Genomic DNA, 57,671 nt, shown 5'->3' with positions numbered 1-57,671 from the left:
TATTTTTTGAGACGGAAATTTCTCGTATCTTTGCCTTTCGATAAAGAATTTAGCATGAAGAAATCTATCTTTATTCTATTCGTCGGTACGGTATGTATGCTCATTCCTCAGCGAAGTCAAGCAAAGGAAGAAAAAATAGAATTGCCCGATAGAGTTATCGTAAACGATACGATTCTGTATAACATATTTAAATATGCTCGACTATATTCCCGCGTCATAGACGAGTACGATGCTGATCTCTATTTGAAAGCTCATCTATTAACTCACAAGTATAATCATTTGATCCGGTATGTTCCTTCCATGTTTCGTTTCGAAAAAGGAGTGAAGGAATATATCGGTGAATCTCTGAGCGAAATCCATTATACGGCTCCAAATATTTACGACCGGAAAGTAAAAGCTTTTATCAGTACTTTTCCTCGAAACAGAGGGCAGATTGCGGATATCTACGACTTCATTAACCTGAATATCTATTCCGCCACTTTGATGACGAACAAGATCCTTTCGCCCCTCGATAAGGATAACAGTAAATATTATACTTATCTATTGGATTCCATCTGCGGTTCTCTGGATTCCGTCCAATATAAAATTCTGATCATTCCAAAGTTCCGAAGTACGCAGTTGGTAAGCGGCTATATGTGGGTTAGCGATCAAATATGGAGCATTCGCAGTCTGTATTTCGAAGGCATATACGACGTGATTCACTTTAAGATCAAAGTTGATATGGGCACCAAAGACAACGAAGAATTCGTACCTGTTCATTACGATATGAATCTGCGTTTTAAATTTGTAGGGAACGACCTTGAAATGAGAGGTGATGCTTGGATGAAATACAAGAACATCAAACTATACAGCAAATACGATGAAATTCGAAAACGTAGAAATAAGCATCATCACGATAAGACGGATTCATATACACTATCGTGTGACACTGCTCATCTGATTACGGATGAGAAACATTTTTCTCTCCATCGTCCGTATCCCTTGAAAAGCGATGAGGATATGCTGTACGCCAGATGGCACTTGCGGAACGGCGAATCGGTATTCAAATCGATGAAAAAGAAAAACAAGGCGAATGAATTTTGGGGACAGTTGGGGGATGCTTTGATCAACAGCTATTATGTCAATTTGTCGGGTATAGGAAGCGTCAAGTGTTCGCCTTTAATCAATCCGGTCATGTTGGATTACAGTCATAGTAGAGGATTTTCTTATCGACAAAAATTCAAATATAATCGCTTTTTCACGAATACTCAAAGGTTGATCCGCATCGTCCCTCAATTCGGTTACAACTTCAAAAGTAAAGAGTTATACGTCAAATTGGATACAGAATACCAGTATTGGCCTGAAAAGCAGGGAGAGCTCGAATTGCATATCGGAAACGGCAATCGCATTTACAGCAGTATGATCCTCGACCAGTTAAAGCAATTCCCGGAAGGCACTTTCAATTTGAAGAAAAACGATTTGGATTATTTCAGAGACATAAATTTCACTTTATTCAACAGCATAGAAGTCGTCAACGGATTAACCGTTAAAACCGGTGTGTCCATACATTGGCGCCATTTAATCAATAAGTCGAATGTAGAATTGCAGCATCCCGTTTCAGCAAAAGAATGGGCGAAGATTCGGGAAATCGATTATTCCTACAACAGCTGCGCTCCTCGCGTTCAGCTTCAATGGACTCCCAGTTTGTATTATTACATGAACGGCAAACGCAAGATGAATATTGGTTCGGACCTACCCACCTTTATGTTAGATTATGAACGAGGAGTAAAAGGTATATTCGGCTGCAACGGAGAGTATGAACGTTGGGAGTTCGATCTGCAGCAGAACATGAAGCTGGGCGGTATCCGAAGTCTCGGATACCGGATCGGAGGAGGTATCTTTACCAAACACCAAGGTATGTATTTCATCGATTTCCAAAACTTTCGACGGCATAATATCCCGGAAGATTGGAATGACGAAATAGGGGGGACTTTTCAGTTGCTTGAAAGCAAGTGGTTCAACTCTTCTCGCAAATATATTCGCGCTCATGCTACTTACGAATCGCCTTTCATCCTTTTAAAACCTTTCAACAAGTGGTTGAGTCGTATTCAACAGGAGCGCCTGTACATCGGATTGCTGAGCATGCCGCAAATGCACGCTTATGCGGAGTTCGGCTACGGAATAGGAACGCATATTTTCGATGTAGGGGCATTCCTCAACAATATTAGCGGTAAATTTAAAACTTTCGGACTTAAGTTTACTTTCGAGTTGTTCAATGATTAGAACATAAAATCATCATGCTGTTTGTTTTTCGATAAATTCGGTTCTTCTTTTTTTGATTATAAGGTTCATGAGAAATTTTAAGCTTTTTCGCTATACGGTTTGCAGAATTTTTTTGCTTGTGCTTTAGGCCGAGCAACTACGATGATGTGCAGTGTCGCGAGCACAGGAACGATTCCGATCAGGGTGCACCAGTGGAGTCACCAATTAAGAGAATTTGAAACCGTTCGTATCGATAGCTCCGGACGATCAAGTGTCTTATTGGGAAAAAACGCAGAGGTTTGGGGCTTAAGGCCTGATCGGAACAACATTTATTCCTTTTCCGTCACTTCCGCGAGCTTGGCATTCAACTTTTCGGATAAAACTGTTCCGAGAACGATCTTCCCTTCCGGGTCGATCAAGTACAGGGCAGGGATCCATTTGATCCGGTACAGGTCAGAAATGACGGTATCATGCCATTTCTTCAATTCGCTCACCTGCGGATACTGCATTCGGTATTGTTCGATGGCATTTATCCAATGTTCTTTTTTCGTATCGAAAGAGATACCGATGAAAGCGATTCCTTTATCTTTGTATTTCTCGTAAGTGGCGACCACATTCGGCGCATCTTTCCGGCAATCCGGACACCAGGATGCCCAAAAGTCGAGTACGACGTATCGACCTTTGTAATCGCTTAGAGAAAGCGTTTTTCCATCGGGAGTATGCAGGCGGAAATCGGGGGCCTCCGTTCCGACTTTTAATAAATCGGTTGCGTACTTCGCATCGTCGTCTTGCGCATGAACAGGGGAAAAAGTCAACAGGGCCGATACCCCAAACGCTATCGCGGATTTCATTGAAACATTCTTCTTCATGAGCTCTTTATTTTGGTTATTATATCGTTCATCTTAGTTTTTCTATCCATGGAGTATGTTTTACTGTTTTCGTCGATGAACGAAAACAGATTAAACGCTTTGTCCAGAAGCATTTCCCGCAGAGGTTCGCTCTTCAGATCCGCCTCCCGATAGTAGAGCTCGGCCAGCATTTCCATCCGATACATCCGTTCTTGCTCTGGATATTGTCCAAACGATTTCATCACCTCATCCCATGTCGAGATATGATAAAAGTCGTACGAACCCAGGTAAGTTTCATACAGTTTTTTTATTTCTTCTTCGTCATCCTGTTGGCTTTTCTTTTCAGAGAATCTCGACAGGGCTGCCATAAACTGCCGGATAAGTCGCATGATGAAATCCCTCTCGATCATAGTTCCTCCTTTTTTCTTAAACTGCGATAATATTCTTTCAGAAGAGCCGTATCCGAAGCCTTGTTCGTCCACACTTCCATCAGCATGGGATGTTCTTTCGCGTCGGTCGAAGTGAAAACGGCGAGCGCCGCATCCAGTTCTGTCTCATTCGAAACACAGACGTACTCAAAACTTCTGTCTTCCGCCCAAGTTTTCGCAGAAGTATGATGTTCTCCGCAGACATAAGCACGGGATCGGAAGTCTTTTTCCATCCCTGGAAGCTGATGCAGGAGTTCTCCGCCATCGTTATTGATAAGGAGAATGCGAAGATTCGGTTTAACGTGTGCCGACCAGAGGGCGTTCATGTCGTAGAAAAAGCTCAGATCGCCGATCATGACGAAATTCAGCTTATCGGAAGCAGCGGCATAACCGATGGCTGTCGACAAAGCGCCTTCGATGCCGTTCACCCCTCTATTGCAACAGACTTCCACCTCGGGGGGTATGCTGTACAGCTGAGCGTATCTTACCGTCGAACTGTTGGCCAAATGCAGAGAGCATGAAGCGGGGAGCGCCTTGAGCGTCTTCCCGATAACCGACATTTCCGAAAAGGGGAACATCGGTTCCGGAATGGTTTGGCAATAATGCTCCCATAGCATTGGATAGTTGTTAACCCGGTTCTCCAACAGGAAAGCGATTTTTTCCAAAAACTCGAAAGGGTTCATTTCGATGACCGAAGTCAGGCATCCGTAAGTATCCGCAATTTTGCCATCCGTACAGACGTGCCAATGTTCCTTAGGCGGGTGTTTCCGCAAGAATTTCTTCAATTGGTTCGAAACGATGTGGCCACCGTAAGTAATGAGCAATTCGGGTGTCATCGTTTCTTGTTGTTTCGGCGTCAAAGTATAAATAGCCCTATCGAAGTTGTAGATAGGGACGCCCGGAACGGTTCGATTGCTCAGTTTTTCCGTCAACCACACAAAATGTTTGAACAGTGCTTTGACGTATGTCTTCTCAAAAAGATAAATCAAATTCATTTGCCCTACCACGACCATCCGTTTCTGGTAGGTATTCAGTCGGTCGATCAGTTTATTATAATCCTGTTCGTATGGGTTCAATCCTTGATACCTTGCAATTACTCGGACTTGAGGAAGTTCTTTCGTACCGAAACGATAGACGGGTTCCGAGATAGGCACGTTGATATGTACCGGCCCTTTTCCGTGATGGTTCGTCTCCAAAATGGCTTCGTTGATAAGCCGGTTGCAATGCCATTCATCTTCTTCGGTCTGTATTTCGGGTAAGGTGATGGAAGATTTTACCATTTTGCCGAATACCCGGGGTTGCGGAATCGTTTGTCCGTCCATTTGACCGATCCATGCCGCGCCTTTATCAGCCGAGATGACGATTAGCGGAACTTGCTGATAGAACGCTTCGGCGACGGCAGGATAGAGGTTCAGCAACGCCGAACCGGATGTACAGCAGACCGCCGCCGGACTGCCTCCATGTTGTGATAAGCCCAAAGCGAAAAAACCCGCACTCCGCTCGTCTGTCATCGGATAGCAGATAATATCCTCCATTTGTGCCAACGAATGAACGATGGGGGCGTTTCGCCCACCCGAACAGACCACCACTTTTTTTATCCCGTGAGCTCTGAGCAATGCGATCAGTTGGAGAATATTTCGTTTGTCACTGTACATTCGTTCCGCTATATTTCTTGCAAAAATAATATTTAATCTTCAAGAAAAGGAAAGAATTTTGTTTTACTTTCAGATTCTTCGCGTATAATTTCTAAATTTGTGCCGTATAAGAAAAACCAGAACTTTCCTGATAATGACGATGGTCATGTTCTTATTCAAATACTGTTTGTTCGCAATAGATGATTATGCTAATAACAATTATTCTACTCATTCTGTCTGCTATCTTTTTCGTTCACGGAAGGATCCGATCGGATATCGTCGCTCTATGCGCATTGGTCGCCTTACTCGTTTTTCAAATCTTAACGCCGGAAGAAGCTCTTTCGGGCTTCTCCAATTCAATCGTCATCATGATGGTTGGCCTCTTTATCGTGGGAGGAGCTATCTTTCAAACGGGCCTGGCAAAAGTGATCAGTTCCAAATTGTTAAAACTGGCGGGAAACAGCGAGACTCGACTATTTCTTTTGGTCATGTTGGTCACTTCCGGTATCGGTGCTTTCGTAAGCAACACGGGAACGGTGGCGTTGATGCTGCCGATCGTAGTTAGTATGGCAATGAGTTTCAACTCCAATCCGAGCAGGTTATTAATGCCTTTAGCTTTTGCCAGCAGCATGGGAGGGATGATGACGTTGATCGGCACGCCTCCGAACATGATTATCGGGCAGACTTTAACCGCTTCTTTGCCTGAAATTTATAAGGTGCTTCCTGCATATACGGGATTGACCGATTTGAAATTCTTTACGTTTTTCCCCGTAGGCATCGTCGCTATTGTGGTGGGAATTGCGGTATTGCTTCCCTTGAGCAAGATTTTTCTTTCGAGAAAGGAAAACGAAGGTCGGTCGAAAGCTAATCAAAGGAAATCTCTATCGCAGCTGGTAAAGGAATACGGCTTATCGAATAATCTGGCGCGAATCAAAATAAACTCTTCTTCTTATATTCATGGAAAGACTATCGTAGAACTTGACATCCGAAAGAAATACAATCTGAACATCTTGGAAGTCCGACGCGGAGATACTCCCCAGCGAGGTATTTTCCGCAATATCGAACAGAAATTCGTTTACGGAGAAACTGTGTTGCAAGATAACGACCTGCTCTTCGTCACAGGCGAGATGGTGAACGTGCAAGAATTCGTACGAGACTATTCCTTGGAACTGCTCGAGAGGGACGATAAACGCACGGACTTCTCTCATTCCTTGGCCTTTTATGATTTGGGTATTGCCGAAATCGTATTGATGCCGACTTCGCGCTTCATTAATCATACGATAAAGGAATCGGACTTCAGAGACAAATATCATATTAGCGTGTTGGGGATTCAGCGGAAAAAAGAATATCTGAGAGGAGACATCGCAGACGAGAAGATTCATAGCGCCGACGTGCTTCTGGTACAGGGAACATGGGAAAGCATCGCGCGATTAAGTCAGGAATCGGACGATTTCGTCGTTCTCGGCCAACCTTTAGATGAAGCGGCTAAAGTGACGCTCGACTATAAAGCACCCTTGGCCGCCGCCATTATGATCCTGATGATTTTGACGATGGTCTTGGACTTTATTCCTGTCGCTCCGGTGACAGCGGTTTTAATCGCCTCCTTGTTGATGATACTCACCGGTTGTTTCCGCAATGTAGAGGCTGCCTATAAAACCATCAATTGGGAAAGCATCATCCTGATAGCAGCCATGATGCCGATGTCCTTAGCGCTCGAAAAAACCGGTGCTTCCCATTGGATTTCAAACTCTTTAGTGGACAGCATCGGGGGATATGGCCCCTATGCTTTGTTAGCCGGCATCTATTTTACTACTTCGCTGTTGACCATGTTCATCAGCAATACGGCCACAGCCGTCTTGATGGCGCCTATCGCTTTACAAAGCGCGCTCTCGTTAGGAGTGAGCCCGGTTCCTTATTTGTTCGCCGTCACATTGGGGGCGAGCATGTGCTTCGCATCGCCTTTCTCGACTCCTCCCAACGCATTGGTCATGTCGGCGGGGCAATATACGTTCATGGATTATATCAAAGTGGGGTTGCCGCTGCAAATCGTCATGGGAATCGTGATGATATTCGTATTGCCCTTATTATTTCCTTTTAATTGAAGATGGGCAGGAAAACGTTTCAAATCAAAGTCCCCTTCGACGTGAAAGAGGTTTTGTTGCATACTTGTTGTGCCCCTTGTTCTTCGGCCATTATCGAGTGGATGATGCAGAACGAAGTACGACCTACGCTGTATTTCTGCAATCCGAACATTTATCCCGAGCAGGAGTATGTCGTTCGTAAAGAAGAATGCATTCGGTACGCCGACTCTTTCGGTTTGCAAGTTATCGATGCCGACTATAATCACCCGCATTGGCTCGAACGGATGAGGGGATTGGAACAGGAGCCCGAACGCGGCGTCCGCTGTTCGAAATGTTTTGCCTATCGGTTGGCAAGTGCCGCCCTGTACGCCCACGAAAACGGTTATAAAGTGATGACCACGACATTGGCTTCCAGTCGATGGAAATCATTGGGACAGGTGATTGAGGCGGGAAAACTGGCCGTCGCCGATTATCCCGATGTCATCTTTTGGGCGCAGAATTGGCGGAAGGGAGGACTGAGCGATCGACGCAGCGCCATCGTCAAAGAGATGAATTTCTATAATCAACAGTATTGCGGCTGTGAGTTCAGTCTGCGGCAAGCCATAATGCATCGGCGGGCCAAGACGGAAGCCAAGAGCGACGCTGTTTATCCTCCCTCGATACGTCCTATAACGTATCCGATGACGTTCCTCAACCTATCCGATGACGTTCCGGATACCTCCGTTTCGGTCTTTTATCCCGTCGTTGACGTCTCGAACCTCAACGGATAGGTTCCCCAACGTAAACGATTCTATTTTGGACGTCGACGATAGGGTTCGGAACCTCAACGGATAGGTTCCCCAACGTAAACGATTCTATTTTGGACGTCGACGATGGGGTTGGGAACCTCAACGGATAGGTTCCCCAACGTAAACGATTCTATTTTGGACGTCGACGATGGGATTTGGAACCTCAACGGATAGGTTCCCCGCGTAAACGATGAGGTTATTTGTGCTGTCGGACACGTCCGGCAACCTGTCCGGCAGGTTGTGATTTCGGAAAGAGGCATGATATTGAAAAAACGAGCATACCCTTTCGAGTATGCTCGCAGTGAATCCGAAGGGATTCGAACCCTTGGCCCACAGCTTAGAAGGCTGTTGCTCTATCCAACTGAGCTACGGATCCAGCCTTGAACAGTGGGGCAAAGATAGGGCGTTTCATCGAGAAACGCAAGTATTTTTTATTTTATCTGATGGTCGTTCTTCCGAAAAAGCATGCTTGACAACGGCAGATAACAACATAACTGAAAAACGATATGCATCGTCCCGGTATCCAAACCGAAGAGGAGGGGCAGATTCGTGTAATTCAAGCATAGGAAGAATTGAACAATGAAAAACAAAACGATGAAGTAATCGTAACAACGAATGAATAAACTCCCCATGCCTCGGATCACATCCCTATCCGTTCTCAACCTTCCCGATACCCATCCATAAACGCTGCCGGCCGCCCCGATACCTAAAGACACGATATAATAAATTCCTTTCGTGAAAGGAGAATCGTGCAACGTACCGGTGACGTTCTGTAATAACGTCCAGGGCGTGAAGGTGACCGCGACGATCAGCAACGTATAGATTAGTAATGTAACAAGCGAGAGGATCAAGGCTCTCCGTTCTTTAAGCGACCATGCTTTCCGCCGGGTGACGAGATTCCATAGTGTTTGGAGCATTCCTCCGTAGCTGGCCACGCCGAGCCCCATGAAGAGGATGATCACAATTCCCAAAGCAGGCGTGGCGACATAACTGCTGACCGCATTCCGAAGAAGGAAACGAAGTCCTTCCGCACTCCATAGATTTTGCACGCCGTCGGCTTCGTACGTATTTCCTATCCACGAGAGAAGAGCGATTCCAATGGTCGACAGGAAGAAGAGGGTGGCGATGTGGAGGAACTGACGTTGGTTATGCTTCATCCGGCTCCAAATTATCGATATCCAATATGTGTAATTCGAAAGCGCGTGTCACCAATCGGGTGGCGTTTACCCCGTTTCGGTCTTCCGGGCCGAACAGTCGATTGACCAAATCGTTCTGTCGTTTTTCTATGGATTTAACTCCGAAAGGCATCCCCTTCAAATTAGTAACCATCTCTTTGGTATACCCTAAAGCTAAATGGCGTAACAGGCGTTCGTCGTACTCGTCGATATCATATTCGATGATGGCTTCCTGACGGCGCTGCTCCTGCAAAACCGACGTTTTAAAGCGAGAAACGATCTTTTCCAGAATAGGTTCGTTGAAGACCATGCGCTTGCCTTCCATAACGGCCTGCACGTCGATGGCTGTCAGCAATTCGCCGGTTTTCAAAATAATGCCGTCGGCGCCGGCATCCAATACGTCCACCCATAATTTTTCATTCAGTATTTCACCGGTGAAGATAAGCACTTTTATATTCGAATGGTTTTTCTTCAGTCGGGTACATATGTCTACCCCGACGGTAGTCGATCCGCCCAATCCCAAATCCAACAGAACTAAATCGGGAATTTGCGTTTTCATCAGTTCCCAGAATTCTTTTTCCGTCATTGCCGTTCCGATAATCTCGGCGGTTGGAATCTCGTTGCGGAATATCTCTTCCGTACCTTTCAATTCCAACTTGGCATCTTCTACGATAATTACTTTAAAACGTATATTCATCTTTTTGATTATTTATTTCTTTTTCGACGCGACAGGCACCGTGAACCATACCGTAAATCCTTCCGGCCATGCGGCTTGAGCGTTTATTCTGCAACCTCTTTTTCCGGTATATTCATCGTGTTCCCGTATCACTTGTTTGCAAATCAAATACTCCGTGCCTATCAAGGTGCCTTCGTCTTCGCGACGCATCCGCGAGAGGTGAGGGTCGAACAGCAAATTGAGTTCTTCCTGTGTCTTCGCCCGACGGGTATCCGTAAAATCAAACCGGACAAAATCGTTTTCCCGATGTATATGCAGCTTCAACACTCCGTCAGCTTCATAGTCCAAAGCTTCATTCATCAGATTTTCCAACAGGAATTTCAATTCCACCTCATCTCCGGACAATGTAATCTCTTCCACCTGAACTTGCAGCTCCAGACAAAAAGAAAGTTTTTTAGCTTTCTTCTTAAAATAATTGGTTGCGTAAACAGATAGATCTTTCGCCTCGATCACCTCTCTTCGGAAAGTTACCTCTTCGATCTGTTTAGCCGCACACGAACTGAGTATCGTAAAAATGTCTTTGTAATAGCTGATCAGATCGAATACCGTCTCTATTTCCTTTTTCTCTTCCTTTCCGTTTCGTTGAACGAGCATTTTCTCTATGATGCGCTTTATCTTATTCGGGTAGTAAATAGTTTCGTGCTTGATGGTCGACAAGCAGTTATCTAAAACCAGGTTCTGCACATGAAGCTGATTTTCTTCGTAGATTGCCCTGTTCGCTTCGTCCTGAGCGCTCACGATGTCTTGATATTTCCGCGAAATAAGCACGATGCTGTTATAGGCGATAATAGCCATATAGTTTGCCACCAATTCCACCATTAGCCGATCGTCTTCTCGTTCGTTATCATAGGCGTATTGTAGGGAGAGGACGCCGATACAACGGTTTTCTCCGCCCGCTTCCACCCATAGGGGGAGGACTTTCAGTCTATTCCCTTCCGTCCAATAAGCCATCTTCGATTGATAACACCGATTCATCATCTCTTTCATCTCATCCGGTTCATCTTCTCTTTCCATCGTTTTATTCGGTACAAAAGCATAGTGGATCGTGTGGCTTTCTTCATTGCATACGGCTAAACCCAACCGGTCGTAAGAGATCAATTCGTTCATTCCTTCTGACATGGCATGAACTAACTGGGCGACGACGGTATCCTCCGGTATTTCTTTCCGAAGAGTCGACGAAGGAGTTTTGAATATTTGCTTATTGATCTCGAGTACTTGTTGCAAATCATACCGATAAGTTAATCGATGATGGAAATACATGATATAATAACCGATGAAGAAGGCGATAAGCAACAGGATGCAAATGACGATCGCCATGGTTTTGGCATTCGATGATAACTGCATCTTCTGGCAATAGAACTCGAGGGAGGTATCTTTACTGGTCTGTTTATAGAGCGAAGTATACGCTGCGTTATTATAGCGGTAAGCATCGAAATCCTTCAGTGCCAGAAAAGCGACGGCGGCTTCATTACGTATGTCTAAAAAGATAAAATAATCAGTTGCAAAATGATGGTTATACCACTGCAATTCGGCTGTTTGCCCTTCACCTTTCAACGTGGCCAGAGGTTCGTTTCGCTTGCTGAATTTCCGATAATGTTCGTTTAAGTAGAGAAGGGCCGTATCGGCGTTCATGATGGCTTTTTCGTAATCGCCCCGTACATTGCAGTCGTAAGTTCGGTTGGCATACCGGTCGGCCTGATTCAGAAGCGGGTCGTTGTACTGAATGGAATCGGCAGGGCCGAACGACTTTGCCAGCGGCTCCATCCGTTTTTTCGTACAAGAAGCCACGAACGGCAAGACAAGCAGCAGCATGACGACTGATTTCTTAATTCCTCTCGGCAAACGGAAGAAAAATCGGCTTCCTTTGCCTAATCGGCTTTCTATGTCGAAAGTACACACCTGAAAGAGCGTATTGGTCTTCTTATATTTTTCGATGATACCTTTACAGTTCATCAAGCCGAAGCCGTATCCTTTGTTTTTTTGCAGTTCGGTCGCATCTTTACTGGTCTGCAAACCGATTTTTTTCGAGTCGTAAACTTTTTCACTCAAGATGCGCTTGCGGTCTTCTTCCGAAAGTCCAGGACCATTATCTTCAACCGAGATTTCCACATAGTCGTCGGTTTGGGTAGCATATACGCCAATCTCTCCACCTTGCGGCGTATACTTGCGGGCGTTTTCCATCAGCGTATTGATCATAAATAGGGTCAGCACTTTGTCTGCCTTGACTACCGCGTCCGTAGGAGGAATATGAAGTTGCTGGCGTTTCATTTCGAAAGTCTTTCGGCTTTTCTTCAAAATGTCAAACAGGGGATTCAGCTCGAAATTTTCTACATTCAGACTTAAGATACCCTGTCGCATCTTGATCCATAGGGCGAGGATGTCATTGGATTCGTTGATATTCGTCACCAGCTCGTCGATATAGACGTATTTCTCTTGCTTTATTTTTTCATTATGGATATAATCCAGGGCGATCAGTTTGTGCACTTCGTTCCGGATGCGGTCGATATACGGCATGATACTTGTCACAATGAATAGACACGCTTTCTTGACGATATTCTGGCGTTTGTTCTCCATCAGGTGCCGTTCGTGCACATATTGCTCTTTCTCCAGCATCTTGCGTTCAGCGCCTAAGGAGATGAAAGTCAACCCGTTCTCAATAGTCCAGGCCATATATGGGGTGATGACATGCATCAGCGCTTTATCATCGTTTTTCAGTTTTTTTTCCGTATATAATCGTACTTCTCCGATTACTTTATCCGTGGAAGAAGCTTTTAACAGGAATTTGCTACACAACAAATTATACAGAACGTCATCATCGGATCCTTTCCTTTGGACAAGGATCGTCAAATCCTTTCCCTGTACTAACTTTAATATCTCATTTTTCACTGCCGACAGCATAGAATTTATCACGTCAGATACTTCGTTGGCATCCGTCGGAATCGCCGACGTGATACGCTGACATATCTCCAGCGTCTTTTTCAACTTTTCCGTATAAGCGGCGTTTCGAATTCTCCATTGACGGTTTAAAAGTAAAAATAGTGATACCAGGAACAAAATGCTTGCGGCGACAATTCCCATAATGATGTTCAATTGATTGGATTCTTTCTGCAAGGCCGTGTACCTGCTTTCCAATTCTTTGTCCTGCCGCGTATAATTCAGCAGGTCTAAGTAGACATTCCGATTATAATCCGATTGCGGTTTCATATCCAAGGCCGCATAAGTTACGCTTAACTGTTCACGCAGTCTGTTGATCCATTCGTGCACGGTTTTGATCCCCTTGCTGTTCCATTCCAACTCTTTGGACTTTGAGGAATGCGGGACATACGTTTCCAATCGGTCGGTTGAATCTTTCGGATGATAATATTTCTTATGATGCTTGTTTACATAATTCAATGCTTCGGTCAGATAAACGAGTGCTTCGTCGTATTTTCCCAATGCATTGCAGCATGAAGCCAACGTTCGGTATGAACCTGATATCTGATACATATCGCCGTACCGTTTGAACAGCTGCAACGCCTCGTTCGCCATGGATAGGATCAATTTATTCCAAGGGAGCTCTTGCGTATTGAGCATACGCATCATGGTCGGTCGGCGTTTCAATAACAGCTGATAGTTCTTTTCGTCCATAAACTGTTCGGCAAAAGCTTGCAGGCTGTTAGCTTCAAAGTATATATAACCTTTTTCGCGGGCGATATTATAACACTCGAACAGGTAATCGAACTCGCCTAATACGACCTCTTGAGGCGTCTCCGATTCGTACATGCCGCCCGAGCCGCGCATATAGTAATAGTAAAGCAATTCCGCCGTGTCGCTTTTTAATGCATCATCTTCTTTAATACGATTGATCTCTTCGACCGATTGGCTCTCCTGTTGCAGATAATAGTAGTATATCCCCGAGGTGATAGCAAACTCCGTACACGCATAGTTGAATCTCTTCCATTCCTTAGGATCAGCAATAGAAACGGCATCTTCCCAAATACGTTTCATCCGTTGTATCGCACTGTTCCTGTGATCGTAGAATTCCTTGTTCATGGAGATACGTTGATAAATCTTCATCAATCCGATGTCTGCGACAAGCAGTTCCAACTCGTTGTTCGTCACGTTATATACCTCTTTGAATTCTTTTTCAGCCTTGTCAAAATCCATCCGGATAAAGGAACAAAAACCTTTATTATTCAATGCTTCGGCACGTTCGGACGGGAAATCGGCCGATAGCTTATAAGCTGCATCCGCTGCAATTGCCGACTTATTCAGGTTGATATAATGCAAATGATAAGCAAGCTGATTTAACGAATCTATCTTCTGATACAAAGAATCGTTCTTTCCTCTTCCACACGAAAAAGAAATACAAGTTATTATACCCCATGCAATCCCCGAAAGTAAGACCTGTTTCTTCATAATCCATGTTTCGCCTGCCAATGCCAAACAAAGATACGGAAAATCAATGCAAAAGGTTAATAAAAAAGATGAATTGTGCTGATTTGTTTGTAAAGACACCCCGAAAAGATAGGTATGAAAGACAGGTAGAGTAGGAATGTCATAATAAAATAAAGGACGCTCGGTTTATTTATTTTTCCGATACGTCCTTTTTCAATTTTTCTTTAGTCAAAAAATTACTTTTTGGATTCTTCTAAAGAAGCTTTTCTAAAATCTTTCATCAATTTTTCGATCTCCAAGGAAGTTTTACGAGCACGAGTTCCGGCAGCTTTATTACCTTTTGTTAACTGTGCATCGGCATCTTTAAAAAATGTAGCGTTCAATTCTCTAAATTTTTCAATCAATTCATTCATTTCTTTTTAGTGTTAAAATTTATTTAAAATGAGTACCTTCCATTTAATGCATCTTATTTTTCCTCGATTGTTTTACGTTTTTGGCAAAAAATGAGAGAAAAAGTTTTTAAACGGCTTTCTATACCAACTTTTTCTATTTAAAGTGACTACGCCAAAACAAAATTTTGGCGTAGTCACTTGAGGTACCTGGCAGATTCGAACTGCCGTACACGGTTTTGCAGACCGCTGACTAAGCCACTCATCCAAGGTACCGGATACTTCCTTTTGTCGCATCATCGCGGTGCAAAGATACGTCGTTGTTTTCGAACAACCAAATCTTCCTCTTCTTTTTTTTCGGTGTAGATTCCAGACCAAAATGAAAATTTTTATGGAGGGAAATCTGAGGATGTGGAAAATACAGTTGAAAAGTACGAGAGGGTTGACATATGTTTTATCCTTGTTACGACGTAACAAATTCCATTGAAGATATTTTGATTTTAACTGAGGTCGCGAATTTTAGACGTATTAAGCGAGTTTGGCCGTCGAATGATCGATTTCATCCTTGTCGGAGAGTGAATATTTTTTTTATATCGAGCATACATCCTGGCATAAAAAATCACTTTTCCTAATTATCCTATTCAGGAATACGCTAACTTTGCAGACGAAAAGAAACTTAATTTTACATCCAATGAAAAAAGTATTAACAGGTATCGCGCTGATGGCGGTGTTATGTATGTCGTGCACCCCCAGAATGGATCGGCAGTCTGCCGAAGCAGTTCCCACCGACAGTATCATTCGTATCAACTGTATGTTGAGTGTCAAACCCGAGGTACGTGACGCGGCCATTGCCCTGAGCAAGGAATTGGTCGAATTTTCCAAGAAAGATGTCGGTAACATCGATTACGATTTGTTTATCAATGCCAGTGATTCGAACCGAATGATGATTTTCGAAACATGGCAAGATCAGTCATCTCTCGACATTCACTCTACTGCTCCTCATTTCACCCGCATTGTACCGCAGCTGCAGAGCATGGGCGAAATGAGTATTCAGGTATTCAAACAGGCGAAATAGGGTGAATTACGAGTTCCGAAGAGTCATTCTGAAGAACGACAGAATCAGTAGCGATTTGGCGAGGAGCGGATGTTTGAAATAAGGGACATTCGCTTTTCGGTATTTACAACGTTCCGTCCAACAGCTGTTCGACGATGGCGGCGACTCCCTCTTCGTCGTTGGAAAGCGTAATTCTGTCGGCCTGCTTGCGGACTTCCTCTTGCGCGTTGGCCATGGCGATGCCCAATCCGGCGAATTGAATCATCGACGCATCGTTATAGCCATCGCCTATGGCAATGAGTTCGTCACGCCTCAAACTTAAGTGATTCAGCAGTATGCCTAACGATTTCGCCTTGTCGACACTTTCCGCCACAATCTCCAAAAAATAAGGTTCCGACCTGAATACATTTAGCTTGCTCTGAAGGTGTCCTTGCATCTCTTTCTCCAAGAGAGCGAGTTCGTTTGGTTCACCTGTAATCATGCACTTGATGACGGGGAAATCAATCGCCGACAGGAAATCGGAGACTTCTTTCACCGTCAGATTACTGATCTTCGCCTCTCGCCGGATATATTTGTCGTGAGGAGTTTCGGTTATCGAGAAGGCATGGTGGAATGTTCCGATGGCCAGCCGACGGCTTTTGGCGCATGCATAAAGGTAAGGTAGGTATGCCGGGTCGATGGTTTTTCGATAAACGATCTCACGCGTTTCCCAATTCCTGATTTCTCCGCCGTTGAAACTGAGCGCGAAACCTCCGTACGCATCGAGTTGCAGTAGGTCAGCCACTGGAGCGACACCGTGTGGAGGACGCCCTGAAGCGATGACGATCCGCATTCCGCGTTGTTGCGCCTCGAGGAGTGCGACCAGTGTGCGAGGAGTTACTTCTTTCCGGCTATCGGTGAGCGTTCCGTCCAGATCCAATGCAAGGAGCTTATAGTTCATGAGAGGTTGTATATTATTTCGGTGCGAAGATAGTAATTATTCTTGTTTTTTGAGTATTTTTGCATCGATAGATTCAATGGATTATGGCAGGAGAATTTATATTGAGACTGTTTGTGGCAGCCTTGTTGGGCAGCGTGATCGGATTAGACCGGGAATATCGGGCGAAGGAAGCCGGTTATCGTACGCATTTCCTGGTTTCTTTGGGAAGCGCATTGATGATGATCATTTCGCAATACGGATTTACGGAAGTGATATCCGGTCATCTGGATCAAATCCGGTACGATCCTGGTCGGGTAGCCGCTCAAGTGGTTACCGGCATCGGTTTTATCGGGGCGGGTACCATTATCCTGCAACGCCAGATCGTTCGCGGGCTGACTACGGCGGCAGGGCTTTGGGCGACTTCAGGTATCGGCCTCGCCATAGGAGCAGGCATGTACGTGTTGGGCATTTCCGCCATGATCCTGACTTTGATCGGGTTAGAGGCTTTGACCTTTGTTTTCAAAAACGTGAGCATGAAGAGCTCGGTCGTCGAATTTATAACCGCTAAAAAAGAAACGCTCAATAAATTGGCGAAACTGTTCAACTCAAAAGATTATGTGGTCGTATCCTATCAATTGGAAGAAAAGACGAGCGCGACAGGAATCGTCTATGCGGTAAGCCTCGTCATCAAGTCGAAGAAATCGCGCAAAGACGACAGCATCATGGAATTGTTACAGACCTTCGACGATATCATGGTGACCCGCATCGAATAGAAAATTCCATGTGGAAATAGAATAAATCATTTTTCTTATTAACTTTGCGTTTTGAAAATTTATGGATAATGCGAGGCAGAAAAAATAATTGGGTTATACCCAAGGGAGAGGAGTATACGCCGCTCGATCGAAAAGTTCTCTCTTTTCAAGCAAAAGGTTATTTATGTCCTTCAAAGAATTTGATCAGAACGCCGGAAGAAATCGAAGGAATCCGCAAAAGTGGGGTCGTCAATACAGGCGTGCTTGACTTGGTAGCCGAAGAGATCCATGCAGGAATGACTACGTTGGAAATCGATCGATTGGTTTACGATTATACCGTGGCGCATGGAGCCGTTCCAGCCACGTTGGGTTACGAAGGGTTTCCGAAAAGTTGTTGTACTTCTGTCAACGAAGTCGTTTGTCATGGCATTCCCAATGAGTTCGAAGTGCTTCGCGAAGGAGACATTGTGAACGTCGATTGTACCACTATTTTAGACGGCTATTATGCCGACGCGTCGCGCATGTTCGTCATCGGCAGGACGACACCGGAGAAACAGAAATTGGTGGAGGTAACGAAAGAATGTTTGGAGATAGGAATGCAAGCTGCCCAACCTTTCGGTTTCGTGGGAGATATCGGTTATGCCATCGATAAACACGCTCGTAAAAACGGCTTCTCCGTCGTCCGCGATCTCTGCGGACATGGCGTCGGGCTGAAGTTTCACGAAGAGCCCGACGTTTTGCATTACGGAAAGCGCAAGACGGGTATGCTGCTGGTTCCGGGAATGGTCTTTACTATCGAACCGATGATCAATATGGGTACTTGGGAGGTATTCATCGATTCGGAAGACGGCTGGACTGTCGTCACCGAAGACGAACTGCCTTCCGCTCAATGGGAACATACGTTTGTCATGACGGATCACGGATTGGAAATTCTGACATATTAAAGTTTATAATGGACATTTATATATTAGGTATAGAGTCGTCGTGCGACGATACGTCTGCGGCGGTTATGAAAAACGACGTTTTGCTTTCGAACGTTACGGCGAACCAAGCGGTTCATATGGCTTACGGCGGCGTGGTTCCGGAACTTGCTTCGAGAGCACATCAACAACATATCGTGCCCGTCGTTTCGGAAGCCTTGAAGCAGGCCAACGTCGATAAGAGCCGGCTCAATGCCGTTGCTTTTACCAGAGGGCCGGGCTTGATGGGGTCGTTGCTGGTCGGCGTTTCCTTTGCCAAGGGGTTGGCCAGATCGCTGGACATTCCGTTGATCGATGTCAATCACCTGCAGGCGCACGTCATCGCGAATTTCATCAAAGAGCCGAATGAGGTCGTCGAGCAGCCTGCGTTTCCGTTCATTTGTCTGTTGGTTTCGGGAGGTAATTCTCAAATCATCAAGGTGAATGCCTACAACGACATGGAGGTGCTGGGGCAGACGATCGACGATGCCGCCGGCGAAGCGATCGACAAGTGTTCGAAGGTAATGGGGCTGGGCTATCCGGGCGGACCGATCATCGATAAATTGGCCCGACAGGGAAATCCCCAGGCCTACGTGTTCAATAAACCGCATATCGAAGGATATGATGTCAGCTTCAGCGGATTGAAAACTTCTTTCCTCTATTCGCTGAGAGATTGGGTAAAGGAGGATCCCGACTTCGTTGAACATCATAAAAATGATTTAGCAGCTTCCTTGGAACATACGGTCGTAGATATGCTGATGGATAAGTTGCGTCGAGCGGTTCGAGATACACACATCAACCAAGTAGCGCTCGCAGGGGGGGTATCCGCCAATAACGGATTGAGAAACGCTTTCCGCGAACAGGCGGAAAAATACGGTTGGAAGATATATATTCCTAAATTCAAATTTACGACGGATAATGCTGCCATGATTGCGATCACTGGTTATCTTAAATACCTTGACAGCGATTTTTGCAGTATAGATCTGCCGGCTTATTCGAGAGTAACAATAAAATAGATAATATATGTCGTTAGAAAGTAAATTCCTAAGTAGAGAAATAAACGATTTGTTCTGGAGAGAAGAACTGACCTTATCGACGGCGGAAAGTTGTACCGGCGGGTTGTTAGCCTCATCGATCACGGCTATTCCGGGAAGTTCTCAATTTTATAAAGGAGGTGTGATAGCCTATTCATTGGAAGCGAAGGAGCAGTTGTTGGGAGTAAGTCGCGAAACCTTGCAAACCAAAGGAGTGGTCAGCAAAGAGACGGTGGTCGAGATGGCAAAAGGAGCGATGAAATCGATGAATTCCGATTGTGCCATAGCTACTACAGGCATTGCCGGGCCGACGGGAGGAACGTCGGAGAATCCGGTGGGGACGATTTGGATCGCTGCAGTTTGTAGAGATCGGGTGATCACCGAAAAATTAGAAGGCGATAACGGGAGAGAGCTGAATGTACTTTATGCAACGGAAAAAGCGCTGCAGTTGTTAATAAAATTGTTTCCAAACGAAGAAAAAGAGAACGAGAAATAGAATTATTTTTCTTTTTTCTTGTTTGATATGGAGAAAAGTGTTTATTTTGCACTCCGTTTTGGAAGGATTACGATTTTGAAAAATAAAAATTAGATAGAGATGTCGAAGATTTGTCAAATTACGGGAAAGAAAGCCTTGCGAGGCAACAAAGTTTCGCATTCGAAAAGAAGGACAAAACGTGTCTTTGATGTGAACTTGTTTACAAAGAAGTTCTATTACGTAGAACAGGGATGCTGGATTAGCTTGAAGATCTCTGCTAACGGCTTGCGTGTGATAAATAAAAAGGGCCTTGACGCAGCGTTGAACGAGGCTGTGGAAAAAGGATATTGCGATTGGAAAGATATCAAAGTTATCGGATAATAAAAGTAGAGATAAGCTATGGCTAAGAAAGTGAAAGGAAACAGGGTGCAGGTTATTCTGGAATGCACTGAAATGAAAGATAGCGGTATGCCGGGAACTTCTCGTTACATTACTACCAAGAATAGAAAAAATACTACGGAAAGATTGGAATTGAAAAAATACAATCCTATTTTGAGACGCGTAACAGTTCATAAAGAAATTAAATAAGTTGACAGTATGGCTAAAAAAGTAGTGGCAACCTTGCATAGTAATACTAAGGAGGGGCGCTCGTATACGAAAGTGATCAAGATGGTCAAGTCGCCCAAAACAGGCGCTTACTTCTTCGACGAACAAATGATTCCGAACGAAAAGGTACAGGATTTCTTTAAGAAATAAAAAGTCCAGTTACAAATCAAAAATGTTCCTTTCATCGCTTCGTATGGAAGGAATTTTTTTATAAGTTATCATACGAAAATGCCGAACGCTCTCGGGAAAAGCCTAAATAAATTTGGCGTTTTTGGGGGCGTGCACTATCTTTGTCATCATACAATCTATAAACAGGTATCGAATGGGATTATTCAACTTTTTCTCGAAAGAAAAAAGAGAAACGCTCGATAAAGGCTTATCCAAGACGAAAGAAAGCGTTTTCGGTAAAATAGCCAGAGTCGTCGCTGGAAAATCGAAGGTGGACGACGAGGTTTTGGACAATCTAGAAGAAGTACTTGTCACCTCCGATGTAGGGGTCGAGACGACGCTGAAGATTATCAGGCGGATCGAAAACCGTGCCGCTAGGGATAAATACGTCGGTACGCAGGAGTTGAACGATATTTTAAAAGAGGAGATCGCTCGCCTGCTAACGGAGAATAACGCCGTGAATACGACCGATTTCTCTGCGTTCACGGACAAAAAGCCTTATGTCATCATGGTGGTCGGAGTAAACGGAGTAGGGAAGACTACCACCATCGGAAAGTTGGCTTATCAGTATAAGAAAGCGGGAAAGAAAGTGTATTTGGGTGCCGCCGATACTTTTCGTGCAGCTGCTGTGGAACAGCTTGACATCTGGGGAGCGCGTGTCGGGGTACCTGTGATCAAGCAAAAAATGGGATCCGATCCCGCTTCCGTGGCATTTGATACGTTGAGTTCGGCTGTGGCGAATCAGGCGGATGTCGTACTGATCGATACGGCGGGGCGTCTACATAATAAAATCGGTTTGATGAATGAACTGACGAAGATAAAAAATGTCATGAACAAAGTGGTTCCCGGTGCGCCTCACGAAGTACTTTTGGTGTTGGACGGTTCGACGGGACAGAACGCCTTCGAGCAAGCGAAACAGTTTACTAAAGCTACGGAAGTCACTTCCATGGCTATCACTAAATTGGATGGAACCGCTAAAGGGGGTGTTGTCATCGGTATTTCCGATCAATTCAAAATCCCTGTAAAATACATCGGATTAGGCGAAGGTATGGAGGATTTGCAAGTATTCCGCAAAGCGGAATTTGTAAATTCCCTTTTCGGTGTTACGAAAGCAGAATGAAGAGAAACACCATCGATATCGTCACTTTAGGATGTGCTAAAAATTTGGTCGATTCGGAACGATTGATTCGGCAGTTGGAAGTAAACGGATATACAGTGAAACATGATCCGGAGCGGCCAAGGGGAGAGATGGCGGTGATTAATACCTGCGGCTTCATCGGCGATGCGAAAGAAGAATCAATCCGTACGATCCTCGAATTTTGCAAGGCGAAGGAAAAGGGACATCTGAAGAAACTGTTCGTGATGGGGTGCCTTTCAGGACGCTACATGGAAGAGCTGCGAAGCGAAATCCCGCAAGTCGATAAGTTTTACGGAAAATTTAACTGGAACCAACTCCTGGCCGATCTGGGCAAAGTCTATCAGGCGGAACTATCCTTAGACCGAACGATAACAACCCCCGAACATTATGCATATTTGAAAATAGCGGAAGGTTGCGATCGTCAATGCTCTTATTGCGCGATACCCGCCATTACGGGCCCGCATCGTTCCCGCCCGATGGAAGAGATTCTCCGGGAAGCGAAAGAATTGGTCTCGACGGGGGTGAAAGAATTTCAAGTTATTGAACAGGAGTTGACTTACTATGGAGTAGACTTGTACGGCTCACAGAAATTGCCCGAACTGATCAAACGTCTATCCGATATCCCGGGAGTGGAGTGGATACGTTTGCATTATGCTTATCCGGCGCATTTCCCCTTCGAATTGCTTACCATCATGCGCGAACGGGAGAATGTGTGTAAATACTTGGATATCGCCTTGCAGCATATCAGCGATCGTATGTTGAAGCGCATGCGCCGGCATGTTTCCGAGGAGGAGACCTTACATCTTATCCAAAAACTTCGGGAGGAAGTGCCGGGGATTCATCTCCGGACTACGTTGATGGTCGGACATCCCGGTGAAACGGATGCGGATTTCGAAGCCTTGAAAGCATTCGTCCGCCAGACGAAATTCGATCGAATGGGTGCATTTGCCTATTCGGAAGAAGAGGGAACCTATGCCGCGAACTGTTATACGGACGATATTCCCCATACGGTGAAGCAAAATCGATTGGACGAACTGATGGGGATACAAGAAGGCATTTCCGCAGCACTCAATGCGACCAAGATAGGGAAAGTCTTTAAAACCATCATCGATCGGAGAGAAGGAGCCTACTTCGTAGGACGCACGCAATTCGATTCTCCCGAAGTGGATCCCGAAGTCCTGATCAAGGTCGCAGGAAAGAACTTGCAGACAGGCCAATTCTATCCCGTGAAGATCATCGGGTCCGACGAGTACGATTTGTTCGGAGAAGTATGCTAAAGAGCTGTTTCTTCGAAAATAATTTGGGAATGATTGTTTTTATTGCTACTTTGCGACTGAATTTAAAATTCTTTTTGCCTTGAATAACAAAGAATTCATAGCGGAGCTTGCACACCGGTCGGGGAAAACTGTCAAAGATACCGGTCAATTGGTCACTGCGGTCGTCGATGTGTTCGCCGCGAAGCTGCAGGAGGGGAATCAATTGGTTTTCGGTAATTTCGGCGCTTTTGAAGTGAAGAAGAAATTGGAGCGTATCTCTGTCAATCCGCTGACGCAACAAAGAATGCTGGTGCCCCCCAAATTGGTAGTCAATTTTAAACCGAGCGCTGCCTTAAAGGAAAAGTTTAAATGAAGAAAGGCTATGAACGAAAGATTGTCCATATCGGAAATCATAGATCTTTTCGCAAAGGAACAGCATCTCGCGCGTAAGGAGGCGGAACAGTTTGTGAAGATCCTGTTCGATGTAATCGTCGACGCTTTGGCAGCCGACCAATATGTGAAGATTAAAAATTTCGGCACTTTTAAACTGACTGAAGTGAGCCCTCGTGAAAGTGTCGACGTCAATACGGGGGAGCGGATCGAAATCAGCAGTCATCGTAAAGTTTCCTTTACTCCCGACACGAAATTGAGAGATCTGATCAATAAGCCTTTCGCCCATTTCGAAACGGTCGTAATCCATGAAACGACGCGGCTCGCCGACGTTGAGGAGGTGCCGTCGGCTTCCGAAACGGAGGAACCGGATTGGGTGAAACAGGAAAAGGATTCTGACGAAGAACAACCGGAACGAATGGACGACGCGCTCCTCATTTCCGAGAAAAAAGCTGTGACGGCTACTCTCGATCATCCGAAAAAGAAAACCTATCTTCGGATGATTCTTGTCGGCATCTTATTGTCGATCGCCGGTATCGCGGCGTGGCATTTCTTTTCGAACGGAAAAAAAACGCTGCCAGTATCGATTCGTATACTCCCGGCAGAGCATATTGTCGGGAACGAAACGGATATGGCCGTCGGCGCTTCTTTCACCGATTCGTCGAAACTCGTTTCCTTACCGGCTGAGACGAAAAATACCGAAAATACGACGACAAATCTGAGGTCCTCGGCCGTTAAGCCGATGGGCGAGTCGATCGCCGATACGACGGACTATCTCATCACCGGTTTAAAAATAACTTATACGCTCAACGAAGGGGAAACCTTAGCCAAAGTAGCCTATAAATACTACGGCGATAAGAAATTGTGGCCGTATATTGCGAAATACAACGAACAGCTCCTGCAGAATGTCCACCGGGTTTTGCCGGGAATGACGCTTCGAATTCCCGAATTGCGACCGAAGCGATAATAACACGTCTGATCGTCCCCGTCCCTCGCTTCAACTTCCGCGCCGATAAGTTTCGGTAGGAATCGAGACGCGTGACTCTTGCCGCGCCCGTGGGCGAGGGTAGATGGTCGTTTTCGCTGCCGTAGCGTCATGCTGCAGAAGTAAAACTTCAGTTTTGGCGTCGCTGCGTGGATCGATTTGAATAAAAATTCATTTTAGTTCTCGCCGCTTCGGTCGATACGCATAAAAAACCATTTTAGTTCTCGTCGCTCCGATCGGCACGCATAAAAAACCATTTTAGCTCTTGCTGCGTGGATCAGCGGGGACAAAAATATGTTTTTACCCTCGTCGCTCGACGCACTGCAAAGAGGCGTCCGATTTTTCTTTTTGTCGTCTTCGCAAATGGACAAAAAGAGCGTAGCGAATCCTTTTTTCTCCGTTTTCGACCTCTTTTAAAGTTCTTTAATCAATAAGGTTTAAAATAGACGTTATACTTTATTTTTTTAATAAAAATAAATTGTCTCTGTTAATTTATTGCCGTATTTTTGGACTTGTTTTTTGAAAGAGCTGGAAAAGGTCTTGTAGAAGACAACCGAGAACGAATAATAAATAATTAAAAAACATAGGAATTATGGCAGAAGCTATCGATATCCGCGCCTTAAACGAACGGATAGAAAAAGAAAGCGCATTTGTAACCAACTTGACGGCCGGCATGGATCAGGTAATCGTCGGTCAGAAACATTTAGTCGAATCATTGTTGATCGGTCTGTTGTCGGACGGACATCTCCTCCTCGAAGGAGTCCCTGGGCTGGCGAAAACCCTCGCAATCAAAACCCTCGCTTCCTTAATCGATGCGAAGTACAGTCGAATCCAATTTACCCCCGATCTGTTGCCGGCCGATGTGATCGGTACTATGATTTACAGTCAGAAAGAAGAGAAATTCCTGTCGAATAAAGGCCCTATTTTCGCTAATTTCGTATTGGCCGACGAAATCAATCGCGCTCCGGCGAAAGTGCAGAGCGCTTTACTGGAAGCGATGCAGGAACGGCAAGTGACCTTGTCGAAAGAAACATTCGATTTGCCCAAGCCCTTCTTGGTGATGGCCACGCAGAACCCGATCGAACAGGAAGGAACCTACCCGCTGCCGGAGGCGCAAGTAGACCGTTTCATGTTAAAAGTGGTCATCGACTATCCGAAAATAGAAGAGGAGAAAAAGATTATCCGCATGAATATCAGCGGCGAATCACTCGACATGAAACCGGTTGTCCGTGCGGAAGACATTACGGTCGCTCAGAAGGTGGTCCGAGAAGTGTATGTAGACGAAAAGATCGAACAATACATCGCCGATATCGTATTCGCCACCCGATACCCCGAGCAGTATGGCCTACCCCAGATGAAAGACCTGATCGGCTTCGGAGGCTCGCCGCGCGCTTCGATCAATTTGGCGCTGGCTGCACGCAGCTATGCGTTTATCAAACGTCGCGGATACGTCATACCCGAAGATGTACGCGCCGTAGCTCACGACGTGCTTCGCCACCGTATCGGTTTGACGTACGAAGCGGAAGCGAGCAATACCACGTCCGAAGAGATTATCAGCAAAATTCTCAATAAGGTCGAAGTACCTTGATGTTCGTCCTGAAACAGCATGGAAACAAGTGAGATACTCAAACGCGTTCGCCGCATTGAAATCAAAACACGCGGACTCTCCGACAATATTTTTGCCGGCCAGTACCATTCGGCTTTCAAGGGCAGAGGCATGTCGTTCGCCGAAGTGCGCGAGTATCAATACGGCGATGATGTGAGAGACATCGACTGGAATGTGACAGCCCGATACAATCGCCCTTATGTGAAAGTTTACGAGGAGGAACGTGAGTTGACCGTCATGCTGCTCATCGATGTATCGAACAGTTTGGATTTCGGTACGATCAAACAGATGAAAAAGGATATGGTGACCGAGATCGCAGCCACATTGGCATTCTCGGCCATACAAAATAACGACAAGATTGGCGTGATCTTCTTCTCTGACCGGATAGAGAAATTCATCCCGCCCAAGAAAGGACGAAAACATATCTTATATATTATCCGGGAGTTGTTGGATTTCAAGCCGGAGAGTAAACGGACGGATATAAAGAGGGCGGTAGAATACCTGACCAATGTGATCAAGAAGCATTGCACGGCCTTTATCTTGAGCGATTTCATCGACGAGGGGGACTACGGAAACGCGTTGACCATAGCGAACAGAAAACACGACGTGGTGGCCATCCAGGTTTACGATCGGAGGCTGGTCGACATGCCGAATGTCGGCCTGATGAAAGTCCGCGATGCGGAAACCGGCCATGAACAATGGATAGATACCTCGTCGAAGAACCTTCGGAAGGCACAGCATGACTGGTGGGTGAACTGTGAAACCGAACTGAAAGAGACACTGAACAGAAGTAATGTCGATTCGGTTTCAATCAGAACCGATCAGGATTATGTAAAAGCATTGATGAGTTTGTTTGCTAAACGAAGTTGATTATGAAACATGTTTTAAAGTGTATGGCAAGATGGAAGGTGCTGATCGGCGCGGTGTGGGTGACGGTTTTGCCCATACACGCACAAGTGGCCGTCGACGCTTCTATCGATTCGTTGGAATTGCTTATCGGCGAGCAAGCGAAAATAAGGCTGGAAGTCAGTCTGGACGCTGATCAACGCCTTCGACTTCCCACGTTGAACGATACCCTTATTAAAGGCATAGAAATCGTCGATATAGCCAAACCGGATACGCAATGGCTCAACGAAGGCAAGAGAATGCTCGTAAAAGAGGAGTATACCATTACCTCTTTCGACTCCGCGCTCTATTATCTTCCTCCGTTCGAAGTCACGGTGAACGATCGAGCGTATCGATCGAAAGCATTGGCGTTGAAAGTGTATTCCGTTCCTGTAGATACTTTGCATCCCGATCAGTTTTTTGGTCCGAAAGATATTCGAAAGGTTCGAATCGCGTGGAACGATATACGGTGGATCGTCTGGTTATCGCTTATCTTGCTGGCGTTGGCGGGGGCGGAATATTACCTGTTTATCCGGTATCGCGATAACAAACCGATCATTCGTCGTATACACGTAGAGCCTAAACTTCCTCCTCACGAACGAGCATTGAAAGAGATGGAGGAAATCAAATCGAACCGGGCCTTGAAGGAGCATCATCCGAAGGAATATTATACGAGGTTGACTGAGGTGCTTCGCTCTTACATGATAGAACGTTTCGGGTTCAATGCGATGGAAATGACTTCTTCGGAAATCATCGCTCGTTTGATGGAAATAAAGGAACAAGACGCGTTAAGCGATTTGAAATCGTTATTCAAGACGGCCGATTTGGTGAAGTTTGCCAAACTTTCTCCCAGGATAAACGAAAATGACATGAATTTGATCAATGCCGTTTCCTTTATTAATGAAACGAAGGCAGAGGATGATCCGAATACTAAATCGGAGCCGACAGAGATTACGATCGTCGAGAAGCGTTCGTCCAAGGCGAGAGTGATCCTTTTGAGTTGCCTGGTGATAGTTCTCGTGGCGATCCTTGTGATCTGCACTCTGATTATTGGGCAGATAAGGGATGTTTGGTTTTAATCTGTAAAATGTGAAAGAATGATTTTTGCGAATATTGAATATCTGTTTTTGCTGTTGCTGCTGATACCTTATATGGCGTGGTATCTTATGAAACGGAAGAAAACGGAACCCACCTTACAGGTCTCAACCACATGGATGTATGTCGAAGCACGTAGAAGTTGGAGAATCTATTTGTTGCATGCGCCGTTCATCCTGAGAATCATTGCTGTGATCATGATCGTTCTCGTGTTGGCCAGGCCGCAGTCCACCAATCGTTGGCAAAACACGGAGATTGAAGGAATCGATATTATGTTGGCAGTCGATGTCTCGACCAGCATGCTGGCCGAAGATTTGCAACCCAATCGGTTGGAGGCGGCGAAACAGGTTGCGACCGAATTTATCAATAGCCGCCCGAACGATAACATCGGTCTGACGATCTTTGCAGGCGAAAGCTTTACACAGTGTCCCCTGACTACTGATCATGCCGTCTTGTTGAATTTATTCAATAGCATCAATGTGAACATCGCCCAAAGCGGATTGATCGAAGACGGTACGGCTATCGGAATGGGTATAGCCAACGCCGTCAGTCGATTGAAGGATAGCAAAGCGAAGTCGAAGGTCATTATTCTTCTGACCGACGGCAGTAATAACCGGGGAGACATCTCTCCAATGATGGCTGCCGACATAGCCAAACAGTTTGCTATCCGGGTCTACACGATCGGAGTAGGCACGAACGGTACGGCTCGTTATCCTTTGCCTACTTACACAGGAATCGAATATGTGAATGTCCCGGTTGAAATCGACGAAAAGACGTTGACGGAGATTGCGGCCGTTACCGGTGCACAATACTATCGGGCAACGAGTAATTCGAAGCTGAAAGACGTATACGAGGAGATCGATAAATTGGAAAAAACGAAGTTAAACGTGAAAGAGTTCAGTAAACGAGAAGAGAATTATCAACTGTTTGCGAGGATTGCTTTTCTCTGTATTTTGCTTGAGCTATTGTTACGTAATACCTTGTTGAAGAAAATACCTTAAAGAAAAGAATTATGTTTCGATTTGCAGATCCGTACTATTTATATTTGTTCCTTCTGACTCCGTTGTTAACAATCTTGTTCTTTTACTGCACATACCGGCGCCGGCAAAGCATTCGGAAATATGGTGATCCGGTATTGATTCAACAATTGATGCCGACGGTTTCGAGATATCGCCCACCGGTCAAGTTTTGGATCGTATTGATTGCCTTAGCTCTGGTTATTGTCTTATTAGCCCGTCCGCAATTTGGTTCTAAGATGGAAACGGTAAAAAGAAGCGGAGTGGAAACAATGATCGCGTTGGATATCTCCAATTCGATGCTTGCCCAAGACGTAACTCCCAATCGTTTGGAAAAGGCAAAGAAAATGATCTCCCGGTTAGTCGATACGTTTAATAATGATAAAGTTGGAATGATCGTCTTTGCAGGCGAAGCGTTTACGCAATTACCCATTACTGCCGATTATATCTCGGCGAAGATGTTTTTGCAATCCATTACGCCCGAATTGATCGCTACGCAGGGAACCGATATTGGCGAGGCTATTCGATTGGCTGTAAAAAGTTTTACTAAACAAGAGGAGATTGGGCGTGCCATCATCGTCATCACCGATGGAGAAAATCACGAAGGTGGTGCGCTGGAAGCAGCGCAAGAAGCAGCTAAAAAGGGCATACGCGTCTACGTGTTAGGCATCGGTTCGCCCAGTGGTTCGCCTATTCCGAGTGGAGAAGGAGCTAATCAGTATCGAAAAGATGTCCAAGGAAATGTTATTATTACCAAATTGAATGAACCGATGTGTCAAGAGATTGCCAAGGCGGGAAACGGCGTTTATATTCGAGTCGATAATACGAATTCGGCTGAACGGATATTGAACGATGAAATGAAAAAGATTTCGAAAAAAGACGTGGAAAGTCAGGTGTTCACGGAATTCGATGAACAGTTCCAACCTTTATCGTGGATCATTTTATGCTTGTTGGTGATAGAAATGTTCATCCTCGAAAGAAAAAATCCGCTCTTTAAAAATATCAGACTCTTTAAATAGACAATTATGAACAGGAGATTATACATAGCAATGCTTTTGCTTATGGCAACGGGAAACGTCATGTCCCAGAAATCCGATCGCAATTATTTGCGAAAAGGTAATCGGTTATATAAAGACAGTACCTACGTAAAAGCGGAAGTCGAATATCGGAAGGCCTTGGAACACTCCCCCCGGTCGACCGATGCCATGTATAATCTGGGGAACGCATTGCTCATGCAACAGAAAACTAAAGAAGCGATGGAGCAATATGAATCGGTCTCAAAAATGGAAAAAGATAATAGAAAATTGGCGCAAACCTATCATAATACGGGGGTGATTCTGCAATCGGCCAAACAATACGCTCAATGTATAGAAGCCTATAAGCAAGCGCTAAGGAACGATCCGAGCGATGACGAAACACGGTATAATTTGGCACTGGCTCAGAAATTATTGAAGGATCAGCAAAACCAACAACAGAATCAGCAGAACCAACAACAAAAACAAGATCAGAAAGAAGACAAAAAAGATCAGAACCAAAAACAGCAACAGGAGCAAGAGCAGCTGCAAAATAAGAACGAGATGTCGAAAGAAAATGCGGAACAACTGCTGAAAGCTGTCATGCAGGATGAGAAAGAGGTGCAGGATAAGGTAAAAAAGCAAATTCAGATTCGCGGAAAGAAATTGGAAAAGGATTGGTAATGCATTTATAGACGTGATAAAAAGTTGAAAGATATGAGAAGAATACTGCTTTTATTGATTAGTATATTTACGGTATTACACGTGCGAGGCGATGGCAAATTGACCTTTACCACGAATGCTCCGGACGTAGTCGTCGAGGGAGATCAGTTTCGTCTGTCGTTTACTGTGAATTCTTTGAAAGTAAAAGAGTTCCGAGCTCCCAATATCAAAGACTTCGACGTGTTGATGGGACCGACTCGTTCCGAGCAAAGCAGTTCTCAGTTAATCAACGGAAAACAAACTTTCAGTCAATCCATTACCTTTACCTACATCTTAATGGCTAAAAGCGAAGGGACATTCTCTATTCCTGGCGCAACAATCATGGCGGAAGGGCAGTCGCTGAGATCTAATTCCGTTACCATCCGAGTACTTCCGCCTGACAAAGCGGGAAATACGACTCGAGGGAATTCTTCAGGTTCGGGAAACAACGCGTCTTCCGGAAGCAAAATATCCAATACCGACCTGTTTATTGTGGCGACAGCGAGTAAAACTAACGTGTACGAGCAAGAAGCAATTCTTTTGACTTACAAAGTGTATACCGTGGTCGATTTACGTTCTTTGCACGGCGACATGCCCGATATGAAAGATTTTCATACCCAAGAGGTAGACTTGCCGAGACAAAAGCAGTTTACTTTGGAACATTACAACGGACGCAATTATAATACTACAATTTGGAGTCAATACATCTTGTATCCACAACGTTCCGGCAAATTGGAAATACCTTCCATCACTTTCGAAGGGGAAGTGATTCGACACATCGAATCGATCGATCCTTTCGATGCGTTTTTTAACGGGACGAATATGTTGTCTACCGTAAAAAAGAATATCGTAACTCCCAAAGTTGTCATCAGCGTAAAGGAATTGCCAGCAGAGAAGCCAGAAGGTTTTTCCGGGGGCGTAGGTGCTTTCATCATCAGTTCATCCATCAGTACGCAACAACTGAAGACGAACGATGCAGTTACTGTCAAGTTGATTATCTCGGGTACGGGAAACATGAAACTGATGGAAACTCCGGAAGTGAAATTTCCTCAGGATTTCGAAGTCTACGACCCCAAAGTCGACAATAATTATAATTTGACGCGGGAAGGATTGTCCGGCAGTAAGGTTATCGAATACTTGGCTATTCCGCGTCATGCGGGGAACTTTACCATTCCGCCGATCGAATTCTCTTATTTCGATCTTAAGGCAAACGCTTATAAGACGTTGAAGACCCAACCTTATAAATTGAACGTAGAGAAAGGAGAAGGGAATGCCGATCAGGTGATCGCTGATTTTACCAATAAGGAGAATTTAAAGATCATAGGAAGCGACATCCGTTATATAAAGACGGGTAGCTCGCATTTAAGTACGAGAGGCGATTTCTTTTTCGGGTCGGTTTCTTATTATTTGTGGTACTTCATTCCTTTCGTCGTCTTTATCCTTTCGATCATCATTTGTAGAAAACAAGCTTTGGCGAACGCGAATATAGCTAAAGTTCGTACGAAGAAAGCGAATAAGGTGGCGGCCAAACGACTGAAGAATGCGGGGAAGTTGTATGCCGCTAACAAACAGAATGAATTCTACGATGAACTGTTAAAGGCGTTATGGGGGTATACGGGCGATAAATTGAATATCCCCGTGTCGGAACTTTCGAAAGATAATATAGAAGAAAGACTGGCGGAACGTCATGTCGCCGCCGATTTGATTAAAGAATTCGTCGCTATTTTAAATGATGCGGAATTCGCCCGCTATGCGCCGGGCGATCCTGGCGCAACGATGGGTAAAGAGTATCAGGCGGCTATCGATGTCATTAGCAAGATGGAAAGCAGTATTAAACATGAAAGAGGAGGAACGATGAAAACAATATATCTTATATTTCTATTGCTGTCGGCGTTTCTTTCAGCGAATGCTCAAACCGTTCCTGATTCCGTTCGGAACGATTCACTTCTTCAGCGTATGCCAGTCGATAAACTCGCTGCGGATGTCGTCCCGACGAAGGCCGAAGCGGATAGCGCCTATTTCAAGGGGAACTATGCAGACGCCATCGCTCTCTATGAAGGAATCTTAAAGCGAGGTAAAGAGTCGTCCGAGCTGTACTATAATTTGGGAAACAGCTATTATAAGTCGAAAGATATGGCAAAGGCTATCCTGAATTATGAACGCGCTTTATTATTGAATCCAGGAGATGGAGACATTAAATTCAATCTGAAGCTGGCACAAAACAAGACCGTAGACAATATCGTTCCCGTAAGCGAGATCTTCTTAGTCACATGGATTCGTTCGTTGACCGACAGGATGGGTGAAAAGGGATGGGCAAAGATCGCTCTGGCGAGTTTTATTTTAGCACTGGCCATGATAGCGCTGTATATCTTCTCTCAGAAAGTAGGATGGAAGAAGATAGGATTCGTAGCCGCCGTTATCCTGGTTGCCGTATGTATTTTTTCTAATGTGTTCGCTTCTATTCAGAAGTCTGATCTGGTCCATCGCGAAGATGCGATTATCATGTCGCCGAGCGTGACGGCGAGAAGTACTCCGAACGAAAGCGGAACGGAGCTGTTTATCCTGCATGAAGGTACAAAAGTCAGGATCAAGGATAATACGATGAAAGAATGGAAAGAGGTCCAATTGGAAGACGGTAATGTGGGTTGGATTCCCGCTAATACGATAGAAGTTATCTGACGACCGATGGATATACAACAACTGATAAGCATTGATAAAGACTTGTTGCTGCAATGGAGCGGGAGTGATTCCGTATTTTGGGATGGCTTTATGTGGGTAGCCACGAGCACGGTGATTTGGATCCCCGCCGGGTTGGTGCTGCTGTATATCATTATTAAAAACGATAGACCATCGAAAGCCTTATTTACCGTCTTGATGATGGCGGCAGTCGTCGTTATCGCCCACGTTGTAGCGAGCGAGGTCTGTAAACCGTATTTTGCCCGTTTTCGTCCCACGCACGATCCGTTCATCATGTATTTGGTAGATATCGTGAATGACTATCGAGGCGATATTTACGGCTTTATTTCCGGTCATGCGACAAATACCTTTTCGCTTTCAATGTTCTCCTCGCTTGTCATACGGCGAAAATCCTTCACCGTCTCGATGTTCGCATGGGCTGTTTTGCATACGTATACCCGCATTTATTTAGGGCTACACTATCCCGGAGATATTTTGTTCGGAGCCATCGTCGGTTTGATAGTGGGGATGGCGATGTATTTCTTATATAGATGGTTGTATAAACGCCTGTTCCCGGAAACACATTTCTCGCCGATCCGATATGTGTCGAAAAGATATGTGACAGAGGATCTTAAAGTATTTTATTTCACGCTGATATTCACCCTTATTGCCATTCTTCTCTTGGCTATCTGGTTCGGGTACAGGCTCTACTCTTAATTTCTCTTATAGAAAAGAAGATGAATAATTTGTTTTATTCCGATTGTTTGATTAAGTTTATAGCCTCATAAAATATGTACCATAAAAAGATAAGTCATGAGAACAATAACATTTAACGAGCTTAGACGAATAAAGGATGCTTTGCCAGATGGAAGTATGCATCGGATAGCCGACGAATTGGATATGTCGGTCGAGACTGTTCGGAATTTCTTTGGAGGAGGAAATTTTGTCAAAGGGAAAAGCGTGGGTATTCATATAGAACCCGGTCCCGACGGCGGGATCGTTCTTCTGGACGATACGACGGTATTGGACAAAGCTTTTAAAATATTAGAAGAAGTAAAACATACGAAATTCGGCTGAGACGCCGGCCATTTTCTTCGTATGAACATTCGAAACCATATATCGAAAACATTAATCTAAAATGATACGACTATGGAAGATAAATTAGTAACCCTTGCTATTTTAACTTACGCGAAAGCTCAGATTCTGAAAACCGTGCTCGAATCGGAAGGTATCGAAGCCTCCATTCACAACGTCAATCTGATACAGCCCGTCGTTTCCTCCGGCGTACGGGTGCGCATTAAAGAGAGTGACCTGACAAAGGCCTTGCAACTGATCGATAAAACTGGGTGGATGTCAGAAGATGTATGGAAAAAATCCTCCGAGAAAAAAAATCAAACCGCCCGAAAGGTGCTGATCCCCGTCGATTTTTCCGATTATTCCCTGAAAGCCTGCGAGTTCGGTTTTACCTATGCCCATGCCATTCGGGCCGAAGTCATGTTGTTGCATGTCTATTTCAGTCCGATCTTCATGCCCACCATCTCTTATAATGCCGACAATTTCGGATTCCTTACCGACAAGGACGAGCAGCTGAAATTCTTCCTCGGCAAAGAACAGAAAGAACTGAACAGATTGTCGGAAACGATCCGGGAGAAGGTCGAATCGGGAACTTATCCCGACGTGAAGTACTCCTGTGTCTTGAGAGACGGAATTCCCGAAGAGGAAATTCTGAAGTGTGCGAAAGAAATCCGGCCGCAACTGATCGTGATGGGAACCAGAGGAAAGAGCCAGAAGAACATTGAATTGATAGGAAGTGTAACGGCCGAAGTTATCGAACGCAGTAAAACTTCGGTCTATGCCATCCCTGAGAACAGCCATGTCAAAACGTTCAATGAAATAAAGAACATGGCTTTCATGACGGCATTCGACCAAAGAGATCTGATCGCATTCGACAGCTTGATCAATGCATTCAGAAACGAGCATGCCTCCGTTTCGTTCATCCATTTGAGTTCTGATAACGACGCATGGAACGAAATCAAACTGGCTGGCATCAAAGATTACTTTCAAAAGCAATATCCTACCATGAATCTGAAGTACAGCATGATTGCCGACGATGATATTCTGAGCAACCTCGATCGGTATGTCAAAGACGAGAAGATAGATGTGATTTGCATCACGAATTACCGAAGAAATATTTTTGCACGGCTCTTCAATCCAAGTATCGCGCGAAAGATGATCTTCCATGCCAATACACCAATCTTGGTGATTAAGTAAGGTTGGGCGTTGTCAGGCAAAAGACGGAGAATGAAACCACAACTACTGATAGGATCTTTGACGCCGAACAGCGGGAAGACTGTTTTTGCGGGAGGATTGATACGCTTGTTGATGAAGCAAGGCATGCATGTGCAATCGTTTAAAAGCGGTTCCGACTTTATCGATATGCAGTTGCTGGCCTGCGCTTCGGAGAAGCCCTCGTTTCACTTGGATCCATGGGTCGCCTCCCGTTCGCGTATCCAGCGCCTCTATAACAGGTACGGCGAGTCTGCCGACATTTGTCTGACGGAAGGAACGTCGGGACTGTTCGACGGTTACGATCGCATGACGGGGAGTAGTGCTTCGATCGCCGGCTTTCTGAAGATCCCCGTATTGCTGGTCGTGAATGCAAAGGCCGCTACTTATTCTGTCGCTGCAGCCATTTTCGGTTTCAAACAATTCTATGCAGCTGTCCGGATCGTAGGCGTCGTTTTCAACCAGGTTGCCTCTTGGGAACACTATTCCTTCTTACGCAGGGCGTGCAACGATGCGGGTGTGAATTGCCTTGGCTACCTTCCCGACGACGAGCAGCTGAAAATTCCTTCGAAACATCATTGCTTCACCTCGAAAGAAATGCGAAGCTTGAGTGATGTCTTCGACGTGGCGGCTTCTTATCTCGAAAAAGGAGTGGAGATAGATAAACTCTTGGAGGAAGCGCAGCGTAGTTTCCCCGTCGAGTATACATTGCCGTATAAGGAAGAAACTGATGTCGAAAGCTTCTTACGGAACAGGAAAACGTTGAGGATCGCCGTGGCCGATGATCCTGCCTTTAAACTGACCTATCACGAGAATATCCTGCACTGGATGAAATGGGGAAGCATCCTTCGCTTTAGCCCGATTTACGGAAGAAACCTGCCGGAAGCAGATATCGTTTATCTGCCGGGAGGTTATCCCGAACTGTTCGCCCGACAGATCTATCGCCGTCGGAAATTGTTGAACGACATCAAAGACTTCGCCGAAGCAGGCGGCAGAATTCTGGCCGAAGACGGAGGAATGGTCCTGTTGGCGCGCTCGCTCTCGACAAGGGAAGGCGGAACGGCATACGAGATGGCGAACGTTCTCCCGATCGATATTACTATGGATGGTGCGAAGATTCGATCGGGTTATCGTCAGGTTAGTTATAACCGACATTACCTTCGAGGCTATGAATTTCATTATACTGCATGCAACCATTATCCCCATTCACTATTGGCATGGAAGGTTGGAAATACGTACAGCATTGACATGAATGCGCCCTTGCTTCGGTATAAAAATGTGCTCGCTGGCTATACGCATCTTTATTTGTGCGAGACCGACTTGCTCACGCTGTGGGATTAACTTGTTAGCTTTTCATAAGCTTTTGTGTTGATAATTTATTTTTGGATTCGGAGTGTCCGGTCAGAGCGGTCAAGACATTATTTCCCCATAGCCAGACGGGCTGGAACAGATTGTTTGCCATACGCCCGTAGGAGCTTTGTGGAGTCAGTAAGGCCACCATGACCTATACCCGCTATAGGGGCGACGATGAATGGTCACAAATAGGAATAAGAGTAAGGCGTTTCCATTTGTTTTATCTTCCACATCTTCCTGCTCGATGTGGTTCATATCCAATGTAGGCATTATTTTAATATTCCGTGAAACCTGAGAATTGAAAAGTATATTTTCCCTGAAGCTCGTCGGCTCTTCATCGATACTTATCTGCGCTTTAACCGAAAAAGGAGATGCCCATAAGAAACCTTATTAATAAAACAGTACGTTTCATCATCATTTGTTTGTTTCCCCTGAATACTATATTTCCGAAGTCGAGTAGTTTCCATGTTCCGAGCAGTTCGGAAGGTATCTTATCATCTTTCCCATCCCAACGAACAGCAGGAACAGAGCGCTGATCCATAAAATAGTTTTCGTTTTTCATGTCTTCCTTTTTTAGTTTGTAACTTATTCGTTTTCCGAATCGATTATTGTGCTGCGCCTCCGAAGTGCGGTTTTCAGGAGCGCTACCGAAGAGTATGGCGGGGTGTCTTTTGTTGTTTTTATAGTGGTGTTTATTATGAATCCATTGCGAATGTAAATTTCTAATTTGATATATTCAAATCTATGGGATTGACTTTTTCACTTTTCACTATTTGTTCTTCATACTATTCATCATTTTTTTCGGGCAAAGAACGTAAATTTGCTTAATCGAAAACATTTCAACAAGCAACCAAATCAACGTTCGAAGGATTTTTCGTTTTTTACTTCTTGATCAATTTCTCAGTATATGTTTGTCTGTCTTTGATAGTGCGCGCGAAATAATCCCATCCCGTATGGAAAGTCGGATGCTGAAAACAGGAATTTAACAATTTTCTGTAAAAAATAGGAAAGTAAAACGGGAAATAAAAAACAGCAGCCAAAACTTTCGGAATAACCAAAAATCTTATAAATTTGCCCCCTAAAAATGGAGGCTTGCAGCGGGCCGCATCGCGGGCTTGGCAAAAGAGCGGAAAAAGGAAATAGAATGATGACTGAAAAATTTGCCGAACACTCCCAGTTAGACCTTTCTCAAGTGAATAAAGATATCTTGAAAAAATGGGATGAGAACGACGTATTCGCGAAAAGTATGACGGAACGGGAAGGATATCCTTCTTTTGTGTTTTACGAGGGGCCTCCGTCCGCCAACGGAATGCCCGGTATTCATCATGTCATGGCGCGGGCGATTAAAGACACTATTTGTCGTTATAAAACCATGAAAGGCTTTCTGGTTAAACGCAAGGCGGGATGGGATACACACGGATTGCCGGTCGAACTGAGCGTGGAAAAAACGTTAGGCATTACTAAAGTAGATATTGGCAAGACCATTTCGGTGGCCGACTATAATGCGGCTTGCCGGAAAGATGTGATGAAATATACGAAAGAGTGGACGGATCTGACTCATAAAATGGGATATTGGGTGGATACGGAAAATCCTTATATTACGTACGATAATCGCTACATAGAAACGTTGTGGTGGTTATTGAAACAATTGTATGATAAAAATCTGTTGTATAAAGGCTATACCATCCAGCCCTATTCGCCGGCTGCCGGAACAGGATTGAGTTCGCATGAGTTGAATTTGCCGGGGTGCTACCGGGATGTGAAAGATACGACGGTGATTGCTCAGTTTAAAATGCTCGACCCCAAACCCGAAATGAACGAGTGGGGGACTCCTTATTTTATCGCTTGGACCACGACGCCGTGGACGCTCCCCTCGAATACTGCGCTCTGCGTGGGTCCGAAGATCGATTACGTAGCCGTTCAAACCTACAATGGGTATAGCGGTGAGAAAATGACGGTAGTGTTAGCCCAGGCTCTACTCTATACTCATTTCGATCGAAAAGCGGAGAATTTGCCTTTGGAAAATTATCGAAAAGGAGATAAATTGATTCCGTTTAAGATCGTGGGACAATATAAGGGAACAGATCTGGTCGGCATGAGATACGAACAACTCTTTCCGTGGGTAAAACCCGTCGAAGTCGATGAAAAAGGAAACTGGACGATCGCTTGCGAACAGGCTTTCCGGGTTATTCCCGGCGATTATGTCACTACGGAAGACGGTACGGGCATCGTTCATATCGCGCCTACTTTTGGCGCCGACGACGCCCAAGTAGCCCATGCAGCGGGTATTCCTCCGTTGTTTATTATCAATAAGAAAGGCAAACCCTGTCCGATGGTCGATTTGACAGGGAAATTTTATGTGTTGCACGAGATGGACGACACCTTCAGAGATGCCTGTGTCAGCGATTTGTATAAAGAATACGAAGGGCGTTGGGTAAAGAATGCTTATGATCCGTTTTTCACCGTCGATGGCAAATGGGATCAGAAAGCCTCTGACGCTGCGGAATCGCTCGATATCTATGTCAGCATGAGAATGAAGCAGGATAATCAGGCATTCAAAATAGAAAAGCATGTGCACAATTATCCCCATTGTTGGAGGACGGACAAACCGGTTCTCTACTATCCTTTAGATAGCTGGTTCATCCGCTCGACGGCAGCTAAACAACGCATGATCGAATTGAACAGAACCATCAATTGGAAACCCGAATATACGGGTACCGGCCGATTCGGAAAATGGCTCGAGAATTTGAATGATTGGAATTTGAGCCGTTCCCGCTATTGGGGTACTCCCTTACCTATCTGGCGCGACGAAGACGGTAAGGAAATCTGCGTGGGATCTGTAGCGGAATTGTATAACGAAATAGAAAAATCTGTCGAAGCCGGATTCATGAAATCCAATCCGTATAAGGAAGCCGGTTTTGTCCCCGGCGTATATGACCGGAAGAATTACGAAAAGATAGATTTGCATCGTCCGTATGTGGATGAAATCGTGCTCGTTTCGGAAAGCGGCAAACCGATGAAACGGGAAGAAGATTTGATCGACGTTTGGTTTGACTCCGGTTCCATGCCCTATGCTCAGTTGCATTATCCTTTCGAAAACAAGGAAATTGTGGATAACCGTTCTTACTTTCCTGCCGATTTTATCGCCGAAGGCGTAGACCAGACCCGCGGTTGGTTTTTCACGCTGCATGCTATCGCTACGATGGTATTCGACAGCGTAGCCTTCAAGAACGTCATTTCTAATGGTTTGGTATTGGATAAGGAGGGTAATAAGATGTCGAAGCATTTGGGGAACGCCGTAGAACCTTTCGGCGAAATCGAGAAGTTCGGATCGGATCCCGTCCGTTGGTACATGATTACCAATTCGGCTCCGTGGGATAATTTGAAGTTTGATGAAGCAGGCGTGGATGAGGTGAAGCGTAAATTTTTCGGTACCTTGTTTAATACCTATTCGTTTTTTGCTTTGTATGCCAACGTGGACGGCTTTACTTATTCCGAACCGGAGGTACCCGTAGATAAACGCCCGGAGATCGATCGCTGGATCATTTCCGAAATGAATACGCTGATCAGGAACGTCGATGTCGCTTTAGCCGATTACGAGCCGACGAAAGCGGGACGCTTGATCAATGAATTCGTAACCGACAATTTGAGTAATTGGTATGTTCGGTTGAATCGTAAACGTTTCTGGGGGAACGCCATGTCGGAAGATAAGGTAGCCGCCTACCAAACGTTATATACCTGTCTGGAAACTGTCGCCAAATTGATGGCTCCGATCGCTCCGTTTTATGCGGATATGCTTTATAAGGATCTGACTGAGGTCACCGGACGAGGAAACAATGCCGTATCGGTTCACCTGACGGACTTTCCCGTTGCCGATACTTCACTGATCGATTCAGAACTGGAAGCGCGCATGGAAATGGCACAGCAGGTAACCTCCATGACCTTGGCGCTGCGCAGAAAAGTGAATATCAAAGTGCGCCAACCGCTACAAAGCATTATCATTCCTCTGATCGACGAGGATCAACGTCGCCATATAGATGCCGTCAAAGAATTGATCATGAATGAAGTTAACGTGAAAGATATCCAGTTGCTTGATCAAACGACCGGCATCCTTGTAAAAAAGGTGAAATGCAATTTTAAGAAATTAGGACCGAAGTTCGGCAAACAGATGAAAGCTATCGCCGATGCGGTAGCTAACATGTCTCAAGATGCAATCGCCGATTTCGAAAAAAACGGTCGATATACTTTCATGCTATCCGATGCTCCTGTAACTATCGTGTTGGATGATGTGGAAATCTTTAACCAGGATATTCAAGGCTGGGAAGTAGCGAACGAAGGTAAGCTGACTGTCGCTCTGGAAGTGACTATCACAGATGAACTTCGCAAGGAAGGTATGGCGAGGGAGTTGGTCAACCGTATTCAGAATATCCGTAAGAGCAGCGGATTTGAAATTACGGATAGAATAAATGTTGAATTATCAAAAAATCCGATAAGCGACGGTGCAGTACAAGAATATAATACCTATATTTGCAACCAAGTATTAGCCAATTCTTTGAAAATGCTGGATAACGTGGAAGATGCTACGGAATTGGAATTTGATGATTTTAAGCTTTATGTGAATGTGAAAAGAGAAAATAACTCTAAAATCTAATTGTTATGGCAGAAAAGACTAGATATTCGGATGCAGAGCTGGAAGAGTTCCGTACTATTATTCGAGAGAAGTTGGAACTTGCTCAACGCGATTATAACAAATTGAAGAGTAGCATTATGAATCAAGACGGTAATGATGTGGACGATACCTCGCCTACCTATAAAGTCATGGAGGAAGGAGCCAATACGCTCTCGAAAGAAGAAACAACTCGCCTCGCAGCCCGTCAGCTGAAGTTCATTCAGAGTTTGCAGGCTGCATTGGTTCGTATCGAAAATAAAACGTACGGAATTTGCCGGATGACCGGAAAATTGATCCCCAAAGAACGCCTTCGTGCCGTTCCTCATGCTACGCTGAGCATAGAAGCTAAGGAGAAAGGGAATAAATAAGAAAGGAGGAAGTGGTGTCAATCACATACACGCCGGTACAGCCTCCGGTTCATAGTCGTTGCTTATGGTGAAACACTTTTTGTCGAAAGGACGATTGGCTGTAATTATTATCATTGCAGTGTTGGTGATCGACCAGATGGTGAAAATCTGTGTCAAGACCACGATGTATTATCACGAAAGTTATCATATCACCGATTGGTTCCAGATTTATTTCACAGAAAATAGAGGGATGGCTTTTGGTATGGAAATAATCGGAAAATTATTCCTTACGAGTTTTCGCATCATTGCCGTCATATTGATTTCGTGGTATTTGATCAATAGTGTAAAAAGAAGATTGAAAACGGGATATATCGTATGTGTGTCACTGATATTGGCCGGAGCCATAGGCAATATTATCGACAGTGTGTTTTACGGCGTTATATTCGAAGAAAGTACGAATTCGCATATTGCTTCTCTCGTTCCTGTAGGACAGGGCTACGGTTCATGGTTTCAGGGAAAGGTAGTGGATATGTTTTATTTCCCCATCATTGATACCTCTTGGCCTGATTGGCTGCCTATCTGGGGCGGAGAACATTTTATTTTCTTCAGTCCTATATTTAATGTCGCCGATTCTTCGATTACTTGTGGGATTTTTGCTTTATTGATTTTTTATCATAAGTATTGGAGCACGGTTTTTAAAGACGGTAAAAAATAATTGAACGCCTATATGCGGAAGGGAATCACTTCGATGATGATAGGGGTGTTGCTGTCAGTTGGCGGTTGCGGCAAACCAATCCCCGACGATGTCATTCCACCCGTAAAAATGGAGAACGTATTGTATGATTATCAACGCATGAACAACATGGGCGACCGAATACCTTACGCCGAAAACTATAAAAAAGATTTGCTGCGCCAATCCGTATTCGAAAAACATAAAATAACGGAAGCCCGATTCGATTCCTCCTTAGTCTGGTATACGCGTCATGCTACGGATTTGGCTGAAATCTATGCGAAGTTGGAAAAACGGTTTAAGCGAGAACGCGATGATATTCAGAGACGATTGAACGTGCATTCTTCGGAAACAGAAGTGTCTCTTCCCGGAGATAGCGTGGATCTTTGGAGAGGTTATCGACTTTATTTACTGACCGATGATCCGATCAATAATCGTATCGATTTCACTCTCGCAGGCGATTCGAATTTCCATGCGAGAGATGAGTTCTGTTGGGAAATGGATTTTAGTTTCATTCCTGAGTGGAGTACGAAAGCCATCATGGGAATGAATGTCGTTTATTCGAACGATTCCGTTATCGGGAAAACGATGGATATTTATGATTCCGGGAAACATCTTTTATGCTTGAGTTGCGATTCCGCCTACACCGTCAAATCTGTCAATGGCTTCGTATATCTCTATCCGAACGAGAGAAATAAGAAAAAAGGAATGATTGTCCGCGGTATTCACTTGAATCGTTATCATACGGAAGCGGATTCTATTTAGATGTAAGTTCCTCTTGAGTGTTTTCGGATTCGTCTGCCGGGAAGAACGAATCAAATGAGGTGCATGCCCAATTCTTCACATTGTGCTTTCATCTCTTCGGGCCAGATGCTGGCTTGTATTTCGCCGATATGGCCTTTTTGCAAAAACAACATGCAAAGTCTCGATTGACCGATGCCTCCTCCGATGCTCAAGGGCAATTCGTTCGCCAATAATTTTTTATGAAAGTACAGCTCCTTCCGTTCTTCCGAACCGCTCAGTTCCAATTGCCTGAGTAGTGCTTCCTTGTCGACGCGGATACCCATTGAAGAGACCTCCATGGCTCTGTCGAGTATTTTGTCCCAGACCAATAGATCGCCGTTTAAGCCGGGCAGGCCTGTTTGGGGGTCGATCGTCGTATAGTCGTCATAGTCCGGCGCGCGCAGGTCATGTGTTTTGCCGTCGCCCAATTGGCAGCCGATTCCGATGATGAATACGGAACCGTACTTTCGGGTGATTTCATTTTCCCGTTCTTTCGGCGTAAGATTCGGGTATTGCCGACGCAGTTCTTCGGCGTGGATGAAATGAATATCCTGGGCTAAGGAAGGCTTTATAGACGGGTAGGCTTCGCCGACCATGAATTCCGTCCGTAACATGGCTGCATAGATGCGTACGACGATTTGTTTCAGAAAGGCGATCGTTCGGTCTTTTTCGTCGATCACCCGTTCCCAATCCCATTGATCCACGTAGAGTGAGTGTAGGTTGCCGAGTTCCTCATCGGCGCGAATCGCATTCATATCCGTGTAAATACCGTATCCCGGTTCGATGTGATAATCGGCGAGCGTCAGCCTCTTCCACTTGGCCAGCGAGTGGACGACTTCGGCTTTTGCCTCGCCTAAGTCTTTGATTGGGAACGAAACCGGCCGTTCTCTTCCGCTTAAATCGTCGTTGATCCCCCTTCCTTTTAAAACGAAAAGCGGGGCGGTCACTCTTCGCAGGCGCAGTTCGGACGATAAGTTTACCTGAAAAAAATCTTTTATTTGTTTGATACCCCGTTCGGTTTGCTTCATATCGAGCAATCGTTTGTACGTTTTGGGCTTGATAAGATAACTCATTCCTTCGTAGACTTACTTTGTTTTCAGTTTGCAAATATACGAATTATTTATAATAATGTATGCCAAATGAGTGAGAAATAAAACATTTTGCAAGTTGTTTTCCGAAAAACTTATCAAAATATCATGTGGTTTCGAAAAATCGAGGAAATATTAGGTAGTAGGAAATATATTTCGTACTTTTGCCCGGAAAATCAGGCACCCGTAGTTCAATGGATAGAATATCGGATTCCGGTTCCGACGATAAGGGTTCGATTCCCTTCGGGTGTACAATCGAAATGCTAATTATCTAATAAATAATTAGCATTTTCTTATGGAATATGCTAAATTTACGCCATGCATCACATAAATTGATTGCCATGAAGATAAGAATGACAGTTGTTTTATTTCTGCTCGGTATTCCTCTATCGATGAAAGCACAGTCGGACACCGTTGCTGTGCAGGAGACCGAGATACCCGTCTTGATCGAGAGGCAGGATAACGAATTGTTCCGAATCCGTTTGAACGCCGTACACGGCAGCGTATTGAACGAGCTCTCGATAGAGTTCGGAAGGGATGTCGATCTATCCCAGATCGAGGCGGTGAAACTGTATTACGGCGGGACGGAGGGCGCGGAACGGAACGGCTCATTCCTGTTTGCACCGACGGCTTACGTCCCTGCGTTTGCGGAAGGAAAGACGTTGACAGCCCATCCTGCTTATTCGGTATTGACAGAATTGATCCGGCATCCCTCCCGCAAGGTGACGCTGCATGCCGATCAAGCCTTGTATCCCGGAGTGAATTACTTCTGGGTGAGTTTACAGATGAAGCCGTCGGCATCGATCTTATCGAAAGTTTCGGCTTCCGTGAAAGAAGTGAAGATCGATCATGAAGTTGCTCCCTTGCGAATATGCCATGAGGTCGATTTCCATTATTTGGGAGTCGGCGTTCGGCATGCCGGCGACGAGGGCGTCGCCGCTTTCCGTATTCCGGGCATCGTTACGAGCAATAGAGGTACGCTGTTGGGAGTCTATGATGTTCGGCACGACAGCAGCGCGGATTTGCAGGAATATATAGAAATAGGGCTCAGCCGGAGCGTGGACGGCGGTCGGACTTGGGAAAAAATGCGCATCCCGATGAGCTTCGGCGAGTACGGAGGATTGCCGAAAGCGCAGAACGGGGTGGGAGATCCCGCTATTTTGGTCGATCAGCGTACGGGAACGATCTGGATCGTCGCGGTATGGACCCACGGCATGGGGAATCGACGGGCCTGGTTCAATTCGCAACAGGGAATGGATGCGAGACGTACCGGCCAGTTGATGATGGTAAAGAGCGAAGACGACGGGCTGACATGGTCGGAACCGATCAACGTAACCGCGCAGGTAAAGGATCCGTCCTGGTATTTCTTGTTGCAGGGGCCGGGTAGAGGAATTACCATGGAGGACGGTACTCTGGTCTTCGCCGCCCAATTCATCGATTCGGAACGGGTGCCTCATGCGTGCATCATCTATAGTAAAGATCATGGGAAAAGTTGGCATATCAGCGCACCGGCCCGTACGAATACGACCGAGGCTCAAGTCGCTGAGATCGCTCCGGGGACATTGATGCTGAATATGCGCGATAATCGAGGAGGCAGTCGGGCTGTCGCCCTGACTGCAGATATGGGAAAGACATGGAAGGTGCATGCCTCTTCCAGAAAAGCACTGCCGGAACCGGTTTGCATGGCGAGCCTGCTACGTGTGAAAGCTGCCGATAATGTGTTGAATGAAGATATCTTGCTGTTCTCTAATCCGAATGATACGACGGTGAGAAAGAATATGACGATCAAGGCGAGTTTAGACGGCGGCGAGACTTGGCCGACGGAGAATCAGCTGCTGTTGGATGCCGAGCCGGGATGGGGATACAGCTGTTTGACCATGATCGATCGCGAGACAGTTGGCATTCTGTACGAAAGCAGCGTGGCGCATATCGTTTTTCAGGCTATCAAGTTAAAAGACATTATAAAGAAAAATTAGAAGATGAAATATTCGATATTGTCAGGGGGGCTTTTCGCCCTCTCTTTGCTGACGGCATTCGCACAAAAGGATCCGGTCGATTATGTGAATCCTTTTATCGGAACGACCAACTACGGAGCGACACATCCCGGAGCGGTCTGTCCTCAGGGGCTGATGTCTGTCGCCCCCTTCAATGTCATGGGAGATTCCTTGCAGAACAAATACGATAAGGATTCCCGTTGGTGGTCTACGCCTTACGAATATACTAATCGATTCCTGACGGGTTTCTCGCATGTGAATTTGAGCGGTGTCGGCTGTCCGGATTTGGGATCTTTGCTGCTGATGGCGACCACAGGTGGCTTGGATGTGGATTATCGTCATTACGGTAGTACCTACGGTGAGGAGCAATCGACGCCCGGGTACTATACCGCCACGCTGACGAAATATCGGGTCAAGTGCGAGCTTACGGCTACGCTTCGGACAAGCATGGTTCGCTTTATCTTTCCGAAAGGGAAGGGGCATATCCTGCTGAATCTGGGAGAGGGATTGACCAACGAGAGCGGAGCGAGTGTCCATTTCGTGAACGACAGGGAAATAGAGGGGACTAAACTGTTGGGAACGTTTTGTTACAATCCGGAGGCCGTATTTCCTGTTTATTTCGTCATGCGACTGACCAAAGTCCCCGCGGAAAGAGGATACTGGAAGAAGATGCGTCCGATGGGGGCGGAAGCTCAGTGGGACAATACGGCCGGGCGATATAAGTTGTACAGGAAATACACCAAAGAATTGAGCGGTGACGACATAGGCGCATTTTTTACTTTCGATATGCAGGAAGGAGAGACGATAGAGGTAAGTATGGGCGTTTCTTTTGTCAGTACCGATAATGCACGGCTGAACCTGGAAAAGGAACAGCCTTTCGGAACCACGTTTGATAAACTGCGTGCCGAGGCCAGAAAGCGTTGGAATGACGACCTCGCCCGGATACGGATCAAAGGAGGTACGGAAGAACAGAAACGAATCTTTTATACGGCCTTGTATCATACCTTGCTGCATCCCAACATCCTGCAGGATGTGAGCGGACAATACCCACAGATGGAAGGAGACAAGATATTGACGACCCATCGGAATCGGTACACCGTGTTTTCGCTGTGGGATACGTATCGGAACGTGCATCAACTGATGACCATTCTCTTTCCTGATCGGCAGTTGGATATGGTTCACACGATGGTAGACATGTATAAAGAGCAGGGATGGTTTCCCAAGTGGGAATTGTACGGAAGAGAGACCAATACGATGGAGGGTGACCCGGCCATCCCGGTCATCGTCGACACGTGGATGAAGGGCTTGAGGAGCTTCGACGTCGATCGGGCCTACAAAGGTATGTATAAGTCGGCTACGACACCGGGGAAGGATAACCTCTTACGTCCCGACATCGATGACTACATCTCGAAGGGCTATATTCCCCTGCGAAGCCGGTACGACAATTCGGTTTCCCGTGCGCTGGAATATTATGTGGCAGACAATGCCTTGGCCGACTTTGCCAAGAAACTGAAAAAGAAAGAAGACGAGAAGCTGTTCCGAAAGCGGTCGAGGGGATACAAGCATTATTATCGGAAGGATGTCGGCACTCTCTGCCCGATTACGGAAGACGGGAAGTTCTACGAACCCTTCGATCCGAAAGAAGGGGCGAATTTCGCCCCGAGTCCGGGTTTCCATGAGGGGAATGCGTGGAATTATACGTTCTATGTGCCGTTCGATATCAAAGGCCTGGCGCAATTGATGGGAACGAACCGTTTCATCGCCGAATTGCAGCAGGTATTCGACAAAGGTTATTACGATCCTGCCAACGAGCCGGACATCGCTTATCCTTATCTGTTCAGTCAGTTTGCCGGCGAAGGTTGGAGGACGCAGAAACTGATCAAGGAGCTCTTGCAGAAATATTTTACCGATCGTCCCGACGGCATACCGGGCAACGACGATACCGGAACCATGTCGGCTTGGGCCGTGTTCAGCATGATGGGCTTTTATCCGGATTGTCCCGGAGTAGCTAAGTATACGCTGACAACTCCGACGTTCGACGAGATTACCATCAAGCTCGATCCCAAGTATGCGAATAAGGAACAGTTGGTCATTCGCAAGGACGGCGACGGCGACTACATCAAGGAAATCCGTCTGGGAAAGCGCAAGACAACCGATTTGCGTATTGATCACGACGAGTTGATCAATGCGGGAGAAATCGTATTCGTTACCACCTCAACGTTAAAGAAATGAGTGGCGCCAGGCAGGTTACTCAAATTGTCAACGGTACCGTTCTCACGCCGCAGGGATGGATAAAGAACGGCTTGGTGACGATATGCGGGCGACGACCTGAGCTCTCTTCAAAAAGATACTAATCTTTCAGTCAAAAGACACTAATCTTTCTTTCAAAAGATCCTAATCTTTTTCGCGAAAGATACTGAGTTTTCGCTGAAAGGTGGCGCTGTTATCGATAATGAGGCGCAGGGAGGCTATGCCGCCCTGCGCCTCATCGACGATGGATTAGAACTGGTTCAATACTTTCTTTACCCTGTCGACGTCGGTCGAAGCCGGTACGACGTTCAGTTTCAGTTCGTCCATCGGTTTCAGCGCATTTTCTATTTTTCGCAAGGCCGATTTGTTTCCTCTCTTGGTAAATTCGTCGCGCAGGATACGTATTTTCTCGTAATCCTGAATGCCTGCGATCAGTCGCTCGAAGCGACCGGTTAGAAATTGAGATGAATGCTCCCGCCGGCCATGATCCAGATGCCGGGCTGTGGAACATCTCCGTAATCGTAATAAGTTTTATCGAATAGATTGTTGCCTTCCACATGCAGCGTGTAGCGAGAGGCATCCCACGACAGGCGCGCATCGACCAAGGAGTACGGCGACAGGCGATGCGAAGCTCCCTGCACGTCTGTGTAACTGCCGATGCGATCTTGGTAACGGTAGGAGACGCCTAAGTTCAACCGACCGGCCAAGTGCAATTTCAGTTCGCTTACGAATTGATGCTGCAAATATTCCAGCGCATAGTACGACTGCAGATGCTCCTCCAACATCTTGTCCTGATGGATATAGGCGTAAGCCAGTCGCAAGCCGGTCAACAGACGCTGTTCCGGCAATAACTCCCGAAAACGGAGATGTGCGCTTACCTCCGCACCTAACGCGCGGACTTTCGTATGGTTGACGGATCGCCATTCGGCATTCGCACCTTCTGACGTGTCCTTGATCCAGTCGATCTTGTTCTTCCCGTAGTGGCGATAAACGCTTGCCTTGGCTTCGATACCGGAAACGAGATAACGGAGGCCGCCTTCCCATGCGCTCAGCTCTTCGGGTTGAAGGTATTTGTTGGGCTTGTATCCTTTCAGCGAGTAATACAGTTCGGTGAACGAAGGCATTCGCAACGAGGTGTTGTACGAGGCATATGCGCTCAGGTTTCCGCTAAGGCGGTAGCTGGCGTCCACTCCCGGGTAAAATCGGAAGTTCATTCCGTTCCATGTATTTTTCAGAACGATGACGCCGGCGGAGAGCGTGAAGCGATTCCAAATGAAGTTGTGTTCCAAGTTTACGCTTAAATGGCTCCGGTTGATTCCTCGCGTGTAATCGCGATTGGTGCCGTGGATACGGCGGGGAGTGTTCAGTGGCTCGCCCAGGTTGGCGCTGAGGATATCCTCGTTGCGAAATTCTCCGCCAAAGGCTGTTCGGCCGCCTGCCCAATCGAAATAACTGTTTAGGTTCAGGCCGAAGACGTCCGTGCGATTGTAGTTGAATTGGACCTGTTCCTCGCTGCCGCGAATCAATTCGAAACGATCGTAATATCGGTTCCAATAAATCGAAGGGCGAAAGTGGAGGCTACCTTTCGTTTCCGCCTGAACGGCGGTGAAAATTTTGGCTACATGTTCGAACTGATCATCGAATTTGGGACTATAGAAGGTATTCGCTCCGAAATGCTTGGCGCTGAAGCCTGCATGCCATCGCACGCCGACCTGCTCGTCGCGGTACCGCCCCTGATAGAAAGCGCGACCTCCTTTGTAGTCTGAGTTGAGATGACCGGCGGCCGAGCGGGTGTATCCGTCGCTTCGCGCATAACTCCCCGAAAGCTGATGGTTCCAGTTGTCTGAAACGGCACTCGCTCTTCCGCCGGCTGAGAAATAACCGTACGAACCACTTCGGATATGAACGTCGACGCTGCTGCGATCGACTAATCGGGTGACGATGTTGATGGCACCGACTAACGAGGAAGTGCCGTATACGCGTCCAGCCGGTCCTTCAAGAATTTCAATGCGTTCTATTTCGCAGAGGTCGACGGGAAGTTCGAAGGTGTTATGTCCCGTTTGCGGATCGCAGATGTTGATACCGTTCAACAGGACGGTGATCTGTTCGTTTGTTCCACCTCGGATACTGATGTCGGTTTGAGCCCCGATGGCTCCTCGCTGTCTGACATCCACCCCGACGGCGTATTTCAGCAGATCGTTTACACTTTGTACAGGCGCAGCGGCGATATCGTTGCGATCGAGTACAGTTACCATTCTGGCCGACCGGCTGACGCTTATCGGCGCACGAGAGGCGGTCACTACCACCTCTTCTAACGTAAGTTCCCTTTGCGCAGAGGTTTGGGTCGTATCGACCTTCATGATTTGCGCACTGATACAGTCGACGTTCGCATAAGTCAACGTGCAAGCAGCCAGTACGCAGATCTTGACCTCTTTACCCAAACAGGCGAACAATGCATGTCCCTTGCGAGAAAAATGCTTGAACAGAAGAGGACTACGTTCCATTGAATTTGAATTGTACATATTTTTATCGGTTAAAAGCGCTCGTTCGTGGCGCAAAACGGTCTCAAAAGTAGTTATATTTCTTGAATTTGAGTATTTTTGTCGACGAAAAAGCATTTCGTTTATGACGCTTATCCGCTTTTTGAAAGATTGGGCGCTTCCCCTGGCGATGCTTGCGGGGACCGTTCTTTACCTGCCGTTTGCGTATATACCTTCTCTGGACGGATTGGCAAGATATTTCGATTCCATATTCGATTTTATCTTTCCGTGGTTCATGTTCCTCATTCTGTTCGTCACTTTCTGTAAGGTGGATTTTGCACAGATGCGCCCCGAACGATGGCATCTTGGAATAGGGACATTTCAGGTAGTACTTTCCGCAGCACTGGTCGGTACGATCCTGTGGTGCGAGTTGAGTGGGGACAATTTGGTCTTGGTGGAGAGCGTTCTTACCTGCGTGATTGGGCCGTGCGCCGCCGCAGCCGCCGTGGTGACGGAAAAATTGGGTGGGAATCTGACGTCGATGACTACGTATACCTTCATCTCGAATTTCCTGACGGCGATATCGGTACCGATTTGCTTTCCGTTGATAAATTCCGATTGGAGCATGGGCTTCTTTCGCTCGTTCGTCCTCATTTTATACAAGGTATGCGTCGTTTTGGTCGCCCCGATGGCGTTGGCTTATTTCGTGAAGCATTATGCGCATCGTTTCCATCGACTGATAATCAGTGTGAAAGATCTGTCGTTTTATTTATGGGCCTGTTCGCTGGCCATTGTAACGGGGACCACCGTCAAGCATATCTTCCATGCCGATGCCGCGTTGTCTTTCTTGCTCTTGCTCGCCTCTGCCGGACTGGTTCTGTGCATCATCCAATTCGTTTGCGGCAGGGCGATAGGTTCCAAGTACGGCGCTGCCATCGATGCAGGACAGGCCTTGGGACAGAAGAATACTGCTTTTGCCATTTGGATCGCATATACTTACCTGCATCCCTTATCGTCCGTCGGACCGGGATGTTATATCCTCTGGCAGAACATTGTCAACAGCATCGAGCTGTGGGATAAGCGGAGAAAAGAGAAGAGGAAAGCGGGTTCCGTAACGATGAACAGTTGATGCATTTCGCTTTATATTTGTGATTTGAAGAGGAGCTGTTGCCAAAGTGCCTGAAGAGGGGGGAAATCCAAGTAGCTGCGCTAAAAACGAACGTTTCGACGCAGCCACTCGGATTATATCATCTTCTGCTTACAGCGGAATGTATTCTACGAAAGCTTCCATCGCTTCGTAGCAGGCAAGTCCTAATTTGTCGTATAGGTTGGCCGTGCCGCGGTTGCGGTCTTCGCTGCGTTGCCAGAACAAACGTTCGTCGTTGCCCAGAAAAGGCGCGCTTTCCATTTGCGACTGATGCTTGAGGATAGAGTTTCGTTTGGCGCGAAGTTCCTCCGGGCTCAAGGGCACCGCCATCTCGATGTTTTCGATTTCCCATTCCGCCCAGGCACCGCGATACATCCATATCCGACAGTCTTTCAGCCATTCGGCTTTGTTCTCTTTTTCGACGTCGATTGCCGCCAAGACAGCGTCGGTACATACCTTATGCGTGCCGTGCGGGTCGGCCAAATCGCCCGCGACAAATATCTGATGAGGCTTGACTGTTCGTATCAACTTCAAGACGATCTCGATGTCGGTTTTGCCGATGGGGTTTTTGACAATCTTTCCTGTTTCATAGAAGGGCAGGTCGAGGAAATGAACCCGATGGAGCGGAATCTGGTTGTATGTGCATGCTGTACGCGCTTCTCCGCGACGGATCAGGCCTTTGATCGTCAATATGTCGCGGGTGTCGAGAGTCGTTTCTTTTTTCTCCGCTATGAACTTGCGGATGTTTTTATACATTTTCTTGATGGTTTCGTTGGAATCTCCGTCGAACAACTGATTAAAACCGTTGATGAAGTGCAAGAAACGCACGACCTCTTCGTCGCCTACGGCAATGTTTCCGGAGGTCTCGTAGGCCACATGCACCTCATGTCCTTGTTGCACGAGGCGGCGAAGTGTTCCGCCCATGGAAATGACGTCGTCGTCCGGATGGGGAGAGAATACGATCACGCGTTTGGGGAACGGTTTGGCGCGCTCCGGCCGATAGGTATCGTCGGCATTCGGCTTGCCGCCTGGCCATCCGGTGATGGTGTGTTGCAAGTCGTTGAATATTTTGATGTTTACGTTATAGGCTGAACCGTAGAGGGCGAGCAATTCGCTCAGACCGTTCTCGTTGTAATCCTTGTTCGTGAGTTTTAAAATTGGTTTGTCGATCAGTTGACAAAGCCAAACGATAGCGCTGCGGATCAACTTGTCGTTCCATTCGCAGTTGGTGACCAGCCACGGGCGCTGGATCCTCGTCAGGTGAGCTGCCGCAGGGAGGTCGATATACACGCTCGCATTGTTGTGTACCTGCAGATAGGAAGCTGGCAGAGAATCGCTGTCTTTCTCCTCCACGGCCTTGCGAATAATATCCGCTTTGGTTTCACCCCATGCCAACAGATATGCTTTCCGGGCTGACATGATGGTGGAGACGCCCATCGTAATGGAGCAGGGAGGTAGGTTGTCGATACCCAAATTATTCGATGCTTCCGTCCTCGACGTGGCGTCGATCAGGATTAAACGCGTGTTCGAGCTCAGGGTGGAGCCAGGTTCGTTCATACCGATGTTACCTTCGCGTCCGATACCCATCAGGACGATGTCGAGCCCCCCGAACGTCTGAATACGCTGTTCGTACAGCCGGCAGTAGTCGATGACCGATTCTTGCGGGATCATGCCATCGATGGTAAAGATATTGTGCTTGTCGATGTCCACCTGATCGAGGAAAAGCTCGCAAAGTTGCTGGTAACTGCTCCTCGAATCTTTCGAAGGCAACGGATAGTATTCGTACAGATTGAATATGACGACATTGCGGAAACTCACGCTCTCGTTGCGGTGGCGGCGAACCAATTCCGCATAGAGCGGACGAAGCGACGAGCCGGTGCCGGCGGCAATCACACAGAACTTACCGTCGCGTTGGCGTTCCTGTATCTTGTTGATTACTTCCGTGGCTATCGCTTTGACACCCTCTTCTATCGTTTCGTAGATATACGTAGGGATCTTTTCGTAACGGGTAAGGACGGAACGCTCTACCGCATTTTCCGGTTTGTAATATTTGGGAGATACTCTATTGAGTGAAATTTGTGAACTTAAATCTGTTCTCATATCGATTGTTTTTATAGGTTGTTCTTTTCTATATCTTTGAAGTAACGGTAGGTGCCTACTTTCAGCTCGTCGGTGGCTGCTTCGTCGCAAACGATGATGGCGTGTGGGTGGAGTTGCAGCGCACTGATGGTCCACATCTGGGTAATGCCTTCTTCCACGGCATGCTGTAAGGCGCGGGCCTTGTTGTGTCCATTGCAGACAATCAGTACCTCTTTGGCGGAGAGCACCGTGCCGACACCGACCGTCAAGGCTGTCTTGGGAACCTTATCGACGTCGTTTTCGAAGAAGCGCGCGTTAGCGATGACGGTATCCTTCGTCAATGTTTTGATACGAGTGCGCGACGATAAGGACGAACCCGGCTCGTTGAATGCAATGTGCCCGTCGGGTCCGATGCCGCCCATGAACAGGTCGATACCTCCACAGGCTTCGATGGCTTTCTCGTAGTCGGCGCATTCCGCTTCCAAGTCGTTTGCATTCCCATTCAGTATATGGATATGTTCCTTGTGGATGTCGATGTGAGCGAAGAAATTCTTCCACATGAATGAGTGGTAGCTCTCGGGATGATCTTCCGGAAGTCCGACGTATTCGTCCATATTGAATGTGATGACGTGCTTGAAAGAGACTTTGCCGGCTTTGTGCAGGGCGATCAACGCCTTATACGTGCCTAAGGGCGACGACCCTGTAGGACAACCCAAAACGAAGGGCTTCTCTGCCGTCGGCCCGGCGGCGTTAATTCTGCCGGCCACGTAATTGGCAGCCCATTGAGAAAGTTTCTCATAATCGGGTTCTATAATTACTCTCATAGTGTTTAATATTTATATTTCGTTTTATTAAAACGTTCCAAAGTTACTTAAAAGGAATGAATGCCGCCGTCATTTTAATATACTTTATGGTTTGTCGTAAGTTCATCGCGAAACGTTTTCCACTGCTCGCTGAGTTCGACCATTGAACGGAAGAGGACATTTGCACCCGAATCCCACAATACCCGGTCGGGGAGCGGCCCTGTATTGACTGCGAGGGTGAATATTCCAGCGGAAGAGGCTGCCTGCACGCCCAGCGGTGCATTTTCTACCACGATGCCTTCGTTCGGCTGCAGTCTCCCTTTTTTCAACCCTGTCAGATACGGTTCCGGACTTGGCTTTCCCTCCGTAACATCGAAGGCGGTCACCATCAGTTCTTTGAGAAAGATATGGGGGAAACTCCGGTTGAGCCGTTCCAACAGCGATTTCTGTCCTGAGCCGGTGACTAAGATGATTTTCAGTCCGTCGGTTTTGATTTGATTCAACACTTCCCAGGCGCCAGGCATCCGTTCCGGCTGGGGATGTTTGTTGAATTCCGCCACTTTATCGGCATATATCGCCTCGATCTCCTCCGGGGTCGCATCCCTGCCTCGTTCCCGGCGACTGACAATGTGGATTGTCCCTGCGCCGGTTCTTCCCTCGTGCAGATAGGCTTCTTCCCTGTCGAGGCGGAGCCCGTGCCGTTTCATCACCGTATGCCACGATTCCGCATGGGCAGGCATGGAATCGAACAATACGCCGTCCATATCGAACAACACGGCCTTCAGGTCGAACGAAGCGTAACCGTGTGTTTGCAGGTAGTTTTTGAATGCATCTCTATACATTGAAAGATTCGATGAAAGTATGAATGCTCTTTATCGTCGCTAAAACATTCTGTGGAAAAGTACTTTTCTTCCGTCGTACAAAGCGATACATTCCCCCGACGAAGAGAGTCGGGAAAGGAGGCATACAATGGTTTTTCACGAAGAAACGGATTACAATTTAGCCTGAATGGCTTTCGATTCGGCTTCGTAACCCGGCTTGTTCAGGAGGGCGAACATATTCTTCTTATAGGCTTCGACACCCGGCTGATCGAACGGGTTAACCCCCAAGAGGTAACCGCTGATGCCGCACGCTTTCTCGAAGAAGTAGATGATTTGCCCTAAATAATATTCGTTCAGTTGCGGAACGGACAGGCGGAGATTGGGCACACCGCCATCCACATGAGCCAATTGAGTGCCTAATTCGGCCATTTTATTGACTTGATCGACGCGTTTTCCTGCCAGGTAATTCAGCCCATCGAGGTTTTCCGCATCGGCGGGGACGATCAACTCGTGATTCGGCTCTTCGACGGAGACGACGGTTTCGTAGATGCTACGTTCACCTTCTTGGATCCATTGCCCCATGGAGTGCAGATCCGTGGTCAGATCGACCGAGGCGGGGAAGATGCCTTTATGCTCTTTCCCTTCAGATTCGCCGTACAGCTGCTTCCACCATTCGCTAATGTAGTGCAGCTTCGGATGGAAATTGGCAAGGATTTCGATTTTCTTCCCATTCTTGTAGAGGGCGTTGCGGGTTGCGGCATAGACGGCGGCAGGATTTGCCTCGAAAGGGGTGGTGGAGCCACAGATTTTTTCCATCGCCCGCGCGCCTTCGATCAGTTGTGCGATGTCGAACCCGGCCGCAGCGATGGGTAGCAAGCCGACCGGTGTCAGCACCGAGAAGCGCCCACCTACGTTATCCGGAATGATAAATGTCTTGTAACCTTCTTTGTCCGCTGTCAAGCGAGCGGCGCCTTTTCGGGCGTCGGTAATGGCCACGATTACTTTTCTGGCCATCTCCTTGCCGCGCTGCTCCTCGCATTGTTTCTTCAATAAACGGAACGAGAGGGCAGTCTCCGTCGTGGTGCCCGACTTAGAGATATTGACGACGCCGAATTTCTTGTCTTTCAGGAAGGCCGTCAGCTCGCACAAATAGTCTTCACCCAAATGATGTCCGGCATAGACGATGGCCGGCGACTTCCTCTTTGTCTTTAATCCTTCAAAACTATCGGATAAGGCTTCGATTACTGCGCGGGCACCCAAGTAGCTTCCGCCGATCCCTGCGACCACCACCACGTCACAGTTTTCGCGGAGGACGTCCGCTGTGGCTTTTATATCGGCCAAAAGGGCTGGTGTCGTTGAAGTGGGTAAATGTAACCAACCTAAGAAATCGTTTCCCTTTCCCGTGCCGTTTTCCA

48 protein-coding genes, 3 tRNA genes and 1 pseudogene (1 of these 52 cut by a window edge) are annotated in these 57,671 nt (G+C 46.3%); 34 read left to right on the top strand and 18 right to left on the bottom strand.

The window, feature by feature from the left end; all coding sequences use genetic code 11:
• The first annotated feature begins 54 nt into the window (after nt 1–54).
• Complete coding sequence (locus BN102_RS04510) at nt 55–2,262, top strand: DUF5686 family protein (RefSeq protein ID WP_036787426.1); 2,208 nt, start codon at nt 55–57, stop codon at nt 2,260–2,262.
• A 308-nt stretch (nt 2,263–2,570) separates the two neighbouring features.
• Here BN102_RS04510 and BN102_RS04505 read toward each other — a convergent pair whose 3' ends face one another.
• From BN102_RS04505 to menD, 3 genes are read right to left on the bottom strand one after another with little or no spacing between them, the layout of a single operon-like run.
• Nucleotides 2,571–3,110, bottom strand: coding sequence for a peroxiredoxin family protein (locus BN102_RS04505; protein WP_019207899.1), 540 nt, complete (start codon nt 3,108–3,110; stop codon nt 2,571–2,573).
• Nucleotides 3,107–3,499, bottom strand: a complete 393-nt coding sequence (locus BN102_RS04500) for a hypothetical protein (protein ID WP_019207898.1) — start codon at nt 3,497–3,499, stop codon at nt 3,107–3,109. Before BN102_RS04500 ends, BN102_RS04505 begins: the two co-directional genes overlap by 4 nt.
• Complete coding sequence (menD, locus tag BN102_RS04495; RefSeq protein ID WP_019207897.1) at nt 3,496–5,172, bottom strand: 2-succinyl-5-enolpyruvyl-6-hydroxy-3-cyclohexene-1-carboxylic-acid synthase; 1,677 nt, start codon at nt 5,170–5,172, stop codon at nt 3,496–3,498. Before menD ends, BN102_RS04500 begins: the two co-directional genes overlap by 4 nt.
• Nucleotides 5,173–5,357: 185 nt before the next feature.
• Between menD and BN102_RS04490 the strand changes: the two genes are divergently transcribed.
• Nucleotides 5,358–7,253 (top strand): SLC13 family permease, encoded by a 1,896-nt coding sequence (locus BN102_RS04490; protein ID WP_021311638.1) that lies wholly within the window; start codon nt 5,358–5,360, stop codon nt 7,251–7,253.
• Nucleotides 7,254–7,255: 2 nt separating this feature from the next.
• Nucleotides 7,256–7,831: pseudogene (locus BN102_RS04485) on the top strand (epoxyqueuosine reductase QueH); the annotation flags it as partial.
• Between the two features lie 491 nt (nt 7,832–8,322).
• On the opposite strand, the gene BN102_RS04480 reads toward BN102_RS04485, so the two are convergent.
• From BN102_RS04480 to BN102_RS04455, 6 genes are all read right to left on the bottom strand, one after another.
• Nucleotides 8,323–8,396 (bottom strand) — tRNA-Arg (locus tag BN102_RS04480).
• Between the two features lie 55 nt (nt 8,397–8,451).
• Nucleotides 8,452–9,177 (bottom strand): AbgT family transporter, encoded by a 726-nt coding sequence (locus tag BN102_RS04475; RefSeq protein WP_019207894.1) that lies wholly within the window; start codon nt 9,175–9,177, stop codon nt 8,452–8,454.
• A complete protein-coding gene (locus BN102_RS04470; protein WP_019207893.1) occupies nt 9,167–9,892 on the bottom strand; it encodes a DUF5932 domain-containing protein in 726 nt (241 codons plus the stop codon). Before BN102_RS04470 ends, BN102_RS04475 begins: the two co-directional genes overlap by 11 nt.
• A gap of 12 nt (nt 9,893–9,904) precedes the next feature.
• A complete protein-coding gene (locus BN102_RS04465) occupies nt 9,905–14,329 on the bottom strand; it encodes a DUF5112 domain-containing protein (protein ID WP_019207892.1) in 4,425 nt (1,474 codons plus the stop codon).
• Between the two features lie 215 nt (nt 14,330–14,544).
• A complete protein-coding gene (locus BN102_RS04460) occupies nt 14,545–14,721 on the bottom strand; it encodes a BF3379 family histone-like protein (protein WP_019207891.1) in 177 nt (58 codons plus the stop codon).
• Between the two features lie 180 nt (nt 14,722–14,901).
• Nucleotides 14,902–14,973: transfer RNA gene (locus BN102_RS04455), tRNA-Cys, on the bottom strand.
• Nucleotides 14,974–15,388: 415 nt separating this feature from the next.
• Here BN102_RS04455 and BN102_RS04450 point away from each other — a divergent pair.
• On the top strand, nt 15,389–15,772 hold the full coding sequence (locus BN102_RS04450; protein WP_019207890.1) for a putative quinol monooxygenase: 384 nt from the start codon (nt 15,389–15,391) through the stop codon (nt 15,770–15,772).
• Nucleotides 15,773–15,875: 103 nt separating this feature from the next.
• Here the strand turns inward: BN102_RS04450 and BN102_RS04445 are convergent, their stop codons facing one another.
• Nucleotides 15,876–16,691, bottom strand: a complete 816-nt coding sequence (locus BN102_RS04445) for a Cof-type HAD-IIB family hydrolase (protein WP_019207889.1) — start codon at nt 16,689–16,691, stop codon at nt 15,876–15,878.
• Nucleotides 16,692–16,774: 83 nt separating this feature from the next.
• Here BN102_RS04445 and BN102_RS04440 point away from each other — a divergent pair, with 83 nt between their 5' ends.
• From BN102_RS04440 to BN102_RS04340, 22 genes are all read left to right on the top strand, one after another.
• A complete protein-coding gene (locus tag BN102_RS04440; RefSeq protein WP_019207888.1) occupies nt 16,775–17,443 on the top strand; it encodes an MgtC/SapB family protein in 669 nt (222 codons plus the stop codon).
• A gap of 68 nt (nt 17,444–17,511) precedes the next feature.
• On the top strand, nt 17,512–18,366 hold the full coding sequence (map, locus tag BN102_RS04435) for a type I methionyl aminopeptidase (RefSeq protein WP_019207887.1): 855 nt from the start codon (nt 17,512–17,514) through the stop codon (nt 18,364–18,366).
• 8 nt (nt 18,367–18,374) lie between these two features.
• On the top strand, nt 18,375–19,397 hold the full coding sequence (gene tsaD, locus BN102_RS04430; protein ID WP_019207886.1) for a tRNA (adenosine(37)-N6)-threonylcarbamoyltransferase complex transferase subunit TsaD: 1,023 nt from the start codon (nt 18,375–18,377) through the stop codon (nt 19,395–19,397).
• A gap of 7 nt (nt 19,398–19,404) precedes the next feature.
• Entirely contained in the window at nt 19,405–19,911 is a 507-nt protein-coding gene (locus BN102_RS04425) for a CinA family protein (RefSeq protein ID WP_019207885.1), read from the top strand.
• A gap of 99 nt (nt 19,912–20,010) precedes the next feature.
• Nucleotides 20,011–20,271: a 50S ribosomal protein L28 gene (rpmB, locus tag BN102_RS04420; RefSeq protein WP_019207884.1), complete on the top strand. Its 261-nt coding sequence runs from the start codon at nt 20,011–20,013 to the stop codon at nt 20,269–20,271.
• An 18-nt stretch (nt 20,272–20,289) separates the two neighbouring features.
• The gene (gene rpmG / locus BN102_RS04415; protein WP_019207883.1) at nt 20,290–20,478 is read left to right on the top strand and encodes a 50S ribosomal protein L33; all 189 of its coding nucleotides are present in this window, start codon (nt 20,290–20,292) and stop codon (nt 20,476–20,478) included.
• A 9-nt stretch (nt 20,479–20,487) separates the two neighbouring features.
• Nucleotides 20,488–20,646, top strand: coding sequence for a DUF4295 domain-containing protein (locus tag BN102_RS10700; protein ID WP_019207882.1), 159 nt, complete (start codon nt 20,488–20,490; stop codon nt 20,644–20,646).
• A gap of 172 nt (nt 20,647–20,818) precedes the next feature.
• Nucleotides 20,819–21,784: a signal recognition particle-docking protein FtsY gene (gene ftsY, locus BN102_RS04410; protein WP_019207881.1), complete on the top strand. Its 966-nt coding sequence runs from the start codon at nt 20,819–20,821 to the stop codon at nt 21,782–21,784.
• Nucleotides 21,781–23,079 carry a 30S ribosomal protein S12 methylthiotransferase RimO gene (rimO, locus tag BN102_RS04405; RefSeq protein WP_019207880.1) on the top strand — a complete coding sequence of 433 codons (1,299 nt, stop codon included), beginning with the start codon at nt 21,781–21,783 and terminating at the stop codon, nt 23,077–23,079. The genes ftsY and rimO overlap by 4 nt, the downstream gene beginning before the upstream one ends.
• Before the next feature lie 79 nt (nt 23,080–23,158).
• The gene (locus BN102_RS04400) at nt 23,159–23,431 is read left to right on the top strand and encodes an HU family DNA-binding protein (protein WP_019207879.1); all 273 of its coding nucleotides are present in this window, start codon (nt 23,159–23,161) and stop codon (nt 23,429–23,431) included.
• Nucleotides 23,432–23,440: 9 nt separating this feature from the next.
• On the top strand, nt 23,441–24,415 hold the full coding sequence (locus tag BN102_RS04395) for an HU family DNA-binding protein (protein ID WP_019207878.1): 975 nt from the start codon (nt 23,441–23,443) through the stop codon (nt 24,413–24,415).
• 610 nt (nt 24,416–25,025) lie between these two features.
• A complete protein-coding gene (locus BN102_RS04390) occupies nt 25,026–26,021 on the top strand; it encodes an AAA family ATPase (protein WP_019207877.1) in 996 nt (331 codons plus the stop codon).
• A gap of 18 nt (nt 26,022–26,039) precedes the next feature.
• Nucleotides 26,040–26,909, top strand: a complete 870-nt coding sequence (locus BN102_RS04385) for a DUF58 domain-containing protein (RefSeq protein ID WP_019207876.1) — start codon at nt 26,040–26,042, stop codon at nt 26,907–26,909.
• Between the two features lie 23 nt (nt 26,910–26,932).
• The gene (locus tag BN102_RS04380) at nt 26,933–28,003 is read left to right on the top strand and encodes a BatD family protein (protein WP_035456251.1); all 1,071 of its coding nucleotides are present in this window, start codon (nt 26,933–26,935) and stop codon (nt 28,001–28,003) included.
• Nucleotides 28,004–28,021: 18 nt separating this feature from the next.
• The gene (locus tag BN102_RS04375; RefSeq protein WP_019207874.1) at nt 28,022–29,020 is read left to right on the top strand and encodes a vWA domain-containing protein; all 999 of its coding nucleotides are present in this window, start codon (nt 28,022–28,024) and stop codon (nt 29,018–29,020) included.
• An 11-nt stretch (nt 29,021–29,031) separates the two neighbouring features.
• Nucleotides 29,032–30,054, top strand: coding sequence for a VWA domain-containing protein (locus BN102_RS04370; protein ID WP_019207873.1), 1,023 nt, complete (start codon nt 29,032–29,034; stop codon nt 30,052–30,054).
• 6 nt (nt 30,055–30,060) lie between these two features.
• A complete protein-coding gene (locus BN102_RS04365; RefSeq protein WP_021311634.1) occupies nt 30,061–30,732 on the top strand; it encodes a tetratricopeptide repeat protein in 672 nt (223 codons plus the stop codon).
• Nucleotides 30,733–30,765: 33 nt separating this feature from the next.
• On the top strand, nt 30,766–33,429 hold the full coding sequence (locus tag BN102_RS04360) for a BatD family protein (protein ID WP_021311619.1): 2,664 nt from the start codon (nt 30,766–30,768) through the stop codon (nt 33,427–33,429).
• Nucleotides 33,430–33,435: 6 nt separating this feature from the next.
• On the top strand, nt 33,436–34,143 hold the full coding sequence (locus tag BN102_RS04355) for a phosphatase PAP2 family protein (protein ID WP_019207870.1): 708 nt from the start codon (nt 33,436–33,438) through the stop codon (nt 34,141–34,143).
• 96 nt (nt 34,144–34,239) lie between these two features.
• The gene (locus BN102_RS04350) at nt 34,240–34,503 is read left to right on the top strand and encodes a hypothetical protein (RefSeq protein WP_021311630.1); all 264 of its coding nucleotides are present in this window, start codon (nt 34,240–34,242) and stop codon (nt 34,501–34,503) included.
• Nucleotides 34,504–34,575: 72 nt separating this feature from the next.
• Nucleotides 34,576–35,697, top strand: coding sequence for a universal stress protein (locus BN102_RS04345; RefSeq protein ID WP_019207868.1), 1,122 nt, complete (start codon nt 34,576–34,578; stop codon nt 35,695–35,697).
• A 30-nt stretch (nt 35,698–35,727) separates the two neighbouring features.
• Nucleotides 35,728–37,053 carry a cobyrinic acid a,c-diamide synthase CobB gene (locus BN102_RS04340; RefSeq protein ID WP_021311653.1) on the top strand — a complete coding sequence of 442 codons (1,326 nt, stop codon included), beginning with the start codon at nt 35,728–35,730 and terminating at the stop codon, nt 37,051–37,053.
• A 144-nt stretch (nt 37,054–37,197) separates the two neighbouring features.
• Here the strand turns inward: BN102_RS04340 and BN102_RS11275 are convergent, their stop codons facing one another.
• Nucleotides 37,198–37,335 carry a hypothetical protein gene (locus tag BN102_RS11275; RefSeq protein ID WP_156810935.1) on the bottom strand — a complete coding sequence of 46 codons (138 nt, stop codon included), beginning with the start codon at nt 37,333–37,335 and terminating at the stop codon, nt 37,198–37,200.
• An 85-nt stretch (nt 37,336–37,420) separates the two neighbouring features.
• Nucleotides 37,421–37,627: a hypothetical protein gene (locus BN102_RS04335; protein WP_019207866.1), complete on the bottom strand. Its 207-nt coding sequence runs from the start codon at nt 37,625–37,627 to the stop codon at nt 37,421–37,423.
• Between the two features lie 585 nt (nt 37,628–38,212).
• Between BN102_RS04335 and ileS the strand changes: the two genes are divergently transcribed.
• The 4 genes from ileS (at nt 38,213) to BN102_RS04315 (ending at nt 43,576) form a co-directional block, all read left to right on the top strand.
• Entirely contained in the window at nt 38,213–41,716 is a 3,504-nt protein-coding gene (ileS, locus tag BN102_RS04330) for an isoleucine--tRNA ligase (RefSeq protein WP_036787421.1), read from the top strand.
• A 5-nt stretch (nt 41,717–41,721) separates the two neighbouring features.
• Nucleotides 41,722–42,102, top strand: coding sequence for a TraR/DksA family transcriptional regulator (locus tag BN102_RS04325; RefSeq protein ID WP_019207863.1), 381 nt, complete (start codon nt 41,722–41,724; stop codon nt 42,100–42,102).
• A gap of 67 nt (nt 42,103–42,169) precedes the next feature.
• Entirely contained in the window at nt 42,170–42,796 is a 627-nt protein-coding gene (locus tag BN102_RS04320) for a lipoprotein signal peptidase (RefSeq protein ID WP_036787418.1), read from the top strand.
• A gap of 12 nt (nt 42,797–42,808) precedes the next feature.
• Nucleotides 42,809–43,576 carry a DUF4296 domain-containing protein gene (locus BN102_RS04315; RefSeq protein WP_156810934.1) on the top strand — a complete coding sequence of 256 codons (768 nt, stop codon included), beginning with the start codon at nt 42,809–42,811 and terminating at the stop codon, nt 43,574–43,576.
• A gap of 50 nt (nt 43,577–43,626) precedes the next feature.
• Here the strand turns inward: BN102_RS04315 and asnA are convergent, their stop codons facing one another.
• Entirely contained in the window at nt 43,627–44,667 is a 1,041-nt protein-coding gene (gene asnA, locus BN102_RS04310; protein ID WP_019207860.1) for an aspartate--ammonia ligase, read from the bottom strand.
• Nucleotides 44,668–44,862: 195 nt separating this feature from the next.
• On the opposite strand from asnA, the gene BN102_RS04305 reads away from it, so the two are divergent.
• The 3 genes from BN102_RS04305 to BN102_RS04295 all read left to right on the top strand — a co-directional run bounded on the left by BN102_RS04305 (nt 44,863) and on the right by BN102_RS04295 (nt 48,908).
• Nucleotides 44,863–44,934, top strand: a tRNA-Arg gene (locus BN102_RS04305).
• 89 nt (nt 44,935–45,023) lie between these two features.
• Nucleotides 45,024–46,658 (top strand): sialidase family protein, encoded by a 1,635-nt coding sequence (locus tag BN102_RS04300; protein ID WP_083867196.1) that lies wholly within the window; start codon nt 45,024–45,026, stop codon nt 46,656–46,658.
• A gap of 3 nt (nt 46,659–46,661) precedes the next feature.
• On the top strand, nt 46,662–48,908 hold the full coding sequence (locus BN102_RS04295; RefSeq protein WP_019207858.1) for a GH92 family glycosyl hydrolase: 2,247 nt from the start codon (nt 46,662–46,664) through the stop codon (nt 48,906–48,908).
• A 470-nt stretch (nt 48,909–49,378) separates the two neighbouring features.
• Here the strand turns inward: BN102_RS04295 and BN102_RS04290 are convergent, their stop codons facing one another.
• Nucleotides 49,379–51,448 (bottom strand): TonB-dependent receptor plug domain-containing protein, encoded by a 2,070-nt coding sequence (locus tag BN102_RS04290; RefSeq protein WP_019207856.1) that lies wholly within the window; start codon nt 51,446–51,448, stop codon nt 49,379–49,381.
• A 103-nt stretch (nt 51,449–51,551) separates the two neighbouring features.
• On the opposite strand from BN102_RS04290, the gene BN102_RS04285 reads away from it, so the two are divergent.
• Entirely contained in the window at nt 51,552–52,535 is a 984-nt protein-coding gene (locus tag BN102_RS04285) for a bile acid:sodium symporter family protein (RefSeq protein WP_019207855.1), read from the top strand.
• Between the two features lie 129 nt (nt 52,536–52,664).
• Here BN102_RS04285 and BN102_RS04280 read toward each other — a convergent pair whose 3' ends face one another.
• The 4 genes from BN102_RS04280 to BN102_RS04265 all read right to left on the bottom strand — a co-directional run.
• Nucleotides 52,665–54,653 (bottom strand): glucosamine-6-phosphate deaminase, encoded by a 1,989-nt coding sequence (locus BN102_RS04280; protein WP_019207854.1) that lies wholly within the window; start codon nt 54,651–54,653, stop codon nt 52,665–52,667.
• Between the two features lie 11 nt (nt 54,654–54,664).
• Nucleotides 54,665–55,456 carry a glucosamine-6-phosphate deaminase gene (gene nagB / locus BN102_RS04275; RefSeq protein WP_019207853.1) on the bottom strand — a complete coding sequence of 264 codons (792 nt, stop codon included), beginning with the start codon at nt 55,454–55,456 and terminating at the stop codon, nt 54,665–54,667.
• Between the two features lie 74 nt (nt 55,457–55,530).
• Complete coding sequence (locus tag BN102_RS04270; protein WP_019207852.1) at nt 55,531–56,277, bottom strand: inorganic diphosphatase; 747 nt, start codon at nt 56,275–56,277, stop codon at nt 55,531–55,533.
• Nucleotides 56,278–56,427: 150 nt separating this feature from the next.
• Nucleotides 56,428–57,671: the 3' portion of a glucose-6-phosphate isomerase gene (locus BN102_RS04265; RefSeq protein ID WP_019207851.1), read on the bottom strand. 100 nt of this gene lie beyond the right edge of the window; only the last 1,244 of its 1,344 coding nucleotides appear in the window; the start codon falls outside the window, past its right edge — the gene reads right to left on this strand; its stop codon occupies nt 56,428–56,430.

Source organism: Phocaeicola abscessus CCUG 55929, from assembly GCF_000312445.1.
Taxonomy (GTDB): domain Bacteria; phylum Bacteroidota; class Bacteroidia; order Bacteroidales; family Bacteroidaceae; genus Phocaeicola; species Phocaeicola abscessus.
The sequence above is the reverse complement of the archived record's forward strand: the minus strand, read 5'-3'. Positions and strand labels throughout refer to the sequence as shown.

What these genes read in the sequence shown, in the direction of transcription:
- BN102_RS04510 (WP_036787426.1), top strand. Translation starts at nt 55, where the DNA reads ATGAAGAAATCTATCTTTATTCTATTCGTCGGTACGGTATGTATGCTC.
- BN102_RS04505 (WP_019207899.1), bottom strand. Translation starts at nt 3,110, where the DNA reads ATGAAGAAGAATGTTTCAATGAAATCCGCGATAGCGTTTGGGGTATCG.
- BN102_RS04500 (WP_019207898.1), bottom strand. Translation starts at nt 3,499, where the DNA reads ATGATCGAGAGGGATTTCATCATGCGACTTATCCGGCAGTTTATGGCA.
- menD (WP_019207897.1), bottom strand. Translation starts at nt 5,172, where the DNA reads ATGTACAGTGACAAACGAAATATTCTCCAACTGATCGCATTGCTCAGA.
- BN102_RS04490 (WP_021311638.1), top strand. Translation starts at nt 5,358, where the DNA reads ATGCTAATAACAATTATTCTACTCATTCTGTCTGCTATCTTTTTCGTT.
- BN102_RS04475 (WP_019207894.1), bottom strand. Translation starts at nt 9,177, where the DNA reads ATGAAGCATAACCAACGTCAGTTCCTCCACATCGCCACCCTCTTCTTC.
- BN102_RS04470 (WP_019207893.1), bottom strand. Translation starts at nt 9,892, where the DNA reads ATGAATATACGTTTTAAAGTAATTATCGTAGAAGATGCCAAGTTGGAA.
- BN102_RS04465 (WP_019207892.1), bottom strand. Translation starts at nt 14,329, where the DNA reads ATGAAGAAACAGGTCTTACTTTCGGGGATTGCATGGGGTATAATAACT.
- BN102_RS04460 (WP_019207891.1), bottom strand. Translation starts at nt 14,721, where the DNA reads ATGAATGAATTGATTGAAAAATTTAGAGAATTGAACGCTACATTTTTT.
- BN102_RS04450 (WP_019207890.1), top strand. Translation starts at nt 15,389, where the DNA reads ATGAAAAAAGTATTAACAGGTATCGCGCTGATGGCGGTGTTATGTATG.
- BN102_RS04445 (WP_019207889.1), bottom strand. Translation starts at nt 16,691, where the DNA reads ATGAACTATAAGCTCCTTGCATTGGATCTGGACGGAACGCTCACCGAT.
- BN102_RS04440 (WP_019207888.1), top strand. Translation starts at nt 16,775, where the DNA reads ATGGCAGGAGAATTTATATTGAGACTGTTTGTGGCAGCCTTGTTGGGC.
- map (WP_019207887.1), top strand. Translation starts at nt 17,512, where the DNA reads ATGCGAGGCAGAAAAAATAATTGGGTTATACCCAAGGGAGAGGAGTAT.
- tsaD (WP_019207886.1), top strand. Translation starts at nt 18,375, where the DNA reads ATGGACATTTATATATTAGGTATAGAGTCGTCGTGCGACGATACGTCT.
- BN102_RS04425 (WP_019207885.1), top strand. Translation starts at nt 19,405, where the DNA reads ATGTCGTTAGAAAGTAAATTCCTAAGTAGAGAAATAAACGATTTGTTC.
- rpmB (WP_019207884.1), top strand. Translation starts at nt 20,011, where the DNA reads ATGTCGAAGATTTGTCAAATTACGGGAAAGAAAGCCTTGCGAGGCAAC.
- rpmG (WP_019207883.1), top strand. Translation starts at nt 20,290, where the DNA reads ATGGCTAAGAAAGTGAAAGGAAACAGGGTGCAGGTTATTCTGGAATGC.
- BN102_RS10700 (WP_019207882.1), top strand. Translation starts at nt 20,488, where the DNA reads ATGGCTAAAAAAGTAGTGGCAACCTTGCATAGTAATACTAAGGAGGGG.
- ftsY (WP_019207881.1), top strand. Translation starts at nt 20,819, where the DNA reads ATGGGATTATTCAACTTTTTCTCGAAAGAAAAAAGAGAAACGCTCGAT.
- rimO (WP_019207880.1), top strand. Translation starts at nt 21,781, where the DNA reads ATGAAGAGAAACACCATCGATATCGTCACTTTAGGATGTGCTAAAAAT.
- BN102_RS04395 (WP_019207878.1), top strand. Translation starts at nt 23,441, where the DNA reads ATGAACGAAAGATTGTCCATATCGGAAATCATAGATCTTTTCGCAAAG.
- BN102_RS04390 (WP_019207877.1), top strand. Translation starts at nt 25,026, where the DNA reads ATGGCAGAAGCTATCGATATCCGCGCCTTAAACGAACGGATAGAAAAA.
- BN102_RS04385 (WP_019207876.1), top strand. Translation starts at nt 26,040, where the DNA reads ATGGAAACAAGTGAGATACTCAAACGCGTTCGCCGCATTGAAATCAAA.
- BN102_RS04380 (WP_035456251.1), top strand. Translation starts at nt 26,933, where the DNA reads ATGGCAAGATGGAAGGTGCTGATCGGCGCGGTGTGGGTGACGGTTTTG.
- BN102_RS04375 (WP_019207874.1), top strand. Translation starts at nt 28,022, where the DNA reads ATGATTTTTGCGAATATTGAATATCTGTTTTTGCTGTTGCTGCTGATA.
- BN102_RS04370 (WP_019207873.1), top strand. Translation starts at nt 29,032, where the DNA reads ATGTTTCGATTTGCAGATCCGTACTATTTATATTTGTTCCTTCTGACT.
- BN102_RS04365 (WP_021311634.1), top strand. Translation starts at nt 30,061, where the DNA reads ATGAACAGGAGATTATACATAGCAATGCTTTTGCTTATGGCAACGGGA.
- BN102_RS04360 (WP_021311619.1), top strand. Translation starts at nt 30,766, where the DNA reads ATGAGAAGAATACTGCTTTTATTGATTAGTATATTTACGGTATTACAC.
- BN102_RS04355 (WP_019207870.1), top strand. Translation starts at nt 33,436, where the DNA reads ATGGATATACAACAACTGATAAGCATTGATAAAGACTTGTTGCTGCAA.
- BN102_RS04350 (WP_021311630.1), top strand. Translation starts at nt 34,240, where the DNA reads ATGAGAACAATAACATTTAACGAGCTTAGACGAATAAAGGATGCTTTG.
- BN102_RS04345 (WP_019207868.1), top strand. Translation starts at nt 34,576, where the DNA reads ATGGAAGATAAATTAGTAACCCTTGCTATTTTAACTTACGCGAAAGCT.
- BN102_RS04340 (WP_021311653.1), top strand. Translation starts at nt 35,728, where the DNA reads ATGAAACCACAACTACTGATAGGATCTTTGACGCCGAACAGCGGGAAG.
- BN102_RS11275 (WP_156810935.1), bottom strand. Translation starts at nt 37,335, where the DNA reads ATGCCTACATTGGATATGAACCACATCGAGCAGGAAGATGTGGAAGAT.
- BN102_RS04335 (WP_019207866.1), bottom strand. Translation starts at nt 37,627, where the DNA reads ATGAAAAACGAAAACTATTTTATGGATCAGCGCTCTGTTCCTGCTGTT.
- ileS (WP_036787421.1), top strand. Translation starts at nt 38,213, where the DNA reads ATGACTGAAAAATTTGCCGAACACTCCCAGTTAGACCTTTCTCAAGTG.
- BN102_RS04325 (WP_019207863.1), top strand. Translation starts at nt 41,722, where the DNA reads ATGGCAGAAAAGACTAGATATTCGGATGCAGAGCTGGAAGAGTTCCGT.
- BN102_RS04315 (WP_156810934.1), top strand. Translation starts at nt 42,809, where the DNA reads ATGCGGAAGGGAATCACTTCGATGATGATAGGGGTGTTGCTGTCAGTT.
- asnA (WP_019207860.1), bottom strand. Translation starts at nt 44,667, where the DNA reads ATGAGTTATCTTATCAAGCCCAAAACGTACAAACGATTGCTCGATATG.
- BN102_RS04300 (WP_083867196.1), top strand. Translation starts at nt 45,024, where the DNA reads ATGAAGATAAGAATGACAGTTGTTTTATTTCTGCTCGGTATTCCTCTA.
- BN102_RS04295 (WP_019207858.1), top strand. Translation starts at nt 46,662, where the DNA reads ATGAAATATTCGATATTGTCAGGGGGGCTTTTCGCCCTCTCTTTGCTG.
- BN102_RS04290 (WP_019207856.1), bottom strand. Translation starts at nt 51,448, where the DNA reads ATGTACAATTCAAATTCAATGGAACGTAGTCCTCTTCTGTTCAAGCAT.
- BN102_RS04285 (WP_019207855.1), top strand. Translation starts at nt 51,552, where the DNA reads ATGACGCTTATCCGCTTTTTGAAAGATTGGGCGCTTCCCCTGGCGATG.
- BN102_RS04280 (WP_019207854.1), bottom strand. Translation starts at nt 54,653, where the DNA reads ATGAGAACAGATTTAAGTTCACAAATTTCACTCAATAGAGTATCTCCC.
- nagB (WP_019207853.1), bottom strand. Translation starts at nt 55,456, where the DNA reads ATGAGAGTAATTATAGAACCCGATTATGAGAAACTTTCTCAATGGGCT.
- BN102_RS04270 (WP_019207852.1), bottom strand. Translation starts at nt 56,277, where the DNA reads ATGTATAGAGATGCATTCAAAAACTACCTGCAAACACACGGTTACGCT.